The following is a 56,457-nucleotide window of genomic DNA, read 5'->3' as shown; positions in this document are numbered from 1 at the left end:
AAAAATCAGGCGAATGAACCTGTGATTGCGATGTATCATGCGCCAACTGACCCGGAGGCATCATGACCCACGCCCTGCGCACCCAAATCGACACCTTCACCTATGCCGACCAATCGGCGCTGCTCGACCAGCTTGTCGCCCAAGCCGCGCTGAGCCCTGAGGATCGCGCCGCGATCAGCGGCGCCGCCGCCGGGCTGGTGCGCGATATTCGCGCCAGCACCGCGCCGGGCATGATGGAGGTGTTCCTGGCCGAATACGGGCTTTCGACCGACGAGGGCATCGCGCTGATGTGTCTGGCCGAGGCGCTGCTGCGCGTGCCCGATGCCGACACGATCGACGCGCTGATCGAGGACAAGATCGCGCCGTCGGACTGGGGCAAGCATCTGGGGCATTCCTCGTCCTCACTGGTCAATGCCTCGACCTGGGCGCTGATGCTGACCGGCAAGGTGCTGGACGAGCGCAAGGCGAGCCCCGTGGGCGCGCTGCGCGGCGCCATCAAGCGGCTGGGCGAGCCGGTGATCCGCACCGCCGTCTCCCGCGCGATGAAGGAGATGGGCCGCCAGTTCGTGCTGGGCGAGAACATCCAGGCGGCGATGAAACGGGCGCAGGGGATGGAGGCCAAGGGCTATACCTATTCCTATGACATGCTGGGCGAGGCCGCCCGCACCGAGGCGGATGCCGCGCGTTATCACCTGAGCTATTCGCGCGCCATCGCGGCCATTGCCGAGGCCTGCACCCATGGCGACATCCGCGCCAACCCCGGCATCTCGGTCAAGTTGTCCGCACTGCATCCGCGTTACGAGCTGGCGCAGGAGGCCCGCGTGATGGACGAGCTGGTGCCGCGCCTGCGGGCGCTGGCGCTCTTGGCCAAGGCTGCTGGCATGGGGCTGAACGTGGACGCCGAAGAGGCCAACCGGCTGGCGCTCTCCTTGCAGGTGATCGAGGCGGTGATGGCGGAACCGGCGCTGAAAGGCTGGGACGGGTTCGGCATCGTGGTACAGGCCTATGGGCCACGCGCCGGGCTGGTAATCGACACGCTCTACGAGATGGCGGAACGCCATGACCGCAAGCTGATGGTGCGGCTGGTCAAGGGCGCCTATTGGGATACCGAGGTGAAGCGCGCCCAAGTCGCGGGGGTCGACGGCTTCCCTGTCTTTACGCAAAAGGCGGTGACCGATGTCTCTTACATCGCCAATGCGCGCAAGCTATTGGGCATGACCGACCGGATCTATCCGCAATTCGCCACCCATAACGCCCATACCGTGGCCGCGATCCTGCATATGGCACGGGACGGCCAGCCCTTTGAGTTCCAGCGCCTGCACGGCATGGGCGAGACGCTGCATAACCTTGTGCTGACCGCCAACAAGACCCGCTGCCGCATCTATGCGCCGGTGGGGGCGCATCGCGATCTGTTGGCCTATCTGGTGCGGCGCCTGCTGGAGAACGGCGCCAACAGCTCTTTCGTCAACCAGATCGTGGACGAGAACGTGCCGCCCGAAGTGGTGGCGGCCGACCCGTTCGAGACCGCGCAAAAACCGGCCAAGCCGCTGAAGCGCGGGCCTGAGTTGTTCGCGCCCGAACGCCCCAACTCGAAAGGCTTTGATCTGGGGCACCAGCCGACGCTGGATGCGATCGACGCCGCGCGCGCGCCGTTCCGCGGACATCGCTGGCAGGCCGGGCCGCTGTTGTCCGACGCGGCCGCGCCCGAGGCGGAAGAGCCCGTGGTCAACCCCGCCGATCCACATGACATTCCGGGCAGCGTGGCGCCAGCAAGTGCCGCCGATACCGAACTGGCGCTGGCCAGCGCCCAGCCCTGGCAGGCCCGGGCCGTCGAGCGCGCCGCCGTGCTAAACCGCGCCGCCGATCTGTACGAGGCGCATTACGGCGAGCTGTTTGCGCTCCTGCATCGCGAGGCGGGCAAGACCCTGATGGACGCGGTCGCCGAGCTGCGCGAGGCGGTTGATTTCCTGCGCTATTACGCCGCCAATATCCCCGATGCGGCGCCTGCGGGCATCTTTACCTGTATCAGCCCGTGGAACTTCCCTCTGGCCATCTTCTCGGGCCAGATCGCGGCGGCGCTGGCCACCGGCAACGCCGTGCTGGCGAAACCCGCGCCGCAGACCCCGTTGATCGCCCATCGCGCGGTAGAGTTGCTGCACGAGGCCGGGGTGCCGCGCGACGCGCTGCAACTCCTGCCGGGTGGCCCGGCGGTGGGTGCGGCTCTGACCTCGGACGCGCGCGTCTCGGGCGTGGCCTTCACCGGCTCGACCGCAACAGCGCAGAAGATCCGTGCCGCCATGGCCGCAAACATGCGCCCGGGTACGCCGCTGATCGCAGAGACCGGCGGGCTGAACGCAATGATCGTCGATTCCACCGCGCTGCCGGAACAGGCGGTGCAGGCGGTGATCGAAAGCGCGTTCCAGTCGGCGGGCCAGCGCTGTTCGGCGCTGCGCTGCCTCTACCTGCAAGAGGATATCGCCGAGGACGTGCTGACCATGCTCAAGGGCGCGATGGATGCGCTGAGCCTGGGCAACCCCTGGGCGTTGTCCACCGACAGCGGCCCGGTGATCGACGAGGCCGCGCGCCAAACCATCGCGGACCATGTGGCCCGCGCGCGCGCCGAGGGACGGGTGCTGAAGGAACTGGCGCTTCCGCCCGAAGGGACATTCGTGGCCCCCACCCTGATCAAGGTCACGGGAATCGGGGCGCTGGAGCGTGAGATTTTCGGCCCGGTGCTGCATGTGGCCACCTTCCGCTCGGACGAGCTGGATCAGGTGATCGGGGCGATCAACGCCACCGGCTATGGTCTGACCTTTGGCCTGCAAACCCGGATCGACGACCGGGTGCAGCATGTGACCGAGGCGGTGCATGCGGGCAATATCTATGTCAACCGCAACCAGATCGGCGCCATTGTCGGCAGCCAGCCCTTTGGCGGCGAGGGCCTGTCGGGGACCGGACCAAAGGCGGGCGGGCCGAACTATATGGCGCGCTTCTGTGCGCCCGACCGGCAGCAGGCGGCGGCCGACTGGGCCGAGCCGATGGCCACCCTGCCCCGCGCGACCGGCACGCCCGCGCCGGTACGGGTGCAGAGCCTGCCCGGCCCGACCGGCGAATCGAACCGGCTGAGCGAGATGGCGCGCCCGCCGCTCCTCTGCCTTGGCCCGACGGCAGCGGCGGTTGCCGCACAGGCGCAGGCGGTCGAGGCGCTGGGCGGCACCGCCATCCGCGCCACCGGTTCACTGGCGGCAGAGGCACTGGAGATGCTCGAAGGCATCTCGGGTGTGATCTGGTGGGGCGATGAGGAGACAGCGCGCGCCTATGAGCTGGCCCTGTCGCGCCGGTCCGGTCCGATCCTGCCGCTGATCCCCGGCCTGCCCGACCGGGCGCGGGTGCTGGCCGAGCGCCATGTCTGCGTCGACACCACCGCCGCGGGCGGCAATGCCGCGCTGCTGGGTGGCATGGGCTGAGACAGGGGACTGAGACAGGGGACTGAGACAGGGGGCGCGCCCGGCGCCCCTTGACCTCTGCCGCGTTTGACCGCAGCGTCGCGGGATGTTTCCGATCCGCGATCACAACCCCTCGGGCCGAACGCCCTATGTCGTCTACCTGCTGCTGGCGGCCAATATCGCGATCTTTCTGGCCACTCTGGGCATCATGGACGATCCCCGGCTGATCGGCCGCTTTTTCTATGACTATGCGATCATCCCAGCCCGCATCTCGGACGGGGATGGATGGCTGACGCTGGTGACCTCGACTTTTCTGCATGGCGGCTGGATGCATCTGGGCGGCAATATGCTGTTCCTGTGGATCTTCGGCGACAATCTGGAAGACGAGATGGGACATCTGGGCTTTGCGCTTTTCTACCTTGCCGCAGGGATTGGCGCCGGGCTGATCCATGTGCTAAGCGGGCCGGGGTCGATGGTGCCGACCATCGGCGCCTCGGGCGCGATTGCCGGGGTGATGGGGGGCTATCTGCTGCTGTTTCCGCGGGCGCGGGTCGATATCCTCCTGATTCTGATCGTCTATTTCCGCATCTTCACGATCCCGGCCTTTGTGATGCTGGGGGCCTGGCTGGGGTTCCAGTTCCTGGGCGGGTTCAGTTCCGATCCCGATACCGGCGGCGTCGCCTATTGGGCGCATACGGGTGGGTTCGCGGTGGGGCTGGTGCTGACGCTGCCGCTGTGGCTGAGGCGCGGCGGGCGCGGGTTCTGGCAGCGCACCGAAGGGCACCCGCCGCATCCCGAGCAGAAATACCGCCTGTCGCCCAGCCGGATCCCGAAGATCCCGCGCAAGTGAGGGCCGCAAACGCAAAACCCGGCCCAGGGGCCGGGTTCAGAATGTCTTGCCGATACCGCTTGGGCGTGGCTTAGCCGCGGATCGCCTTGGCAAAGGTGTCGAAGATATTGCCGTTGGCACAGATCACCTCGCCACTGTCGAGGATCGAGGCTTCGGGATCGAGCGGTTCGACCAGCCCGCCCGCTTCCTTGACGATGATGATGCCCGCGGCCATGTCCCAGGCATTGAGGCGCCGTTCCCAGAAGCCTTCGTAGCGGCCCGCCGCCACATAGGCCATGTCGAGCGCCGCCGAGCCCCAGCGCCGCACACCGGAGCAGACCGGCATCAGCCGTGCCAGATCCTGAAGCGTCAACGGCAGATCGGCACGCCCGCCAAAGGGCAGACCGGTGGCAAAGATCGCCTCGATCATCCGGTGGCGGCCCGAGACGCGGATGCGCTGATCGTTCATCCAGGCGCCTTCGCCCTTTTCGGCAAAGAACATCTCGTCCTTGGCTGCGTCATAGATAACGCCCGCGACGATCTTGCCCTTGTGCTCGAGCGCGATGGAAATCGCCCAATGCGGCAGACCGTGCAGAAAGTTGGTGGTGCCGTCCAGCGGATCGACGATCCAGCGGCGGGTGGGATCCTCGCCCTCTTCCGAGCCGCCCTCTTCGGCCACCCAGCCATAGGTCGGGCGGGCATTGCGCAGCTCTTCCTTGAGGATCGCCTCGGCGGCGATATCGGCCTTGGACACAAAATCGCCCGCGCCCTTCATCGACACTTGCAGGTTCTCGACCTCGCGGAAATCCTTCACCAGCGACCGGCCTGCCTTGCGGGCGGCCTTGATCATGATGTTGAGGTTCGCACTACCAATCATCGGGGAGCTCCTGCTTCGGTCAAGCCGCGCGTATACTCGCGCGGGCCCGGCTTGCCAAGGGGCTCTCTGTGCAAGGCGGCTGCCGTACCGGCGCATGGCGCCGCGTCACTGGGGCGGCATGGTTTGCAGCGGTGCCGCAAGCGACTAGATTTGCGGGGAGCAAAGGAGTTTCCCCATGACCGATCGCATGTACCGCATCGCCCTGGCCAGCCGCCCGACCGGCGCGCCCGAGGCCGCGAATTTCTCGTATGAAGAGGCGCCCGTCCCCGCCCCCGGCCCCAGCGAGGTGCTGGTGCGGGTCCATTACATGTCGCTGGACCCCTATATGCGGGGCCGCATGGACGATGCGAAATCCTATGCCGCGCCGGTGCCGATCGGCGGCACGATGGAGGCCGGTGGCGTGGGCGAGGTGATCGCCTCGAACGATCCGGGGTTTGCGCCGGGCGATTTCGCCTTTGGCATGTTCGGCTGGGCCACCCACGGCGTGCAGCCTGCCAAGATGCTGCGCAAGATCGACCCCAATGTGATGCCGATCACCACCGCGCTGGGCGTGCTGGGCATGCCGGGGTTCACCGGCTGGTTCGGGCTGATGGAGCATGGCCGGCCCAAGGCGGGCGAGACGCTGGTGGTGGCTGCGGCCACCGGGCCGGTGGGCTCGATGGTGGGTCAGGTCGCTCGCCTGGCCGGGCTGCGCACGGTGGGTATCGCGGGTGGCGCCGACAAATGCCGGATCGCAACCGAGACATTCGGCTTTGACGCCTGTCTGGATCACCGCGCCCATGACAGCGCCGCCGATCTGCGACGGGCGCTGGCCGCAGAATGCCCGGACGGGGTCGACATCTATTTCGAGAATGTCGGCGGCAAGGTGCTGGAAGCGGTGCTGCCGCTGATGAACAATTTCGGCCGCATCCCGATCTGCGGCATGATCAGCTGGTACAATGCCGGTGGGCTGGGCGCGGGCGCGTCAGACCCCGGACTGACCGGCCCGGCGATCTGGCGCTCGATCCTGGTCAAGTTCCTGTCGGTCAACGGCTTCATCATCTCGAACCATTTCGACCGTTACCCGGCCTTCCTGGCCGAGGTGGCGCCGAAACTGGCCAGCGGCGAGATCCGTTACCTGGAAGACGTGGCCGAAGGGCTGGAAAACGCGCCCGCCGCCTTCATGTCCATGCTCAGGGGCGGCAATACCGGCAAGCAGATCGTCAAGCTGATCTGACCGCTTCTACATTGGGCGGGGACGCGGGAAGCGACGCTTCCCGCGTCCCCGCGTTCCTCAATAGGGGAGCGGGTGTGCCTTGTGGGCGGCTGCGATCTCGCTCAGGATCTCCTCGGAGAGCGTCACCTCGGCGGCACCCAGCGCATGATCGAGCTGTGCCAGTGTGGTTGCGCCAAAGATCGCCGACATCATGAAGGGGCGTGTCAGCGCCCAGGCCAGCGCCATATGCACCGGGTCGATCCCGTGGCGGCGGGCGATGTCGAGATAGGCCTCGACGGCGCCAAAGACCCGTGCCGATTTGCGCCCGCCCAGTTCCGGCACCAGCGACATGCGCGAGCCCTGGGGCACCTGCCCGCCCTGGTACTTGCCGGTCAGCAATCCCGCCGCCAGCGGCGAAAACGCCATCAGCCCCACCTCCTCGTTCACGCTCAGCTCTGCCATGTCGGTGTCGAAGAGACGGCAGAGCAGCGAGTATTCGTTCTGGATCGAGGCCACGCGCGGCCCATGCCCGGCCTCGGCCAGATGCAGCCATTGCGCGGTGCCCCAGGCGCTTTCGTTCGACAGGCCAAAGGCGCGGATGGTGCCGCGGTCGACCTCGCGTTGCAACGCCTCGAGACAGTCGATCATGTTTTCGCGTATCGCCGCCGGATCCTGCCCCGAGGGGTCATAACTCCAGTTCTGGCGAAACATGTAGCTGCCGCGATTGGGCCAGTGGAACTGGTAGAGGTCGACATAATCGGTGCGAAGCCGCTTGAGCGAGGACTCGAGCGTGGCGCGGATGGTCGCGCCCGAGATCGGCGCGCCGTCGCGTACATGCGCCATGCCGCTGCCGGAATGTTTGGTGGCCAGGATGAACTCTCCCCGCCGCGCGGAATTGGCTGCGTTCCAGGCGCCGATGATCTCCTCGGTCCGGCCGATCGTGTCTTTGCTGACCGGGTTCACAGGATACATCTCGGCGGTGTCGATGAAGTTGATCCCCGCCGCCAGCGCATGGTCGATCTGGGCATGCGCCTGATCCTGCGCGGTCTGGGTGCCGAAAGTCATCGTGCCCAGGCACAGTTCGCTTACAGTCATGCCGGTCCGGCCCAGCGGTCTTGGTTTCATCGCGCGTCCCTCGTTTTCAAGCTTCCGGGAACCCTAGCGGGATGAGGATCGGCGGCAACCCCTCTTGAGCTGGGTCCGGGTTTCGGTCAGCCTGTCGCGGAGTCACGGGAGGACAGGCATGGCACAGACCATTACCAAGGGAATCAAGGCACTGCTGAAAGAGGCGGGCGCGGTGGTCGACACGCTGTCGGTCGAAGAGGCCAAGGGGCTATTCGACAATCCCGGCTATGTCTTTGTCGATCTGCGCGACATTCGGGAGTTGCAGCGTTCCGGCATGATACCGGGGGCATTTTCCTGCCCGCGCGGTATGCTGGAGTTCTGGATCGACCCGGAAAGCCCTTATCACAAGGCGGTGTTCAATCAGGACAAGACCTATGTCTTTTATTGCGCAAGCGCCTGGCGGTCGGCCCTGTCGGCGAAAGTAGCGCAGGAAATGGGACTGAAACCGGTGATGCATCTGGAAGGCGGCTTTACCGAATGGGTGAAACAGGACGGCCCTGTGACCGAGAAGACCTGAGCGGGCCGCAGGGGCACAATGTGTCTCCGGACACTTTGCCCCAAGCGCCTGTTCCAGGCGCTTGCACAGGATACCAAAAATCCTTGACCATACGCCCGCCGCAGGCGAGCGCTTGTTGTCTGGCGCGCACGTATCGCTTACAGATTTGGGCAAGGCATTTCCAAAGGGAGACCCCACCCATGTCCGATACCCCCAATTATGGCTTCGACACGTTACAGATCCATGCCGGCGCCCGGCCCGATCCGGCCACCGGCGCGCGACAGACGCCGATCTATCAGACCACGGCCTATGTGTTCCGCGACGCCGATCACGCCGCCGCCCTCTTCAACCTGCAAGAGGTGGGCTATATCTATTCCCGCCTGACCAACCCCACCGTGGCCGTGTTGCAGGAGCGTATCGCCACGCTCGAAGGCGGTGTCGGCGCGGTTTGCTGTTCGTCGGGTCACGCGGCGCAGATCATGGCACTCTTTCCGCTGATGGGACCGGGCCGCAACGTGGTTGCCTCGACCCGGCTTTATGGTGGTACGGTCACCCAGTTCAGCCAGACCATCAAGCGGTTCGGCTGGTCGGCCAAGTTTGTCGATACCGACGATCTGGAGGCGGTGAAGGCCGCCATCGACGAGAACACGAGGGCAGTGTTCTGCGAGTCCATCGCCAATCCCGGCGGTTACGTCACCGATATCCGCGCTCTGGCCGACCTGGCCGATGCCGCGGGCATCCCGCTGATCGTCGACAACACCAGCGCCACGCCGTATCTGTGCCGCCCCATCGAACAAGGCGCGACACTGGTGGTGCATTCGACCACCAAGTACCTGACTGGCAATGGCACGGTCACCGGCGGCTGTATCGTGGATTCGGGTCGCTTCGACTGGTCGGCCAACGATAAGTTCCCCTCGCTCAGCGCGCCGGAACCGGCCTATCACGGGCTCAAGTTCCACGAGACCTTTGGCTCGCTCGCCTATACGTTCCACGGCATCGCCATCGGGCTGCGGGACCTGGGCATGACGATGAACCCGCAGGCCGCGCATTACACGCTGATGGGGATCGAGACGTTGAGCCTGCGGATGCAGCGCCATGTGGAGAATGCGCAGAAGGTGGCGGCCTGGCTCGAGGCCGATCCGCGGGTGGATTACGTGACCTATGCCGGTCTGCCCTCCTCGCCCTATTACGACCGGGTGCAGAAATGCTATCCCAAGGGCGCGGGCGCGCTGTTCACCTTTGCCGTCAAGGGCGGCTACGAGGCCTGCGTCAAGCTGGTCAACGCGCTGGAAATCTTCAGCCATGTGGCCAACCTGGGCGATGCGCGCTCGCTGATCATCCATTCGGCCTCGACCACGCACCGGCAGCTGTCGCCGGAACAGCAGGAGGCCGCAGGCGCCGGCCCCAATGTGGTGCGGGTGTCGATCGGCATCGAAGATGCCGCCGACATCATCGCGGACCTCGACCAGGCCCTGGCCAAGGCCACCGCCTGATCACAACGGGGGGGCGGCCCTGCGGGCCGCTCCCCTCAGTCCAGCCGCAGCCGCGCAAGGGCGTAGAGCAGCAGCGCAAGGCAGCAGAGACCGGCCAGAAGGAAGGGCGCACGCAGTGCCAGTTCGCGGCTCATCTGCTGTTCGGCCAGCGCCACCGCTGCACCCCCCGCAAGCGCACCGAGTGGCATCGAGCCCCAGCCGAAGAAGCGATAGATGCTGTTCACGCGGCCCAGCATGGCAGGCGGGATGCGCCGCTGTCGCCAGGATACGGTGATCACGTTCCACAGCATCGCAGCCGCCATGATCGCGGTCAGCGCCAGCCCCATGATCCAGCCGCTGTTCGACACGCCGATGATGGCATAGCCCGCGCCCCAGACCGCTATCGACAGGAACAGGCAGGTCTGGGTGCCGATCAGCCGCATGGCGCGCGGCGCCAGAAGGCTGCCGCCGATCGCCCCCACCGCCCCCGCCGACAACACCAGCCCGTAGTGCGAGGCACCAAGTCCCAGTACCTCTTGCGCGAACAGGACCTGCACCGTGATCGTGGCCATGGCGATGAAATTGGCCAGCCCGAGCACCACTGCCAGCCGCAACAGCAGCGCGTCGCCGCGCATGAAGGCGATGCCCTCGGCCAGCGCCTGGGCGAACTGCGCCCGGCTGGGCACCTGCGGCGGCAGCGAGATCAGCCAGACCAGACCGGCGGCCAGCACCAGAACCGCCACGTCGAGGCCAAAGGGCACCGCGATACCGGCCGAGATCAGCACGCCGGCCAGCGGCGGGCCGATGAAATGGCCGGTCAGTTGCTCGGTGCTCCAGAGCTGGCCATTTGCTGCCTCCAGATCCTGAGGGTCGACCAGCGCGGGCAGGATGGTCTGGGCGGCATTGTCGCGCAGCACCTCGGCCGACCCCAGGAGAAAGGCCAGCCCCGCAAGCGCCCAGATCTCGCCCGGCGCGGGATCGCCCAGCGCCAAGAGCAGGATGGCCAGCACGATCCCCGCCCGCATCAGATCGGCCCGCCCGATCAGCTTGCGCCGGTCGCTTCGGTCGATGATCACGCCCGCAGGCAGGGCAAAGAGCAGCCAGGGCAAGCGCGCCGCCGCGGCCACGCCGGCAATCGCCACCGCGTCGCGCGTCATCAGCGCCGCCAGCCAGGGCAGCGCCAGCACCAGCACCCCGTCGCCCAGATTGGTAAGGGCGCCTGCGGTGAAGAGCAGGCGGAAGTTGCGATTTCGGATTATCAGCGCTGCGGCCATGTCTGTCTCCGGGTCATGTTCGGGTCAGAGTGGCGCGGCCGCGCGCCATGGTCAATGCGAGGGTCAATGCGGGCGGCAGGCCGCCCGCATCGCGGATTACTGACGGATTTCGTAGACCATGGTGACGGTGCCGCTCAGCCCGATCTCACCACCGGCGACGGGCACATCCATGGATTCGGCTATCGCCGCCATGCGCATCATCGGGCGCGGCTGCGGGTCGGAGTAGAGTTCCGAGATCGACACGATCCGGCCCAGCGACACACCGGCCGCCTCGGCCAGTTGCTGTGCCTTGTCGCGGGCATCCGCCACCGCCTTGGCACGCGCCTGATCGCGCAGCGGCTTGGGCTCCTTAACCGAAAATTCCAGCCCGTTGAACGTATTGGCCCCGTCGGACACGACCGTATCCAGAATCTCGCCCAGCCGCGCCAGGTCGCGGACCCGCACGGTCACCCGGTTCGACGCCTGAAAGCCGGTGATCGCAGGTGGCTCGGTGCTGGACCCACGGTTGGACCAGACCGGGGACAGAGACAGGTCCGAGGTCTGCATGTCACGCGCCTCGATCCCCAGTTCGGTCAGGCGATCAAGAGCCCGACCGACCGCCTCGGAGGTGGCCGAGAGCGCGGCGCGCGCCTCCTTGGCCTCTTGCGTCACGCCAAGGGTGATAACGGCCATGTCGGGAACGGTTTCGACCACCCCCGTGCCCGTCACCGTGATCTGTCCGGGCTGTTCGTCGGCGCGGGCCAGGCCAACTGCGGCCAATAGCAACGCCACCACCAGAAAAACCAATGTCCTCAACTTTGCTCTCCTGTTATTCTGTGTCCTCAAAGATGGGGCGGCGGCATGTCGCGCGACAAGGGGAAGTTACGCGTTTTTCTTTCCCTCGGCGGTTCTCTGCTCTAATGTCGCGCCGGGATGTGCCGCGGCGCGTGCTACGGCCTTGATTGGATTGGTTAACTGGTCAGATGAAACCCGCGTTTGCGTTATCCTTGTCGTTTGAGGGGATCTCCCTTCTTCACCGCGCCGCCGGTGGCTGGCGACAGGTGGGCGCGGTGATGCTTGACGATCCCGATCTGGCCCGGTCCCTGGGCCGTTTGCGCGACCTCGCCTTGCGCCTGGATCCCGACCTGCGGTGCAAGCTGATCCTGCCCAACGACCAGATCCGGTATCTGACCGTCGACACCGGCCCGTTCCGGGGCGAGACGCGGTTGAACGTGATCGAGGACGCGGTCGCAACCGCGACCCCCTATGCGCTGGATGAGCTGGTTTGGGACACCTCGCCCGATGGCAGCGTGACCCATGTAGCGGCGGTGGCGCGGGAAACCCTGGCCGAGGCCGAAGCCTTTGCCGAAGAGTACGGCTTTCATCCAGTCAGCTTTGTCGCGGTACCCGAAGACAATGCCTTTCTCGGCGAACCGTTCTTTGGCCCGGCCTCGCGGGCGCAGGACCTGACCGGAGCCGAAGCAGTGGAGCCCGATGGGATCGCCGTCGTCGTGATCGGCCCGGCGGTGATCCCCGACAGCGCGCTCTTGGCACCCGTGGCCGAGGCACCCCAGACAGAGAAGGCGCAGCCGCTCAAGGCGGAGGCCGCACCGCCGATTGTCGGGTTTTCGTCGCGCCGGGGCAAGCCTGACGGTATTGCCGCCCCTGGGCAATCGGACTCCGTCGAAGAGCGAGCGGTGCCCGAAGTGCTCCCAGTAAACCGCGTACAAGAGCCCCACGCCACCCCACCACATGACGACGCGGGTGTCAGTTTCCAATCTATTCGCAGCAGTGAGCCGGTGACGCCGCCACCGGTCAAACCAAAGAGGGGTAATGCTCCGGCAGCGGCAAAGCCGGTAGCTCGGCCCGCCGCGCCCGTCGCCACGGCGCACCCGATCACCGAAGAGGTGCCGCCCCCAGGTTTCACCCCGGCTGTCCGCCCCAGCCAGGTGCCGCGCGACGAAGCCGACCGGCTGACCATCTTTGGCGCTCGCAAGGGTGGCGGAATCGGCGGCAAGCCGCGCTTTCTGGGCCTTTCGCTGACTGTCGGTCTGCTCTTGTTCCTCGCCGCAATTGCCGTTTTTGCTGCTGTGGTGGGCACCGCCGTATTCTGGGACGGATCCGAGCGCCACGATGAACCGGCCCCGGCCTCGATCAGCCCCCCAGCCGACCCGGCGACAGCCGCAAGTCCGGAAGCACCCACCCCGCTGCCGCTGCCGGAAAGCTCGGACAACACCCCGGTTCCCGCCCCGGAGCCTGCCTCGATCGACGAGGACCCGGTACAGCTCTCCGCGCTGCAAGACCCCGCAGACCGCCCCACGCTGAGCGGCACGGACGATGCGGTGCTCCAGGCGCTTCAGGTGGATCCGCAGCAGGTAGAGGAGATGGAGTTCGAACCCGAGCCCGATACGGGTGCGGGACAGACCGAAGCCGGAATTCTGGTCACCGCCCCAGACGCGCCCGAGGTGCCAGGTCTGATCGGTCTGGGCGATCTTTTCGTGGCCTCCATCGACCGCACCGATATCTTCCAGGACGCGGTGGCCCTACCCGACAGAACCCGGTTCGACACCGACGCCCTGCCCGAGGGCAGCAATGCCGCCGCCTCCGTCGGACAGGCCTTTGCCCTCAATGACAAGGGGCTGGTAGAACCCAGCGCCGAAGGCACGGTCAACCCCGATGGCATCCTGATCTTTGCCGGGCGTCCCGCCCGGGTGCCGCCCACCCCGCCGGTCCGGTTCGAGGCCGCGCCGGAAAACGACGCAGCACAGGAACGGCTGGCCTCGAAACGGCCCAAGGTGCGCCCCGACGATCTGGTGGAACAGGCCGAGCGGTCGCAATTCGGTGGCCGGTCACTGACCGAGCTTGCGTCGCTGAGACCCAAAGCACGACCGGCCTCGGTGCAAGAACAGGCCGAGGCGGAGCAGGCCGCATCGCCCGAGGACGAGGCCCAGGCCGTCAGCCCGCTGGCGGTGGCCAGCGCCAAGAAGCCGCGCCTGCGCCCCGAGAGACTGGTTGTGGCTGCGGCGGCGGCAAACACCAATCTAGGGTCTCTGGCCAACCCCAGCCGCGGCGCCGGTTCCAACATTGACGGCGATGGCTTTGTCGCTGCAACGGTCAAGCCCAAGGCGCCCTCGCCCACCTCGGTCGCGCGTCAGGCAACGCTGGACAACGCAATCAACCTGCGCAATCTAAACCTGATCGGGGTCTATGGCACCCCCTCGAACCGCCGCGCGCTGGTCCGGCTGCCTTCGGGCCGTTACAAGAAGGTCAAAGTCGGTGACAGTATCGACGGCGGCCGCATCACCGCCATCGGCGACAGCGAGCTGCGCTATCAGAAGGGCGGCCGCAACCTGACGCTGAAGATCCCCAGCGGCTGACAAAAAAATGGACGGAGCCCGCGCCCCGTCCTTCATTTCGCTCAAAATACTCCGGGGGAGTCGCCGTCAGGCGACGGGGGCAGCGCCCCCTGCCCCGGTTGACTTATTCGGCAGCCTTGATCTCGCCGCTTTCGATCTGCTCGCGCTCGATGCTTTCGAACAGGGCCTTGAAGTTGCCCTCGCCAAACCCGTCATCGCCCTTGCGCTGAATGAACTCGAAGAAGATCGGCCCGATTACGGTTTTCGAGAAGATCTGGAGCAAAATCTTGGTCTCGCCGCCATCCACGACGCCTTCGCCGTCGATCAGGATGCCGTGTTTCATCATCCGGTCCTTGGGCTCGTCATGGCCCGCGACCCGGTCATAGGACATGTCGTAATAGGCCTCGTTCGGGCCGGGCATGAATTTCAGACCCTTGGCCGCGATCGCATCCACCGAGTCGTAGATGTCGTCGGTGCCCACGGCGATATGCTGGATGCCTTCGCCATTGTATTTCTTCAGGTAGCTGACGATCTGGCCGGTTTCACCGCGATCCTCGTTGATCGGGATGCGGATGCGGCCGCAGGGCGAGGTCAGCGCCCGGCTGTAAAGCCCGGTGAACTTGCCCTGGATGTCAAAGAAGCGGATTTCGCGGAAGTTGAACAGGTCGCCATAGAACTTAAACCACTTGTCCATGTTGCCCTTGTAGACATTGTGGGTCAGGTGATCGAGGTAATAGAACCCGTCGCCGCGCGGCTTGGACTGCTTCAGCCACTCGAACTCGGTGTTGTAGGGCGAGGTGTGGTAATACTGGTCAATGAAATAGAGCAGCGAACCGCCGATACCCTTGATCGCGGGCACGTCCATCGTCTTGTCGTCGCCCTCATAGGGTTCGGCGCCCATCTTGACCGCGTGATCGAAGGCGGCCTGGGCATCCACCACGCGCCAGCCCATCGAGGGGGCGCAAGGGCCGTGCAGCTCGATGAATTTTTCGGCAAAGCTGCCCTTTTCGGCGTTCAGGATATAGGTCACATCGCCCTGCTGCCACAGTTCGATACCGGGCTTGTCCTTGTGGCGGGCGACTAGGTCGAAGCCCATGCGCGCGAAGAGGTCGCGCAGCACCTGCGGCTCGGGGTGGGCGAATTCGACAAATTCGAACCCGTCGGTGCCGGCGGGGTTTTCGGGGGTGATTTCGGATTTCGGGGCGTTATGCGGGAAAGGACCCATGGCGCGTCTCCTCGGCTGGCGGAATAATTGCTGAGTCGAGAATACGCGTTCACCCATGCTGGTTCTGCGCATTGTTTTTGGACATTCGGCATTTACGCGCGAGAATTGCGCACTAAATTGAACGAAAATGAGGAAAATGCGCATATGTTGGATTCGATGGATTTGCGCCTGCTGGATGCCCTGCAAAAGGACGCGCATCTGACCGCCCAGCAGCTGGGCGAGATGCTGCATCTGTCCAGCAGCCAGGCGGGCCGTCGGCGGCAGCGGCTGGAGGCCGAAGGCTATATCACCGGCTATGCCGCCAAGCTTGACCCACTGAAGCTGGGGCTGCATGTCCAGGGCTTCATCCAGGTGCATCTGGGCACGCATGGGCCGGAGCAGTCGGCCAAGTTTGCCCGGATGGTGAATTCCCGCCCGGAGATCACAAGCGCATGGACGATGACCGGTGAAGCGGATTATCTGCTGCATGTCTACTGCGCTGATCTGCCCGCGCTGAATCGGTTGCTGCACGAGGTGATCCTGCCGCATCCGGCAGTGGCGCGGGTGCAGAGCCAGATCGTGATGGACCAATTGAAACGAGACGCTCCGCTGCCCACCTGAGCCGGACGAAAGGACACACATGGAAAGCTTTCTCTACCAGGCGACGATCTATCTGGCCGCCGCGGTGATCGCGGTGCCGCTGTCCGCCCGTCTGGGATTGGGGTCGGTTCTGGGCTATCTGGCGGCGGGGCTGATCATCGGGCCGATACTGGGACTTGTCGGCGACGAAACCGCGCATCTGCAACATGTGGCCGAATTTGGCGTGGTGATGATGCTGTTTCTGATCGGGCTGGAGCTGGAGCCGCGCGCGCTTTGGGACATGCGCGACAAGCTGCTGGGACTGGGCGGGTTGCAGGTAGGGGTCTCGACACTCGCGATCATGGTGGTCGCCATGGTGGCTGGCCACCCCTGGAGCGTGGCGCTGGCGGTGGGCCTGACCCTGTCGCTGAGTTCGACCGCGATCGTGTTGCAGACCCTGTCGGAAAAGGGGTTGATGCAGACCAATGGCGGGCGGGCCACCTTCTCGGTGCTGTTGACTCAGGATATCGCGGTGATTCCAATTCTGGCCTTTCTGCCGCTCCTGGCCAGCGCGCCGGGGCTGACCGAACTTACGCCCGATGGTTCGATCAACCTGTTGCATGACGACGAGAAGGGCGCGCACGACCTGTCCCTTGTCGAGGGGTTGCCGGGTTGGGCGGTCACGCTGGTCACCATCGGCGCAGTCGGCTTTGTGGTGCTGGCGGGCATCTATCTGACCCGGCCCCTGTTCCGTTTCATTCACGCCAGCCGCCTGCGCGAGATGTACACCGCGCTGGCGTTGGTGATCGTGGTAGGGATCTCGTTTCTGATGACCCTGGTAGGCCTGTCGCCGGCGTTGGGCGCCTTTCTGGCGGGCGTGGTTCTGGCCAACTCGGAGTTCCGGCACGAACTTGAAAGCGATCTGGAGCCGTTCAAGGGCCTGCTTCTGGGCCTCTTCTTCATCACCGTGGGCGCGGGCATCGACGTGGGATTCTTCCTGGCCGATCCGATGGACCTGATCGGGCTGGCGCTGTTGGTGATCCTGTTCAAGGGCGTGATCCTCTACATCGTCGGGCGCGCGTTCAGGCTCAAGGGTCGTGACCGCTGGCTGTTCACCCTTGGGCTGGCCCAGGCCGGCGAATTCGGTTTTGTCCTGCTGGCGTTTTCGACCCAGCAGAACGTGATCCCCGGGGACCTGTCGCAGAAACTGTTGATGATCATCGCGCTGACCATGATGATCACGCCGCTCTTGTTCATTCTCTACGAGCTGCTGTCGCGCCGGATGCGCGACCATGCGGCGGAGATGGTACCGGACAAGATCGACGAACAGGGGCCGGTGATCATCGCAGGCATCGGCCGGTTCGGCCAGATCGTCAACCGGCTGGTCACCGCCAGCGGGTTCAAGACCATCGTGCTGGACCATGACATGGAGACGATCCAGTTGATGCGGCGCTTTGGCGTCAAGGGGTTCCTGGGCGATCCGACCCGGCCTGAACTGCTCAAGGCGGCGGGGCTGGCCAAGGCGCAGGTGCTGGTGGCCGCGCTCGACGATGACGCACAGGTGACGAAACTGGTGGCCTATGCCCGGCGCCAGCGGCCCGATCTGCATATCATCGCCCGCGCCCGCGACCGCAACCATGTCTATGAGCTGTACCGCGCGGGGGCCGATGACATCGTGCGCGAGATGTTCGACAGTTCGGTCCGCGCCGGGCGTTATGTGCTGGAGAATGTGGGGCTAAGCGAATACGAGGCGGCGCAGGCGGCGCAGACCTTTTATCACCATGACCGCAAGGCGGTGCGTGATCTGGCCGAGGTCTGGGATCCCAATATCCCGACGGCAGAGAATACGGCCTATGTAGAGCGGTCGCAGGCCCTGCAAAAGGATCTGGAAACCGCGCTTATGGAGTTGAACGAGGAACTGGCGTCGCGGCGCTCGGCCTGAGCGCCGCCTGGTTGAACGGACGGCGGTCAGCCGTCCGAAACGCCCGCCTCGGCAAAGGTGGCCATGCCGGAGTGGCAGGCCACTGCGCTTTTGACGATATTGATCGCCAGTGCCGCACCCGAGCCTTCGCCCAGCCGCAGGCCAAGCGACAGCAGCGCCTGTTTGCCGAGCTTTTCCAGCAGCGTTCCATGGGCGCCCTCGGCGCTTTGGTGGCCCGCCACGGCGTGATCGAGCGCATCGGCTGACACCGCGACCAGCGTTGCCGCCGCCGCTGTGCAGATGAACCCGTCCAGGATCACCGGAATACGCAGCTGCCGCGCGGCGGCGATGGCACCGGCCATGGCGGCAAGCTCTCGCCCGCCGAGGCAGCGCAGCACCTCCAGCCCGTCGCGGCTGGTATGCAGGGCAACACCCTCGGCAACCACCCGGGTCTTGTTGGCGAGCCCTGCGTCGTCGACGCCGGTGCCGCGCCCGGTCCAGTCACCCGCCGCACCGCCATAAAGCGCATGCGCGATGGCCGCCGCAGGGGTGGTGTTGCCAATGCCCATCTCGCCCACCACCAGCAGATCGGCGGCCGGATCAACCGCCGCCCAGCCGGTTTGCAGCGCGGTCAGCAGCTCGGCCTCGGTCATCGCAGGGGCCTGGGTGAAATCCTGCGTCGGGCGGTCCAGCTCCAGCGCGTGCACATCCATGCGCGCCCCGGCGGCGCGGGCCAGCTGGTTGATGGCCGCACCGCCATGTTCGAAATTCATTACCATCTGCACCGTCACCTCGGCCGGAAAGGCCGAGACGCCTTGTGCCGTCACCCCGTGGTTACCGGCAAAGACGATGACCTGTGGTGCCTCGATCCGGGGCCGGGCATCGCCGCGCCAGCCGGCATACCAGATCGCCAGATCCTCGAGCCGCCCCAGCGCGCCGGGCGGTTTGGTCAGCTGGCCGTTGCGGGCCTCGGCCCCGGCGCGGGCGGCGCTGTCAGGCCCCGGCGCGTTCACCAGCAGGTCACGGAACTGGTCGAGATCGGTAAGGGTCGGCAGCATGGAAAGCCTCTTTGCAACTGGGGTCCGCCCGTGTTTAACCGTTGCATCCGGTGCGACAAGACCTTGAAAGGCGGACAGGTGCGCAAAAACGACATCACGGGCATTTCCCCATGGGATCCGGTGCTGGCGCTGGTGCTGTTGACGCGGCTGCCGCTGCCCCGGCTGCCCGAAACCCTGTTTGCGCGACAGGCCGCGGCCGTGTGGGCGTTTCCGCTGGCAGGCCTGGCCGTGGGCGCGTTGGCCTGTGCCGCCGGGTGGCTGGCGCAGGCGGCCGGTCTGTCCGCCTGGATCGTGGCCGGGCTGATGCTGGTGGTCTCCGTCATGGTCACGGGCGCAATGCACGAGGACGGGCTGGCCGATACCGCCGACGGTCTCTGGGGCGGGTTCACCGCCGAGCGGCGACTTGAGATCATGAAGGACAGCCATATCGGCACCTATGGCGTGCTGGCGCTGATCCTGTCGCAATTGCTGCGGTTGGCCGCCCTTGCGGCGCTGGTGGCCAGTGGCGCGCTCTGGTCGCTGCTGGCCGCCGCCATCTGGTCGCGGGCGCTGATGCCGGTCGTGATGACCGCCCTGCCCAATGCGCGCGGCGCGGGGCTGAGCCAGTCGGTCGGGCGGCCCGGGCTGTGGGCGGTGCTGCTGGGTCTTGCGCTGGCGGGAACGCTGGTCTTTCTGGTTGCAGGAACCGCCGGGCTGGGCCCGGCGTTCCTGGCGGTTGTCCCGGTTCTGGGGCTTGGGGGACTGGCAAAAGCCAAGATCGGGGGGCAGACCGGCGATATTCTGGGCGCCAGTCAGCAAGTGGCCGAGATCATGTTCCTGCTGGCGCTGTCGGCGCAGATCAGTTGACGCCGCCGGTTTCGATGGTGATCAGCCTGCCGCAATGCTTGCAATGCACCGCATCGGGATCGTGCCGGTAAAGCCCGCAGCCGGGGCATTTGTAACGCACCTTTTGCGGTGAGAAGATCGCGGTGGCCAGCCGGACGAACAGCGCCACGCCCACCACCATGACAAACACCGAAAACAGCTTGCCCGCGGGCGTCGACAGGGTGATATCGCCGAACCCGGTGGTGGTCAGCGTCGCCATGGTGAAATAGAGCGCGTCGATATAGGGGGTCTCGCTGCTGCCCGGCGGAATGAAGAACACAAGCACCGCCGTGGTGGTCAGGAAGATGAAGACCAGCAGGTTCACGGCGGCGATGATGGCATCCTCGCGGGTGCGAAAGAACTGGCTGTCGCGGCGCAGGTCGTGCAGCAGGTGATAGGAGTGGATCAGGCGCATCCCCCGCAGGATGCGCAGGAAGGCCAGGCTTTGCGTCAGGAACGGATCTAGCAGCAACGACAGGATGACCACGATATCGGCCAGCGTGTAGATCCGGGTCAGAAACTCGCGCCTGCTGCGTGCGATCCAGAGCCGGGCCAGGAAATCCGCCAGGATCACCAGGCCCACAAGCACGCTGATCACAGTCAGCACCGGCCCGTGCACCATATAGGCCGTGGCGACAAAGAACAGGATCGTGACCAGATCGAACAGGATCAGCGCATAGCGAAATCGCACCGACGCGCGATCGCGCCCGACATAGAGCTTTCGAACCCACAGCTTTAATGCGCGCATGTCGCCTTTACCCTGCACTTGGCAGCCCATGAAAGACCAATGAAGGCGTTTTGTGCAAGGGGGGTCGGTTGCCACAGAGGGCCGCCCCGAGAGGCAGCCCTGAATTCTGGAATTTATGCGGATCAGGCCGCGCGCGAGGTCAGGACGTCGTCCACCTGCTTGGCGGCGGCGATCTCGTCGGCGCCGGACACGGCGGCCACTTCGCGGGTGAGACGCTCAAGTGCGGCCTCGTAGAGCTGACGCTCGGAATAGCTCTGCTCGCGCTGATCGTCGGTGCGGTGCAGGTCGCGGACCACCTCGGCGATCGAGATCAGATCACCCGAGTTGATCTTTTGCTCGTATTCCTGGGCGCGGCGCGACCACATGGCGCGCTTGACCTTGGCTTTGCCCTTGAGCGTTTTCATGGCCTGGCTGATCACATCCGGCGAGCTGAGCGAGCGCAGGCCGGATTCGGTGATCCGGTTGGTCGGAACCCGCAGGGTCATCTTGTCCTTTTCAAAGGAGATCACAAACAGCTCGAGCTTGAACCCGGCAACTTCCTGCTCCTCGATCGAGATGATCTGGCCGACGCCATGCGCCGGGTAGACCACATAATCATTAGGGCGAAACTCGAGCTTCTTCGACTTGGTCATTCAGATCTTTCCTAGGTTGCGAACCGGGTTTGCGGCGACAAAAAACCGCGCGCGGGGCAACTGCGTCCCCGATAGCGGGCTGATACTGTCGCAATCGTATTCACCAAAAGCACCCTGGCTTTTGGGTCCCATCCCAGTTCTTTAGGTTACTTCGGCAGGAAGCGTACCACAAAAATGGGCATCCTGAAAGATGCACCCTAAAGAGAGCTATGTTTGCTGTGCATTTTCAGCATGTTGTCAGTGCATACCCGCGCGCGGGGCGGCGCGGCACTGCGAATCACCTGAAGGTCAGCCGCCCTGTCCGGGCGCCTCGGAGAAGTACTTCTCCATCTTGCCCTCTTCGCCGTCCCGCGACTCTGCATCGGGCAGCGGGTCTTTCTTGGTCACGATCACCGGCCATTGCTCGGCATATTTGCGGTTGAACTCCACCCAAGGCTCCATCCCCGGCTCGGTATCGGGTCTGATCGCGTCGGCGGGGCATTCCGGCTCGCAGACGCCGCAGTCGATACATTCGTCGGGGTGGATGACCAGCGTGTTCTCGCCCTCGTAGAAACAGTCGACCGGGCAGACCTCGACGCAGTCGGTGTATTTGCAGGCGATGCAGTTTTCGGTGACGACGTAGGTCATGGGCAGAAATCCACTTCTCGTTTGCCGGACTAGCTAAATCACAGCGGACCATTCTTCAAGTCAGGATCGCCCCTGCTCTGCCACGGAAAGACCGGAAGTGCGCGGCTTTACCACGGAGGGGCAACGCGGTTTCGTTCTTTTGTCCGTCGCAGGGGTGGTGTCCCGGTTTTCGTCCAGATCCAGGTACAATGTCCGTGCCTCGCTGGCCGGGCCGCGCCGGACGCCCAGCGCTTCGACCCGGATCACCCGGACGTTGCCCGCCTGCACAAAGGTCAGCACATCGCCCGGCGCCACCGCATGGGCGGGTTTCGAGATCCGGTTGCCGTTGACGCGCGTGCGGCCGTTTCCGGCCGCCTCGGCCGCCAGCCCGCGCGTCTTGAAGAAACGCGCGTGCCAGAGCCATTTGTCGATCCGCATCTTGGACGGCTGGTCGACCATCCGTGGTCAGTTGCCCTCTTTGAGCGCCAGCAGCGCAGCAAAGGGGTTGTCGGGGTCGATGGCCTTTTCCTTTTTCGGCGGGCGCGAGGAATAGGTCTTGGCCCCCTGCTGGGCCGGTTTGCCGCCCTTGCCGCCATGCGGCTTGCCATCGCGGCGGCGTTCGCCGTCCTTGGGCTTGCCCCGGGATTTGTCATTGGGCTTGTCGCGGCGGCCCTGGCGGGCCTCGCCCTGCGGTCTGGGCTGGCCTTCGCCGCGCGGCTCGCGGCGCGGGCCACGGCCCTGCGGGCGCGTGCGGGCCCAGGTGAAGGTATAGAAGACCTCGACCTCGGGCTCTTCGGCAGCCGCCGCATCGGCGGGTGCGGCTTCGGCCTCTGCGGCGACGGGTTCGACCGGCTCGGCCTCGACCGGCTCCGCTGCCGGTTCGGCGGCGCTTTCGTCCGGGGTGTCAACGGCGGCTTCGGCCGTGGCTTCGCGCGCGGTTTCGGGCGCGGTTTCGGCAGTTGTTTCGGGTGCGGTTTCGGGCGTGCCCGGTTTGACCTTGGCCCGTTCGCCGCGCTCGGCGTTATAGCCCAGCCCCTGCATCAGGTCGGCGAACTGTTCCAGCGTCATGCCGGTGATCGAAAGCATGTCTGCCGTCGCCTCGAACCCGGCGCGGCTGTCCTTGGCGCGCAGCATGTCGGCCAGACGTTCCAGCATGTCGATGCGCACGGCCCGTTCGCCCGCCATGCGGTAGCCGCACATCGTGTCGACGCCCGGTTCGGCATCCTTGACCGAGGGCACCGTCACCAGACCCGGCGGCGGTGCCTCGGGGAATTCCTGAAGCCCCTTGGCCAGCGACCAGAGCACCAGGCGCAGACGGGTCGGCGCCGGTTTCAGCAGAAGCGGCATGAAAATGGTGAACTGGCCAAAGCGGATGCCGTGCTTGCGCAGGGCGCCCCGGGCCTCCTGGTCCAGGTCCTTGACTTCTTGCGCCACTTCGGCGCGCGGCAGGATGCCGAAATTCTCGACCATGCGGAAGGCAAAGCCACGCGCCAGCCCGGACAGCGCTTCGTCCCGCGAGAGCGCCAGCAGCGGTTCGAACAGCGCGGCCACCTTGCGGTCGATGAAATGTTGCAGGCGACGGCGGACCTTCTGTTCGACATCCGGTCCGGCGACCTCGTCGACAAAGACCTCGACCTGAGGTTTCAGCGGATCTGCCCCGGCCACCAGTTTGCCGACGGCGTTCTCGCCCCACATCAGCCCGCCCTGTTCGGTAAAGTCGATCTCGGTATCGGGCGCGTTATAGAAGCGGTCCGCGCGCAGATGGAACTGCGGCGCCAGCGCCTGCATCGACGCAGCTTTCAGCGCCTTGGCTTCGGTGCCCTGTGCGCTTTTGTCCGGGCTGAACCGGAACCCTTCCAGACGTCCGACGAATTCGCCTTCGACGGTCACTTCACCCTTGTCGTTCACTTCGGCCAAAAGGGCCTCCTTCTGCTTGAGCCGGCGCAGCAGCACGCTGGTGCGCCGGTCCACAAATCTCTGTGTCAGACGTTCATGGAGGGCGTCCGACACCCTGTCTTCTACAGCGCGGGTTTCCCCGCGCCAATGGGTTTCGTCACGAACCCAGCCGTTCCGCTGCGCGACATATGTCCACGTGCGGATATATGCCAGTCGTTTCGACAAAGCGTCGATATCGCCGTGGGTCCGGTCGATTCGCCGGATCTGGCGCGCGATGAAGTCGTCGGGGATATGGCCGCGTTCATGCAGATGCTCGTAAATCACCTGCAAAAGCCCGGCATGTTCGGCGTGAGAGATGCCGCGGAAATCCGGAATCCGGCACACGTCCCACAAGAGCCGCACCGCCTGGCCCGAGCTTGCGCGGGCCATCACCTCGGGCATCTGGGCCAGAGATTTCAGCGCCATCAGGTCGTCGGCCTCGCGCGCCTTGAGCAGATCCTCGCCGACGGGGGGCTTTTCGAGTGAGCGGATCAGCGCCTCGACCGTGCCGAAACTCAGGTCGCTGTTGCGCCAGTTGAGTTTCTTGAGCGGGGTGAATCGATGCTCCATGATCGCCTGCGCCATGCCGTCGTCCAGCGGCCGCGCCTCGCCGGTAACGCCAAAGGTACCGTCGGACATGCCGCGCCCGGCCCGGCCCGCGATCTGCGCCAGTTCATTAGGCGCAAGCTGCCGCATCCGGCGGCCATCGAATTTGGACAGGCTGGAAAAGGCAACATGGTCGATATCGAGGTTCAGCCCCATGCCGATGGCGTCGGTGGCGACCAGATAGTCGACCTCGCCGTTCTGGTAGAGCGCGACCTGCGCGTTGCGGGTGCGCGGGCTGAGCGCCCCCATAACCACCGCCGCACCGCCCTTTTGCCGACGGATCAGCTCGGCTATGGCATAGACGTTTTCGACCGAGAAACCGACGATGGCGCTGCGTGGCGGCATCCGGGTGATCTTTTTCGAGCCGGTATAGACCAGCTGGCTCATCCGCTCGCGACGCATGAACTGCGCCTGCGGCACCAGCGCGGCAATCGCCCCGCGCATGGTGTCCGAGCCCAGAAACAGGGTTTCATGCAGACCCCGCGCACGCAGCAGCCGGTCGGTGAACACATGGCCGCGTTCGGGGTCGGCGCAGAGCTGGATTTCGTCGATGGCGACAAAATCGGCGCCCATGCCCTCGGGCATCGCCTCGACGGTGCAGACCCAGTATTGCGTGCGCGGCGGCACGATGCGCTCTTCGCCGGTGACCAGCGCCACCACCGACGGCCCGCGCAAACTCACGATGCGGTCATAGACCTCGCGCGCAAGCAGCCGCAGCGGCAGGCCGATGACCCCGGTGCGATGCCCCAGCATCCGTTCGATCGCGTAATGCGTCTTGCCTGTGTTGGTCGGGCCAAGAACGGCCACGATCCGCGAGGATCCGTTCACCTGTCTGCCCCCTGCCCCTTGCCTGGCGTCGTCAGAGCGCCTGGCCCTCGATCCGGGGCTTCAGCCGATTCACGGCACTGGTTACTTCCTCGTGATGGGGATGTATAGCCAGCGCGCGGGAATAGGCGGCAAAGGCCGCCTCGGGCCGGTCCAGCGCCTCGAGCATCAGGCCCAGACCGTAGATCGCGTTATAGTGGTTCGGGCTCAGGGCCAGTACATGTTCGAGATCGGCGATGGCGGGTCCGAAGAGGTTGACCGCGAAATAGGCCGAGGCGCGGGCATGCCAACCCTCGGCAAAATCCGGCGCATGATCGGTCAGCGCCGTGAGATGTTCGATTGCGGCCGGGTAATCCTGCATCTCGAGCGCGTCGCGCCCGCGTTTGAGCAGGAAATCGGCCGAGGGCGAACCGGATTTCGCCCAGAGCGCCTGCAATTGCCGGTCAAGCTGGCGCGCGCGTGTGGTATCTGCCTGCGCCAGTTCCGCCAACAGCGCCGTTTCGTCGCTGGAATCGGCCTGTTGCGCGGCGACGTCGCCGGAAATCGCCACTAGCAGCCCGATTGCCGCGACGATACCTTTGAGATTGAATGGCGCAGTTGTCATAACAAATCTCACATTAGCGCGGTATGCGCCGTTGTCCACTCACGGACATCGTCACGAAACGAGGAAGAAGATGAGCGATATTCTTGACCAGGCCGTGGCCGAGTTGAACGAAAAGATGAGCGGCGCGGGGTTTGCCTCTTCGGCCAAGTTCGCGATCGCCGATGTGGGCGCGATTGTGCTGGATGCCAGCGGCGCCCGGATCAGCGACGAGGATACGGATGTGACCCTGTCGGCCGATGCGGATACGTTCCAGCAGATCATCAGCGGCGAGATGAACCCGACCGGCGCGTTCATGTCGGGCAAGCTGACCATCGACGGCGACATGGGTGTCGCCATGCAGCTGGCCTCGGCGCTGGCCTGATGGACCTGTCGCCGGCCCCGCTGTTCGAGGATGTGGCCGGCGGACCGCCCGGCGGGGCGGCGCATTGGCTGCGCACCGGCGATGGGATTCGCATCCGGGTCGGCCACTGGCGGCCCGAGGGGACGGCGCAGGGCACCGTGTTCCTGTTTCCCGGACGCACGGAATATGTCGAGAAATACGGCGATGCCGCCCGCGAGTTTACCCGGCGCGGCCTGGCCATGCTGGCGGTGGACTGGCGCGGCCAGGGGCTGGCCGACCGGTTGCTGGATGACCGGCGTCTGGGACATGTCGTGTCTTTTCCGGACTATCAGCGCGATGTCGCGGCGGTGGTCGACCTGGCCGCGGCGCAGAATCTGCCGCGCCCGTGGTATGTCATCGGGCACTCGATGGGCGGCGCCATCGGCCTGCGCGCGGTGATGGAGGGGCTGCCGGTCGCGGCCTGCGCCTTTACCGGGCCGATGTGGGGCATCTTCTTTACCCCGGTGATGAAACCCCTGAGCTGGGTCACCTCGAACCTGGCGCCGGTGCTGGGGATGGGGCACAAGAACCCGGCCACCACCTCGCCCGAGCCCTATGTGTTCGTGCAGGAGTTCGAGGGCAACAGCCTGACTCGCGACCCGGCCATGTACCGGATGATGCAGGACCAATTGGCCGCCTATCCCGAACTGTCGCTGGGGGCGCCCACCAATATCTGGCTGCGCGAGGCCCTGAATGAATGCCGCCTGCTGGCAGCGCGCGCCGCGCCTGCCCTGCCCTGTCTGACCTATCTGGGCAGCCATGAACAGATCGTCGACCGCAAGGCGATCCGCAGGCGCATGGCCGACTGGCCGGGCGGTGAGCTGATTGAGATCCCCGGTGGCGAACACGAGGTTCTGATGGAGGCGCCTGCAGTGCGGGGGCCGGTCTATGACCGGCTGGCGGCGCATTTCCGGGCTGCGGGCTGACACGTTTCCCGGCTGGCGCTCCAAGAGAATTCGTTCAGCTTTCTTTGCACTGTCCTGTGGTCCGCTCTGGCATCCGCCCGGCACCGGGCTAAACTTGCCGCATGGCGCGTGATCCGGTTCTGGAGTTTACCGAAAGGGGCATTTATTGCCCGGCGGGCGGTTTCTATGTCGACCCCTGGCACCCGGTGGACCGGGCGCTGATTACTCATGGCCATGCCGATCATGCCCGCCCGGGCCATTCGCGCTATCTTTCCACCACCGGCGCGGCGCCCATTCTGCGCCAGCGTCTGGGCGATATCACGCTGGAGACCGTCTCTTATGGCGCGCTCCTGCGCATCGGCGATGCGTTGGTTTCCTTTCATCCTGCCGGACATGTGCCGGGGTCGGCGCAGATCCGGATCGAGGTGGCCGGAGAGGTCTGGGTGGTTTCAGGCGATTACAAGACCGTGGCCGACGGGCTGAGTGAACCGTTCGAACCGGTGCGCTGTCACACCTTCATCACCGAAAGCACCTTTGGCCTGCCGGTGTTTCGCTGGCCCGATCCGGCGGAGGTGGCGCGGGACCTGAACGACTGGTGGCGAGGCAGTGTCGCGGCAGGCCGGACGCCGGTGCTGGGCGCCTATGCGCTGGGAAAGGCGCAGCGGCTGCTGTCCATGCTGGATCCAGACATTGGCCCGATCCTGACCCATGGCGCGATTGAAACGACCACATCGGTTCTGCGTGCGCAGGGGTTTGACCTTCCACCGACGGTGGCGGTGACGCCCGAGACCGACCCGCGCGCGCATGGTGGCGCGCTGGTTCTGGCGCCGCCCTCGGCGCTGGGCAGCGCCTGGATGCGGCGGTTCGGCCCGGTCTCGACCGGGTTTGCCAGCGGCTGGATGATGCTGCGCGGCGTGCGGCGACGGCGGGCGATGGACCGGGGTTTTGTCCTGTCGGATCATGCCGATTGGCCCGGATTGAACACGGCGATAACAGAGAGTGGTGCGGAAAAGATATTTGTAACACATGGTTACACCGAGATCTTTACGCAATGGCTGAGGTCGAGAAGGCTGGATGCCGATATCGTGCCGACCCGGTTCACCGGCGACGAGGCGCAGGCTGAATGATCCGGTTTGCCCGCCTCTTCGAAGCGCTTGATCAGAGCACACGCACGACTGACAAGGTCAACGCGCTGGCAGCCTATTTTGCCGAGGCAGAGCCGCTGGACCGGCTATGGACCGTAGCATTGTTTTCGGGTCGCAGACCGCGCCGCGCCGTCACCACGACCGAGTTGCGCAGTTGGGCCGCCGAGGCGGCAGGGCTGCCGCTGTGGCTGGTCGACGAGAGCTATCCGGTGGTGGGCGATCTGGCCGAGACCATCGCGCTGATCCTGCCGCCGCCAGATCACCTGTCCCGGCGCCCCCTGTCCGGTTGGATGGCGCTGCTGCGCGACCTGGCCGGGCAGCCGGAAGCGGCCCGCCGAGCCGCGATCCTCGACGCCTGGGCCGAGCTCGATACCGCGCAGCGTTTCCTGTTCAACAAGCTGGTGACCGGCGGGTTCCGCGTGGGTGTCAGCCAGAAGCTGATGACCCGCGCCCTGGCGCAGGCAACCGGCCGCGACGAGGCCGAATTGGCGCATCGCCTGATGGGGTCGTGGTCACCCGAGACGACAAGCTGGGAAACCCTGATCCAGGCGGAGGACGCAGGCGCCGATGCCTCGCGCCCCTATCCGTTCTGCCTGGCGCATCCGCTGGAGGGTGAGCCGGCCAATCTGGGCTCGCCGCAGGACTGGTGCGCCGAATGGAAGTGGGACGGCATTCGCGGCCAGCTGATCCTGCGCGAGGGGCGGCATTTCGTCTGGTCGCGTGGCGAAGAGCTGATGACCGACCGGTTTCCCGAACTTGCGCGGGCGCTGGATTTTCTGCCGCCGGGCACGGTGCTGGATGGCGAGATTCTGGCCTGGGACGGCACCGCGCCGCTGCCCTTTGCGGCGCTGCAACGCCGGATCGGCCGCAAGAGCGTGCCGAAGAAACTGTTGGCAGAGGCGCCGGTGATCCTGCTGGCCTATGACCTGCTGGAATGGCAGGGCCGTGACCTGCGGGCGGCGCCGTTCGCGGAACGGCGCGCGCTGCTCGACCGTGCTCTGGGCGACTTGCCCCCGGACGCGCCGGTGCGCCCTTCACCGCTGGTGGCCTTTGACGACTGGCAGATACTGGCAAACATCCGAACCGAAGCCCGCGACCAGCAGGCCGAGGGGTTGATGCTGAAACGGGCCGCCAGCCCCTATCATGCAGGGCGCAAGAAGGGCGACTGGTGGAAATGGAAACTCGACCCCCACACGGTGGACGCGGTGATGATCTATGCCCAGGCGGGCCACGGTCGGCGCGCCACGCTTTACACCGATTTCACCTTTGCGGTCTGGGATGGCGATGCGCTGGTTCCCTTTGCCAAGGCCTATTCCGGCCTGACCGATGCCGAGTTTCGCGAGATCACCGCCTGGGTGCGCAGCAATACGCTGCAACGGTTCGGTCCGGTGCGGCAGGTGAAGCCAGAGCTGGTGTTCGAGATCGCATTCGAGGGTATCCAGCAAAGCCCGCGCCACAAGTCCGGCATCGCCCTGCGCTTTCCTCGCATGCTGCGTTGGCGCCGCGACAAGCCCGCGGCCGAGGCCAACCGGCTGGAGGATTTGAAACAGTTGCTCGCCCTGCCCGGCACCTGAGCCGGGTTGCCGGTTGCGGCGGGCGGCAACGCTCCTTAAGTGTGGGGCAACCAGAAATGACGAGGCCCACATGTTCCATCTGCCCTTTCCCGTTCGCGACGCCAATGCCGGTTCCGGTTCCAAGGATCTTGGCAACCTGCCCGAATGGGACTTGAGCGACCTTTATTCCGGCGAGGATGCGCCGGAACTGAAGCGCGACCTCGACTGGCTGGAAGCGGAATGTGCCGCATTCGCCGCCGATTACGAGGGCAAGCTGGCCGATCTGGATGCGGACGCCCTGCTGACCTGTGTGCAGCGCAACGAGAAGATCAGCGCCATCGCCGGGCGCATCATGTCCTTTGCGGGCCTGCGCTATTACCAGCTGACCATCGACGGGGGTCGGGCCAAGTTCATGTCCGACTGCCAGGAAAAAATCACCAATTTCACCACGCCGCTGGTGTTCTTCACGCTGGAGCTGAACCGGATCGAGGATGAGGCGCTGGCCGCGCGCTTTGCGGAAAACGCAGAATTGGCCCGCTATGCGCCCGTGTTCCGCCGCATCCGTGCAATGAAACCCTATCAGCTGAGCGACGAGCTGGAACGCTTCCTGCACGATCTGGGCGTGGTCGGCGACGCCTGGGAACGGCTTTTCGACGAGACCATCGCCGGGCTGACCTTTGACATCGACGGCGAAGAGCTGAACATCGAGGGCACGCTGAACCTGCTGACCGAGCAGGACCGCAGCAAGCGCGAGGCTGCCGCCCACGAGCTGGCGCGCGTCTTTGGCGAGAACATCAAGACCTTCGCCCGCGTCCACAACACCGCCGCCAAGGAAAAGGAAGTGATCGACCGCTGGCGCAAGATGCCCAGCGCCCAGACCGGTCGTCACCTCAGCAACGACGTGGAACCCGAGGTGGTCGAGGCCCTGCGCGAAGCGGTTGTCGCCGCCTATCCCAAGCTGAGCCACCGCTATTACGAACTCAAACGCAAATGGCTGGGGCTGGATCGGATGCAGGTCTGGGACCGCAACGCGCCGCTGCCGATGGAAGACACCCGCACCATCCCCTGGGCGCAGGCCGAGCGCATGGTGATGGAGGCTTATGACGCCTTTGACCCGCGCATGGGCGAGATCGCGGCGCCCTTCTTCTCCAAGGGCTGGATCGACGCGGCCGTGAAGCCCGGCAAGGCCCCCGGCGCCTTTGCCCATCCCACGGTGACCGAGGTGCATCCCTATGTGATGCTCAACTATCTGGGCAAACCGCGCGATGTGATGACGCTGGCCCATGAGCTGGGCCATGGCGTGCATCAGGTGCTGGCCGCCGGTCAGGGCGAAATGCTCTCCTCGACCCCGCTGACGCTGGCCGAGACCGCAAGCGTGTTCGGCGAGATGCTGACCTTCCGCAAGATGCTGGAAAAGGCCGAAACCCAGGAACAGCGCAAGGTGCTGCTGGCGGGCAAAGTCGAGGACATGATCAACACGGTGGTGCGCCAGATCGCGTTCTATGACTTTGAATGCAAGCTGCACGCCGCCCGCCGCCAGGGGGAACTCACGCCCGAGGATATCGGTGCGCTGTGGATGAGCGTGCAGGGCGAAAGCCTGGGGCCTGCGTTTGATTTCATGGAAGGCTATGAAAGCTTCTGGGCCTATATCCCGCATTTCGTGCACTCGCCCTTCTATGTCTATGCTTATGCGTTCGGCGACGGGCTGGTGAACGCGCTCTACTCGGTCTATGCCGAGGGCGCCGAAGGGTTTGAGGAGAAGTATTTCGACATGCTGAAGGCGGGCGGCTCGAAACACCACAAGGAGCTTCTGGCGCCCTTTGGCCTGGATGCCAGCGATCCCAAATTCTGGGACAAGGGCCTGAGCATGATCTCCGACATGATCGACGAGCTGGAGGCGATGGAGGATTGAGCGACTGGCACCAGCGGCGCGTCGCCCTGCGCATGCGCCTGCGCCCGGTGCTGCAACGTGCCGCGCGGGCTGCGCATCGTGGTGGGTGCGCTGCTGATTGTCGGTGGCGTGTTCGGCTTTCTGCCTGTGCTCGGCTTCTGGATGATCCCTTTGGGATTTATGGTGGCGGCGATGGATGTAGACCTCTATCGCCGCTGGAAACGTCGCAGACGGCGATAGTCAGACCGATACCGCCGCCAGCAAGTCGTCCCGCGCGACCTCGCCCGCCCGACCCCGCAGGCAAACCTGCCCGCGCTTGAGCGCCACGAAACTGTCCCCCAGCCCATAGGCAAAGTCGAAGAACTGTTCGACCAGCACGATGGCCATGCCACCTTGGGCGCGCAGATGTGAAATGACCTCGCCTATCTGCTGGATGATGTTGGGTTGGATCCCCTCGGTCGGCTCGTCGAGCAGCAGGAGCTTTGGCCGCGTGATCAGGGCCCGCGCGATGGCCAGTTGCTGCTGCTGCCCGCCCGACAGGTCGCCGCCGCGCCGGTTCTGCATCTGTTTGAGGACCGGGAAAAGCTGGAACATCTCCTCGGGCACCTGCCAATCGGATCGCGGCAGGCAGCCGAACCCGGTTTCTAGGTTCTCGCGCACAGTGAGCAACGGAAAAATCTCGCGCCCCTGCGGTACCAGTGCAACGCCCTTGCGCGCCATCGCATGGGCAGGCAGCACGCCCAGCGCCTCGCCATCCAGCGTCACCTGCCCGCCCGAGCGCGGATGGGTACCTGCAATCGCCTTGATCAGGCTGGTTTTGCCTACCCCGTTCGATCCCATCAGGCAGGTCACCTCGCCCGCGCGGGCCTCCATCGAGATGCCGTCGAGGATCCGCGAATGGCCGTAATGCAGGGTAATATCGTCAAGTTTCAGCATCTGTCAGCGTCCCAGGTAAACGTCGATGACCCGCTTGTCGGCGGTCACGTGATCAAGGCTGCCCTCGGCCAGGACCGCGCCTTCGTGCAGCACGGTCACCTTGCAGTTCAGCCGCCGCACGAATTCCATGTCATGCTCCACCACCACGACGGCACGGGTCTTTGCCGCCTCGACCAGAATGGCGGTGGTGTGTTCACGTTCCTCGGGGGTCATGCCGGCGGCGGGTTCGTCGACCAGCAGCAGGCGAGGATCCTGCGCCAGCAGCATGCCGATCTCCAGCCATTGTTTCTGCCCGTGCGACAGCTCGCCCGCCTTGCGCGGCAAATGGTCGGCAAGACCGATTTCGGCGGCCAGTTCCCCAACCCGCGCAAGATCGGCAGCGTTGGGGCGATAGAACAGGACAGACCAGGGGCCGCGCGGACCTTGCAGGGCCATCAGCAGGTTTTCGTGCACGCTCTGATCCTCGAAAACGGTGGGTTTCTGGAACTTGCGCCCGATACCCGCCCGGGCGATCTGCGCCTCGGACAGACCCAAGAGCGACAAGCTGCGCTCGCCCCACAGCACCCGGCCCTCGTCGGGCCGGGTCTTGCCGGTGACGATGTCCATGAAGGTGGTTTTGCCCGCCCCGTTCGGCCCGATCACCGCCCGCATTTCGGCCTGGCCGATACGGAAGGACAGGTTGTTGATCGCCTTGAACCCGTCGAAACTGACCGAGACGCCGGAAACTTCGAGAAGTGTGCTCATTCCGTGGCCTCCCGTTCGCGCAGAGCGCCCGCATCGGGACCCAGATCGGCGCCATGCCGGTCGGGAGGATGCCTGCCCTGCCAAAGGTCGAACAGCCCGCCGATGCCCGAGGGCGCAAAGAGTGTTACCAGCACGAAGGAAAGGCCCAGAACGATGGTCCACCAGTCCACCCATTTGATGACCAGCGGGCCCAGCGCCAGATCAGGGATCTGTCCACCGGTGAACCACGAGGAGACGAGGCTGACAAAGGCGGCCCCGATCACCGCCCCGTAAAGCCGCCCGCGCCCGCCGATGGCGACCCAGACGGCGAGGTAGATGGAGGCGATGGGCGCGATCTCGGCCGGGTTCACGATACCCGCCTGCGGGTAATAGAGCGCGCCTGCGATCCCGGCGATACAGGCGGTCAGGGTAAAGACGGCCAGCTTGTAGATCTCGACCGAGTAGCCGAGAAACCGCACCCGCGCCTCGTTGTCGCGAATGCCGCGGATGACCGAGCCGAACTTGCCCGAAACGATCCACGCGGCCAGCAGGTAACCTAGGCCCAGCGCCAGCGCCGAGGCCCAGAAGAACCACAGGCTGACCACCGATTGCGGCGCCTCGACCCCAGGCAGGTTCTGCAATCCGGACAGGCCGTTGTTGCCGCGCAACCCGCTGTCGTTCTGGAACAGGTACAGCGCCAGCGCCAGTGTCATCGCCTGGGTCAGGATCGAGAGATAGACGCCGGTCACCCGGCTTCGGAACGCGAGCCAGCCAAAGACCAGCGCCAGCAGCCCCGGCACCAGCACCACCATGGCCAGTTGCAGGACCAGACTGTCGGCAAAGGCCCAGACCAGCGGGAAGTCAGAGGAGCCCACCACGCCGAAGATCTGGGTGCCGATGGCATCCACGATCTCCTGCTCGGTCGGCGGCAGCGCGCCCTGGGCTAGCGAGCCTTCGACGATGAGCCGGGTGCGCTCATACATCAGCCACATGCCGATCATGTAGCCGCCCAGTCCGAAAAAGGCGAAATGACCAAGGCTGAGAATGCCGCAATAGCCCCAGATCAGGTCCATCGCGACCGCAATCAGGCACAGGCACAGCGTCTTGCCCAGCGTCTTGACGAAGCTGGTCGAGATCAGGCCAATGCCGAAGCCTTCGGACAAGACGCTGACGCCCAGGGTGAACAGGGCAAGAAGCGCAAGAAAGGCCAGCACCGACGGGTGACGCGCGACAAAGCTGTTTCTCATGGCGTCAATCCCCCGCCGCGCGGCCCTTGAGGGCGATGATCCCCCGCGGCCGGAACTGAATGAAGATGATGATGAAAATGATCATGTAGGTCTGCGCCGCGAGAGTGTTCGAAGGATTCAGCCATTCGATCCCCTTTTGCAGCGTGCCAATCATCGCGGCCCCGGCCAGCGTGCCCCAGATATTGCCGACACCGCCCACCACCACGGTCATGAAGCTTTGCACGATGTAATCGCTTCCCAGTTCCGATGTGACCTTGGCAAAGAGGCCGATGGCGACGCCCGCGATACCGGCGATGCCCGAGCCAAGGCCAAAGGTCAGCATGTTGATGCGGTCCGGATTGATGCCCATTGACGCCGCCATGCGCGGGTTCTGCGTCACGGCTCGGGTTTCCAGACCCAGCCTGGTGCGCCGCATGATGAACAGAAAGAGACTCAGAAAGATGAGCGCGAGGACAAAGATGGCGACGCGGATATAGCTGATCGACACCACGTCGTTCAGCACCCAGGCGCCGTCCAGCCAGCCCGGCGCAGTCAGCGGGCGCGCTTGCGTGCCAAAGATGTTCTTGGCCAGTTGCTGCAAGGCGATCGAGATGCCGAAGGTGGCCAGCAGCGTTTCCAGCGGCCGGTTGTAGAGATGCCGGATCACCAGCCGCTCCATCGCGACGCCTGCGGCAAAGGTGACGGCAAAGGCCAGCGGGATCGCCACAAGGATCGACAGGGTATGATCGGCAATCACCTGCTGCACCATGTAGCCGGTATAGGCCCCCATCATGATGAACTCGCCATGGGCCATGTTGATCACCCCCATCACGCCAAAGGTGATCGCCAGCCCGATGGCGGCGAGGAAATAGATCGAGGCCAGCGACAGCGCGTCCAGCCCAAGGTCAAGCGCCTGGTTCAGCCCGACGCGCATCTCGATGGCGGCCAGCGCCTCTTCGGCGGCTTCGGTAACGGCGGCGGAGGGTTCGGAATAGACCTCGACGAACCGGTGCCGGGTCACCACCACCTCGGGCGCCTCGGCACTGGACCAGCGCGGCACCAGCCCCGCCTGCGCCAGTTGCACATAGACCGCGTCACGGGCCTCCTGGGTATCGAGGCGGTGGACTGGAACGCCGGCGACCTGACCATCGACCATGTTCGCGATCAACAGCGCCTTGCGGACCTCTGCATCCGGGATCGGCTGCGCCAGCCCAGCGGCGATCAGCATGTCATAGGCGGTCGCTACACTGAGCAAGGGATCGCCCGGCTGGACCTCGCGACGAATATTGACAGTCGCGGGCAAGCCTTCGGCCAGCGCAATGCGGGTGACCAGCAGCGGATTGAGAGTCGCGCGCATGTCGACGCCAAGATCGCCCGACATTTCTTCTATCGCGGCGATCCGGATCGGCTCGTCGGGATCGAAGGCGATGGTCAACAGGCGTTCCACCCGCATCTTGCGGGCTTTCAGCGTCGGTTCGGTCTCGGCCGGGATCGACGCGCGCAACGGCGCCAGCAAATCGGCACCGGGGCTGCGCTGGATCGCATCCAGCGCTTCGGCGCGGCGGTTGGGATCGGGGTCTGACAATTGAAACTGCACCAGCGCGGTGCCGATCATCGCCCGCACGCCACTGTTCGGCTTGATCTGCTCCAGCCCGTCACGGCTCGCTGTCCCACGGCTCTGGCCGGTATCGAAATCGAAAAGCTCGACTTGGCGGGAGGGTTTCTCGACCCCGCGAAAGAACAGACCGTCATCGCTGCGCTGCCACATCTCCTTGGCGGCCCAGACCTGAAGCACCTCCTGCGCCTGCGGTAATCCGCTGGCAGCGATTGCGTCGATGGCCGAACCGATCGATGTGCGCGAACCCTTCTCGATGGTTGCGCGATGCGCCTGGAGCACGCTTTGTACCGTGGTGTCTTGCGCCATGGCCTGCGCGCAGAACAGCAGCAGCGCCGCCAGCGCGATTATCAGTCTTGTCATGTCATGATTTCCGCCTGTGGATCGGAAGGGGCGAAACGCCCCTTCCCCGCTGTCTGGTCAGTAGTTGGACAGCGTCTGGACGCAGGTCTTGGTCTGGGTGTTGTACATGCCACAGCCCAGATCCTTCCAATCCGACATCAGAACGGCGGATTCCGGCAGGAAGTCGGTCCAGGCGTCGCCCGGCACTTCGGAGGTCTGGCTGATGATGTCGAACTGGCCATCGGCCTGGATCTCGCCGATCAGCACCGGCTTGGCCAGATGGTGGTTCGGCAGCATGACGGCGGTGCCGCCGGTCAGGTTCGGAAACTCCTGCCCGTACATTGCCGCGCGCACGGCGTCCACCTCGGTGGAACCTGCGGCGGTGGCCGCGTTCACCCACATGTTGAAGCCGATGTAATGCGCCTCCATCGGGTCGTTGGTCACCCGGTCCTCGCCCATCCTGGCCTTCCAGGCCTTGACGAATTCGGCATTGATCTCGGTATCGGCCGACTGGAAATAGTTCCAGGCTGCGAGATGCCCGACGAGGTTGGTGGTGTCGAGGCCCGAGAGCTCCTCTTCGCCCACCGAGAAGGCCACCACCGGGATGTCATCCGCCGAAACGCCGACCGCCGCCAGTTCCTTGTAAAACCCGATATTGGCGTCGCCGTTGATGGTCGAGATCACGCCCACCTTCTTGCCGTCCGCGCCAAGGGCGACCACATCGGCCACGATCTTGGACCAGTCGGAATGGCCAAACGGCGTGTAGTTCACAAAGATATCCGAATCTGCGATCCCCTTCTGCTTGAGATAGGATTCGAGGATGTTGTTGGTGGTGCGGGGATAGACATAGTCGGTGCCCAGCAGCGCGAATTTCTCGACCCCCAGTTCCTCAAGGAAGTAATCGGTCGCCGGGATCGCCTGTTGGTTCGGTGCTGCCCCGGTATAGAACACGTTTTTCGAGCTTTCCTCGCCCTCGTACTGGACCGGGTAGAACAGCAGGCCGTTCAATTCCTCGATCACCGGCAGAACGGACTTGCGGCTGACGCTGGTCCAGTTGCCGAAAATCACATCCACATCGTGCACGGTCAGCAACTCGCGCGCCTTTTCGGCAAAGAGCGGCCAGTCCGAGGCCGGGTCGACCACCACCGCTTCAAGCTCGCAGCCCAGCAATCCGCCCTTGGCGTTCTGCTGCTCGATCAGCATCAGCATGGTGTCCTTCAGCGTCGTTTCCGAAATCGCCATGGTCCCGGACAGCGAATGCAGGACGCCGACCTTGATCGGGCAGTCGGCCGCCAGAGCCGGGGCGCCAAATGCCGCGAGCAGTGCGGCAGTTGCGAGAGTGGATTTCAGGTGAGTCATGTGTGTCTCCTCGCAGGGGCGCGCATCCGGGCCTTGCCGAAAAGGGCAAATCGACCTAGGTGACCCCTGCAACAAATTGTTGCACCCGTGTGGCGGCCGGTCAGAGCTCCAATTCGTCTGGTCGCCACACACCCGTTTACGGCGCGGCCTTTTGCGCCTTGGGTGGCTCATCGATTCTGCATCGCAGCATGAATCGCAACATTGGGATGTAGCTTTCCCCCCACCCCAAAGCCGGATGCCGGATTTTTAGGCCAACACCACGCAATTCGCTCAATTTCCGTGCAAAACCAGCGGTTGGCCAATGCAAAACAGCCTGCATCCCTGACACGTGGCCGACACTGTGCTGTCTCTTTGAGCAAAGGACGCCGCAGACGGAGGCCAAGATTACCGCAGCGCAGCACATACATCCCGACCGCTCCGACGATGCGCAGCCCCGTGCGATCGGGCAGGCCTTTCTGTCGGTGCGGACACGCACGGGGCGCAGCGAGCTGGAGGGCCTACGCCAGTCCGGCTCGCTCAAGCTGCTGTTCCCGCGGCGCGACAACAGCGCCTTGCAGGCGGTTCTGGTCAATACGGCGGGGGGCGTCACCGGCGGCGACCGGTGTTCCCTGCGCGCCGAGATCAGAAAGGGCGCCGCCGCGACCCTGACGACCCAGGCGGCCGAACGGGCCTACCGCGCCCGGGGTACTGCGCCGGGCCGGATCGACACGCGCCTGACCCTGGCCGAACGCGCGCATCTGAACTGGCTGCCGCAAGAGACCATCCTGTTCGACGGCTGCGCGATCCGGCGGAACCTGCGGATCGACATGGCCGGGGATGCCCGCCTGCTGATGGTGGAATCGCTGGTTTTCGGTCGTGCGGCAATGGGCGAGACCCTGACCGACGCGCAGTTCAGCGACCGGATCGAGATCCGGCGCGCTGGCAGGATCGCGCATCTTGATGTGCTCCACTTTGGCGGAAATGTCGCCGATCATCTGGCCCGGCCGCACGTGGCCGCAGGTGCCGGGGCGATGGCCAGCCTCGTGCTGATCGGGCCCAATGCCGCCGCGCATCTGGCGCCGGTGCTGGCCGCGCTGCCCGCCACGGGCGGTGCCAGCCTTGTTGGTGAAGACATGCTTCTGATGCGCCTGCTGGCACCGGACGGCTTCCTGCTACGCCGCACGCTGGTTCCGATCCTCAACCGCCTGACCCACAACGCACTGCCAAGACCCTGGATGATCTGACATGCAACTGACCCCGCGCGAAAAAGACAAACTGCTGATCGCCATGGCGGCAGAGGTGGCGCGCCGCCGCCTCGCGCGCGGCGTCAAGCTCAACTATCCCGAAGCCATCGCCTTGATCACCGATGCGGTGGTCGAAGGCGCCCGCGACGGGCGCTCGGTCGCCGACATGATGGAGGCGGGCGCACAAGTGGTACGCCGCGCCCAATGCATGGAGGGCGTGCCCGAAATGATCCCCGAGGTGCAGGTCGAGGCCACGTTTCCCGATGGCACCAAGCTTGTCACCGTTCACGAACCCATCCGCTGAGGAGACCCCAGATGAAGACCATGCTTTTCCTGCCGCTGACCCTGATCGCCGCCCCTGCCTTCGCGCATGATGGCTTCCACCTGCATCCGCACGGCTCCGGTGATTGGCTCGCCGTGTCGCTGGGCCTGATCGCATGTGGCCTGGCCCTTCTGGTCTGGCTGAAAGCCAACAGATGATCCCGGGCGAGGTTATCCCGGCTCCCGGCGACATCGAACTGAACACCGACAGGACCGCGACCATCCTGATGGTCGCCAACACCGGCGACCGCCCGGTTCAGGTCGGGTCGCACTATCACTTCGCCGAAACCAACCCGGCGCTGGATTTCGATCGCGTGGCGGCGCGGGGCATGCGACTGGATATCGCTGCGGGCACTGCCGTCCGGTTCGAACCGGGTCAACGCCGCGAGGTGCAGCTGATCCCCGTGTCCGGGAACCGCCGCATCTTCGGCTTCAACGGTCAGTTCATGGGAGATCTCTGATGCCCGCCCGGATCAAACGCACGGATTACGCCGCCATGTACGGCCCCACCACCGGCGACCGGGTGCGGCTGGCCGATACCGACCTGATCATCGAGGTTGAACGCGACCTGACCACCTATGGCGAGGAGGTCAAGTTTGGCGGCGGCAAGGTGATCCGGGACGGCATGGGTCAAAGCCAGGAGACGCGGGCCGCGGGCGCCGTCGATACCGTGATCACAAACGCGCTGATCGTCGACTGGACCGGCATCTACAAGGCGGATGTGGGCCTCAAGGACGGGCGCATCCACAAGATCGGCAAGGCCGGAAACCCGGATACCCAACCCTGCGTCGACATCATCGTCGGCCCCGGCACCGAGGTGATCGCGGGCGAAGGGCGGATCCTGACGGCCGGCGGGTTCGACAGCCATATCCATTTCATCTGCCCGCAACAGATCGAGGACGCGCTGCATTCCGGCCTGACCACCATGTTGGGCGGCGGCACCGGCCCCGCGCATGGCACGCTGGCCACCACCTGCACCCCCGGCCCCTGGCATATCGGGCGGATGATGCAGGCAGCCGATGCCTTTCCGATGAACCTTGCCTTTGCGGGCAAGGGCAATGCCGCGCTGCCCGCCGCGCTTGCGGAGCAGGTGCGGGCCGGGGCGTGTGCGCTGAAACTGCACGAGGACTGGGGCACCACCCCGGCAGCGATAGATTGCTGCCTGAATGTGGCGGACGCGATGGATATCCAGGTGATGATCCACACCGACACGCTCAACGAGAGCGGGTTCGTGGAGCATACGGTCAAGGCCATGAAGGGCCGGACGATCCATGCCTTTCACACCGAAGGCGCGGGCGGCGGCCATGCCCCCGACATCATCAGGATCTGCGGCGAGGATCATGTTCTGCCCTCCTCGACCAACCCGACCCGCCCCTTTACCGTGAACACGGTCGAGGAACATCTCGACATGCTGATGGTCTGCCACCACCTCGACAAGTCGATCCCCGAGGACGTGGCCTTCGCCGAAAGCCGCATCCGGCGCGAGACCATCGCCGCCGAGGACATCCTGCATGACATGGGCGCCTTCAGCATCATCGCCTCCGACAGCCAGGCCATGGGGCGCGTGGGCGAGGTGCTGATCCGCACCTGGCAAACTGCCGACAAGATGAAGAAACAGCGCGGCAGGCTGGCCGAGGAAAGCGGTGACAACGACAATTTCCGCGTCCGGCGCTACATCGCGAAATACACCATCAATCCGGCCATCGCGCATGGTATCGCGCATGAGATCGGCAGCATCGAGGAGGGCAAGCGCGCCGATCTGGTGCTGTGGAACCCGGCCTTCTTCGGGGTCAAACCGGAAATGGTGCTGTTGGGCGGCACCATCGTCTGCGCCCAGATGGGTGACCCCAACGCCTCGATCCCGACGCCGCAGCCGGTCTATTCCCGGCCGATGTGGGGCGCTTATGGCCGCTCGGTCGAGCACTCGGCCGTGCTCTTCGTCTCCGAGACGGCGCAGGCCGATGGCGTGCGCGCAAGACTGGGGTTGGCCAAACAGACGTTGGCCGTCCACAACACCCGCAATATCGGCAAGCGGGATCTGAGGCTGAACGACGCCCTGCCCCATGTGGAGGTCCATCCCGAAACCTACGAGGTGCGCGCGGATGGCGAACTGCTCACCTGCCAGCCCGCCGAAGTCTTGCCGATGGCGCAACGCTATTTCTTGTTTTGAAGGGAGCTGAGATGCAAGTCGTCACCAGCCAGAGTATTCGCCGTCGTGGCGAGTGGAGCGAGCCAGACGGATCCGTCCTGCTCACTTACGAAGAGCGGTTCCTGCGCCGCAAGATGCTGACCACCCTGCATTGCGAGGACTTTCTTGTCGATCTGGCACAGACCACATCGCTGGACGGCGGCGACGCCTTTGAGCTTGGCGACGGGCGCCTGATCGAGGTGGTCGCCGCAAACGAACCCCTGCTGGCCATCACGGGCGACAACCTGACCCGGCTGGCTTGGCACATCGGCAACCGGCACACGCCTTGCCAGGTCGAAGCGGACCGGTTGCTGATCAGGCAGGATCACGTGATCCGCGACATGCTTGAAAGGCTTGGCGCAAGTGTGAGCGAGGTCAACGCGCCCTTTGCCCCCGAAGGCGGAGCGTATGGGCACGGGCGCACCCATGGGCACAGTCACGGGCACGATCGCGGGCACGCGCATGCACATGGCCACTGATCTCGATCTGCTGACGCTCATGCAATGGGTGTCGCCCGCCTATCCGGTGGGATCGTTTGCCTATTCGCATGGGTTGGAGCGGCTGGTCCAGACTGGCACCGTGGCCAGCGCCGACGATCTGCAAGACTGGCTGTGCGACGTGCTCGACTTCGGTTCGGGCTGGTCCGATACCCTGTTTCTTGTCGCGGCCTGGCGTGCGGGCACCGGCGACGAGGTGCTGGATATCGACGCGAGGGCGCGCGCCTTTGCCGGACCCGCCGAACGCCGGATGGAAACCGGTCAGCAAGGCGCGGCCTTTGTCCGGGTCACGTCACAGGTCTGGGGAGGCGACGAGGCCGACATGGCCTATCCGGTTGCAGTCGGCCGCGCCGCGCGCGCCGCGGGCCTGCCGGTAGACCTGACCGCCAAGATGTATCTGCACGCCTTTGTCTCGAATCTTGTGTCGGCGGCACAGCGGCTGATGCCGCTGGGCCAGACGGCAGCGCAGGCGCTGGTCCATCGCATGGCGCCGCTCTGCGCCGCGCGGGCCGAGGCGGCCCTTGCCGCCGATCTGTCAGCCTTGTCCGGCACCGCCTTTCTGGCCGAGATCGCGGCCATGCAACACGAAACCCAGGAACCGAGGATATTCCGCACATGACCCAGATGAATGGTCCCCTGCGCGTCGGCATCGGCGGCCCGGTGGGCGCGGGCAAGACCAGCCTGACCGCCGCGCTGGCCCGTGCGCTGCGTGACACCCACTCCATCGGTGTAATCACCAACGACATCTACACGCAGGAGGACGCCGAGGCGCTGATGCGCATGCAGATCCTGCCACAGGACCGGGTGATCGGCGTCGAGACCGGTGGCTGCCCGCATACCGCGATCCGCGAGGATGCCTCGATCAACCTGGCTGCCGTCGCCGAGATGGAGCGGCGTCATCCAGATATCGAGATCGTGCTGATCGAATCCGGTGGCGACAACCTGTCTGCGACCTTCAGCCCGGAACTGGCCGATGTGACCCTCTATGTGATCGACGTGGCCGCTGGCGAGGAAATCCCGCGCAAGGGCGGGCCCGCGATCACCAGGTCCGATATTCTGGTGATCAACAAGACCGATCTTGCACCTTACGTCGGGGCCGACCTGAAGGTGATGGAGCGGGACGCCGCCCGGATGCGCGGCGAACGGCCCTTCGTTTTTGCCTCGGTCCGGCATGGAGAGGGCGTCGATCAGGTCCTGGCCCTGCTGGACCGTATCGGCGGTATCGGGCCGGGCCGGAAAAACGCGGCCTGATCCGGGGTCATTTCAGCTGGCTGTCCTTGGAGCCGCGCCGGTTGATGCCGCCGCGCGCCTTGTAGGTGCCGTCGCGTTCCTGCTGACAGTCGAGGCACAGTTTCACCCCCGGGATCGCCTGCCTGCGCGGCTCGGGGATCTCCTCCTCGCATTCGGCGCAATGGGTCAGGCTCTCGCCCACCGGCGCGCGGCGCGCCTGCATGCGCGCCAGCTCGTCGGTTATCGACGCCTCGATCTGTTCGCTTACCGCGCCGTCGCGGGCCCAACCTCCGGCCATGTTTCACCTCCGCTCTGCGGTCGAGATTACCGCCCGCGCCACGCTTTGAAAAGCTTTGCCGGTTCGGCCTCACTTAGACGGCTGGTCTTGCCCCGCAAGCGGCTGGCTGGACCCGTAGAGCCCGGGCACCAGTGCCTCGGCGCTGGCTTTCAGGCTTTCGGGTCGCGTACCCGGCGGGTGTGGCGCGCCGTAGAATACGTCGTAGGAGCCGCCCAGTTTTTCCATCAGTTCAGCGGCATATCGCAACGAGCCGACCATGGCACCGAAGTTTTCGTCGTCGCCGCTGACAAACTGGGCCAGTCTGCGCAGACCGTAATAGTAGCGCGTGTTTCGCGCGTCGAGCGCAGCGGGAACAACTTGCGTTTGGCAATGGAGCGACATGCGGGTTGTCCCGCTGCGCCACTCTGGTTCGACGAGTCGGCCGTTCAGCAGGCTCGGCACCCGGCCCGATCCGAAAACCAGCAACGCGCCCTCGCCCATCAGATGGGCCTCCATTGCGGCCAAAGTGGCATTGGTGGAAACAGCGCGGTTGCGTTTGTCGATATCGACCGGGACGATGCTGTCCTCGCCCAGAAACCGCTCGGTTTCCCGGTTGGCAACCACCTTGAGATCCGGGCGCCGGTCCAGCAACGCACCGGCATGGGCAACGAAATCGAACATACCGGTCGGATGCGTGGACGCGATGATGACCCGACCGGCCGCCGGGACGTTTTCCAGCCCATGGGCCACAACCGTCGTGCCTCCATTACGGCCCAGAATGTGATCGACCAGCGCCTTGCCATTCAGTTCGGCAATCTCGTCCAGCAGATCCTCGGTTTCGCGCAAGGCTACAAACGGCTGGCGAAAGAACAGACGACTGATGGCATCCGTTACGTTCAGGCACGAGCGCACCAGACCCAAACCAAACCTGTTTTCTTCCGAGAGATGCAGACGGTCCCGCAAGACCGCATCCAGCGGGTTATCAGGGCGATCGGTAGTATGCGATCGTTGCGCGTTTTGCATTTGGCCCCACTGTGCCGAGTTTATTCAGCTTCGTGCAATCCGTGGTCAAGTGCAATAATGGTACCGGACCTTGGTGTCCCGTTCCGGCCCAATGCAAACCAAAACCGGTTGCTCCTGGACCCCACACATAAGACATGCCCTTCATGGCCAATCGGGAGTCCGAGGCGACGGAGCCATCATGCGCCCTTTCATTGCCTTGTCCGAACGTCACCATGCCACCGCATTAATCCGCCCGACCCGACGCAGGGTCAGTCTTTGTCCTGACATGTTCGCCGCTTAGGCTGGCGCCAAATCGCATCATGGAGTGGGTCATGCGGAAGTTTTTGAAATGGGTGGCCCGGCTCTTGGCGCTGGCGGTGGTGATCGGAGCCGTGGGGTTCTTCGGTTTTCTGCCCGCCTATGTCGAGGACACATCGAACAACGTGATCGAACACGCGCCCTATCCGGTCAGCGACCGCGCCGCCGCCCTGCACAAGACGCTGGTCGTGGGCGACTGGCATGCCGATCCGCTGCTCTGGAGCCGCGACCTGAGCCAGCGCGGCACCCGGGGCCAGGTCGATGTGCCCCGCCTGATCGAGGGCAACGTGGCCTTGCAAGTCTTTACCGCCGTTACCAAATCGCCCGCCGGGCAGAACTATGACAGCAACTCGGCCGAGGCGTTTGACAATATCACCCTGCTGGCGGTCGGCCAGCTCTGGCCGCTGCGCACCTGGACCAGCCTGCGCGAGCGGGCGATCTGGCAGGCCGAAAAGCTGCACAAGGTCGAGGCCGCATCTGATGGGCGCCTCAAGATCATCAAGACCGCCGCCGATCTGGAAGCAGTGCTCGCCGCCAAGGCGGGTGGCGAGGCGGTGGTGGGCGGCATCCTGGGTATTGAGGGGGCGCATCCACTCGAGGGCGATCTGGCCAATCTCGACCCGATCTTTGACGCAGGCCACCGGGTCTATGGGCTGCAACATTTCTTCGACAACGAGCTGGGCGGCTCGCTGCATGGCGAAGCCGATACCGGCCTGACCGAGTTCGGCCGCGCGGTGGTGACGGAACTGGCCCGCCGTCCGGTGGTGATCGACCTGGCCCATTCCAGCCAGCAGGTGGCGCGCGACGTGCTGGCGATGACCGACATGCCGCTGGTGGTCAGCCATGGCGGGCTGCACGGCCACTGCCCGGTAAAACGCAACTATCCCGACGAGCTGATGCGCGAGATCGCCGCCACCGGCGGGGTAATCGGCATGGGCTACTGGGCCGAGGTCGCCTGTGACGACATCACCCCCACCGGTATCGCCAGGATGATCGTCAAGGCGATCGAGACGGTGGGCGCCGATCACGTCTCGCTGGGCTCCGATTATGACGGGTCGGTGGAAACCGCCTTTGACACTTCGGAACTGGCCGCGCTTACTTCCGCCCTTCTGGATGCGGGCGTGAGCGAGGATCAGATCCGCAAGGTGATGGGCGACAACATGGTCCGCGTCCTGCGCGCCCGGCTGCGCTAGGGCCGGGCCTGGCCCCACTCAGCGAATCCTTGGGAGAAGACCGTGGAGATTGTCCTCGAATTCATTGTCACCCTGTTGGCTGCTAGGATCTACGGCACCGAAGAGCGGCCCAGATCGCCGATCTGGCGCAACACTGTGCGCGTCATCGCCTTTGGTGGTGCCGCTCCTATCCGGTCTTGGCCTTCTGGGGCTCATGCCTGTCATCGACTATCCAATTGCCGCCATGGTGCTTTGGATAGTTTGCGGTCTGATCGTCCTATTTGGGGAATATGAGGCCGGCTCCAAATGGGTAGCTAGCGCCGCAATTGTCGCCGTCGTCATCCTGATCCTGTTGGCATTGATCACTTGGCTTGCCGAGTAGCCGCGTCACCATCTCCGGACCGCAAGAAACAAGAAGGGCCCCGCCGGGCCCCTCTCTTCATTCCGCCATAAATACTCACCTGCGGGCCGGTCAGGCCGGGATCAGCATACCCTTTTCGCGAGCCAGCTCGCGCATGCGCTTTTGCAGCTTTTCAAAGGCGCGCACCTCGATCTGGCGGATGCGTTCGCGGCTGACATTGTATTGCGCGCTCAGATCTTCCAGCGTCACCGGCTGGTCCATCAGGCGGCGCTGGGTCAGCACATCCTTTTCCCGGTCATTGAGCACGTCAAGCGCCGCAACCAGCAACTCGCGCCGTGCCTCCAGCTCATCCCGCTCTTCGTAATCGGTGGCCTGATCAGCGTCTTCGTCCTCAAGCCAGTCCTGCCATTGCATTGACCCTTCGCCCTCGGCGCCCACGGTCGCGTTCAGCGACGCGTCACCGCCCGACATACGCCGATTCATACTGATCACGTCGTCCTCGCTCACACCCAGATCCTTGGCGATGCGGGCGACGTTTTCGGGGTGCAGATCGCCCTCTTCGAGGGCGCCGATCTTGGCCTTGGCCTTGCGCAGATTGAAGAACAGCTTCTTCTGCGCGCTTGTGGTGCCCAGCTTTACCAGCGACCACGAGCGCAGGATATATTCCTGGATCGCGGCGCGGATCCACCACATGGCATAGGTCGCCAGACGGAACCCTTTTTCCGGGTCAAACCGCTTGACCGCCTGCATCAGGCCCACATTCGCCTCGGAAATCACCTCGGCCTGCGGCAGGCCATAGCCGCGATAGCCCATTGCGATCTTAGCCGCCAGGCGCAGGTGGCTGGTGACCATCTTGTGGGCCGCCGCGCTGTCCTGCTCCTCAACCCATCGCTTTGCCAGCATGTATTCCTCTTCCGGCTCTAGCAGCGGGAACTTGCGGATTTCCTGCATGTAGCGGTTCAATCCACCTTCAGGCGTGGGCGCCGGGAGATTTGCATAATTTGCCATTATTCGTGTCCCTCCCAAATGTTTAAGGACTTAACATAGGATATGGGTCACCTATCCTGCCCATTCAAGTACCAATCAGTACAGTTCCAAAATTAAGCTTCGATTAAGAAAATGTGAGACCTTGGTTATCACCTTGCCGTGCGGATTGTTTCACCGCCTCCGCAGGATGTCGAGTAAATCGCTGAAATCCTGCGGCAGCGGCGAAGAGAACTGCATGGCCGCGCCGGTCACCGGATGTTCAAAGCCCAGGACAGCGGCATGCAGCGCCTGGCGCGGAAACCCTGCCACCGCCTCGACCGCCTCGGGCGACAGCGCCTTTGGCGACAGTTTGCGCCGCCCGCCATAGACCGGGTCCCCCAACAGCCCATGGCCGGCATGGGCCATGTGCACACGGATCTGATGGGTGCGGCCGGTTTCCAGCCAGCAGTCGATCAGCGAGACCGCCGCCGGGATGCCAAAGCTTTCGATCACCCGCGCTCGTGTCACCGCATGCCGGCCACCGTGGAAGATCACCGCCTGTTTCTGCCGGTCATGCGGGTGCCGGGCCAGCTGCGTGGTCAGGCGCAGCACATTTCCCGGCTCGAAACTGGCCCCTTTGACCCCGCGCAGGCGCGGATCGCTGCCATCGGGCACACCATAGCAAAGCGCCGCATAGTGGCGATCGACGCTATGTGCCTCGAATTGGGCCGCAAGGCCGTGATGTGAGGCGTCGCTCTTGGCCACAACCAAGAGGCCGCTGGTGTCCTTGTCTATCCGATGTACGATACCGGGCCGTTTCACACCGCCCACTCCCGACAGATTGTCGCCGCAATGGGCCAGCAGCGCGTTGACCAGCGTGCCCGAGGGTGTGCCGGGCGCCGGATGCACCACCAACCCCGCAGGCTTGTCGATCACGATCAGATCATCGTCCTCGTAGACCACGTCGAGCGAGATGGGTTCGGGCGCGATATGGCTTTCATCGGCTTCCTCAATCGCGATCCGCACCCTTGTGCCTTCTTCGATACGCGCCTTGGGATCGGTGATCACCTGCCCACCGACCGAAACCGCACCCTCGGCGATCAGCCGGGCAAGCCGGGTGCGCGACAGGGCGGCTGCGTCTGGCACATCGCGCGAAAGCGCCTTATCAAGGCGGGGCGGCGGTGCGGCCGCGATGTCGAATTCCACGATGCGGGTGCCCATGAACGTCCCTTCCGAGTCAGAGATACCGCAGGAAACCCCACAGCTAAAACTGCTGCGGCGCATGGTCATGGCTTTGACCGCGGTGATGATTGGCGGGGTTCTAGTGACTTTCGCGTTGATTGTCATCCGCCTGAGCGACAGAACCCCGACACTGCCGGAGCAGGTGGAATTGCCGGATGGGGCCGGGGCGCTTGCTGTGACCATCGGTTCCAACTGGTACGCGGTTGTCACGGATGACAACCGCATCCTGATCTTTGACAAGACCACGGGGAAACTGCGGCAGTCGGTGGCCCTGTCAACTGACTGATCGAATTGAACGCTATCCTTTGGTATAGCCCCCTATCCACTTGAGCTTTGGTGCCCATCTCTACCGTTTGCTAGGTGTATACGAGCGAAACATCGCCACTCACCAGGTGTCAGGCCCGCATTAGGGGACTTTGCGGGCCTGACCGGTTCCCTGGAAATCCCTCAGCTTTAGGCTTTGTTCTGACCGGCTTGATCGGAGTTTGGCATGGCTTGAAGGCATGTCTGGACATTCTGTCTGGCGCACGCATAGGAATAACCCAATTGAGAACATAAAGTGAACACATTATGTTCTCAACATGCCGACTCAACTCCTGTCCTCCCGATCCTCCGCGCGTGAACCGGTTCTTGCCCTGCATCCCGAAGCCCAGTTATCTTTGGCCCGCGCGCACGAGGCCTGCGGCCCGGCACGGCGCACATTTGCCTTGTGGCTAGCGGAGCGGATGCAGGGGCCGATACTCTGGCTCTCGCCGCCCTGGGAATCCGGTCGCCCCAATCCCGACGGGATGGCGGCCTTCGCCGATCCAGGGCGATTTCTTTTTGTGCATCCGAACCGGAATGATGATCTGTTGTGGTGCATGGAGGAGGCCTTGCGCAGCGGTGCGGTGCCGCTGGTGGTGGCCGACCTGCCCGGCCCGCCCGGGCTGACGCCGGTACGCCGGTTGCATCTGGCCGCCGAACAGGGGGCGATGCGGGGAACGCCGGCGCTGGGTCTGCTGCTGTGCCCGGGCGAAGGCGGCGCGCCGGGGATCGAAACCCGCTGGCACATGGCGACCGCCCATCTTGCGAAGACGCAACGCTGGACCCTGACCCGCAGTCGCGCCCGGACGCTGCCGCCAAAGACCTGGCTGGCCACTCGGAAAAGATCCGGGGGCGGGCTGGATCTGCAAACCCCGGCCACGGCTGACAGGGTCGGCCCCGATGCCGAAAAAGTCACTGGTCAATTCTCCTGACCAGCCCTAGCGTGCCGGCATGACTCATCCGGTTCATGACAGCGCCTATTCCTGGTTCCGACTGGCCATCACCCTGGCCATTGCGGCGGTGTCCTCTGCCGGAATGTGGGCGGTGATCGTGGTGATGCCCGCGATCGAGGCGCAATTCGGCACCGGTCGGGCCGCCTCGTCGATGCCCTATACGCTGACGATGATCGGCTTTGCCTTTGGCAACATGTGGCTGGGCCGCCTGGTCGACCGGATGGGTGTGACCCGCGCACTGATCGGGGCCGCGCTGCTGTCGGCGCTGAGTTACCTGCTGGCGACGCTGGCACCGACCATCCAGTTGCTCTCTCTGGCGCATCTGCTGATGGGGTTGGGCACCGCGATCGGATTTGGGCCGCTGATGGCGGATATCTCGCACTGGTTCATGCGCCGGCGCGGTATTGCCGTGGCGGTGGTGGCCAGCGGCAACTACCTGGCCGGCGCCATCTGGCCCGCCCTGATGGCCGATGTGCTGGCCGGGCGCGGCTGGCAGGCGGTGTATCTGTCGCTGGCGGTGCTGACACTGGCGGTGGTGATCCCACTCTCGCTGGTGCTGCGCCGCAGGCTGCCGGACGAGGCGCATCTGGCCGCCGCCGCCACCGCTCAGGTCAACGCGCGCAGCGTCGGGCTCGGCCCCCGGCCGCTGCAATACCTGCTGGGCATCGCCGGGATCGGCTGTTGCGTGGCCATGTCGATGCCTCAGGTCCATATCGTGTCCTATTGCGTCGGGCTGGGCTATGGCCCGGCGGTGGGGGCCGAGATGCTGTCGCTAATGCTCTTGGGCGGCGTGGTCAGCCGGATCGTGTCCGGCCTTGTCGCCGACCGCCTAGGCGGGCTCAGGACCCTGCTTATCGGCTCGGTGCTACAATGCGCGGCGCTGTTCCTGTTCCTGCCCTATGACGGGATGGTTCCGCTTTATGTGATCAGCACACTCTTTGGGCTGAGCCAGGGAGGCATCGTACCCAGCTATGCCCTCGTGGTACGGGAATACATGCCCCCGCGCGAGGCCGGTGCCCGCGTCGGCTTCGTGCTGATGATGACCATCCTGGGCATGGCGCTTGGCGGCTGGATGTCGGGCTGGATCTATGATCTGACCTCCAGCTATCAGCTCGCCTTCATCAACGGTATCGCCTGGAACGCGCTCAATATTGCCATCGCGCTCTGGCTGCTGTCGCGGTCCCGGCCGCGGGCACATGCGGTTCCCGTCTGACAGTTCGCCGGACACCGGCCCAAAGGAGGTCGTCCATGCCCCTTCTCACCCGCCGCGCCCTGCTTGCCGCCATCCTGATGTTGCCCGCGCTGGGGCCCGCGGCCGCCGCTCCGACGCGCTATGTTCTGGATCGTGACCGGTCCGAGGTGGGTTTCAGTTTCGATCTTGCCGGGACACGGCTGCGCGGCACCATGCCGGTGGCCCGCGCCGAGGTGCTGGTCGACCTCTCGGACCTGAGCCGCAGCAGCGTCGAGGTCACGCTTGATGTCGCCAGGGCACGGGTCGCGCTGCCACTGGCGCGGCAGGCGATGCTGGGGCCAGACATCCTGTGGGCCGAACGCTATCCCGAGATCTGCTTTGTTTCGGCCCGCGTCCGGTTGGGCCCCCAGGGCCGGATCTCCGAAGGCGCCAAGATCGTCGGCCACCAGACCATCCGCGACGTCACCCGGCCCGTCACCCTGCGGGCCGCGCTCTACCGCCAGCCCGGAAGCGCGCCCGAGGATCTGGACTTCCTTGAAATCCGGCTGACCGGAAGCGTCAGCCGCCGTGCCTATGGCGCATCGGGCCGCGCCGATATCGTGCGGGACCGGGTCGATCTAGACATATCCGCCACGATCCGGCGCGCGGAATGACAAAAGGGTCGAAATCGACCTCAAAACGTCGATAAATCAGAGGACACCTCTGCCCCACCCCATTACCAGCCAAAGTCATGCGCACAATCATTTCCTTTGCCGCCCTGTTCCTGTCCGTCATCCTGCTGCAACTGTCGACCGGCGGTGTCGGGCCGTTGGATGCGATTTCCGGCATAACGCTGGGTTTCTCCAAAGGAGAGATCGGCATGTTGGGTTCGGCGCATTTCTTCGGCTTCTTCATCGGCTGCTGGTGGGCACCGCGCCTGATGGGGTCGGTCGGCCATTCCCGGGCCTTTGCCGCCTGCACTGCCCTGGGCGCCATGGGGCTGATCGGCCATACCCTGACCGAAGATCCCTATGCCTGGGCGGTGATGCGGGTGGCGTCGGGCATCTGTGTGGCTGGCTGCTACACCGTGATCGAGGCCTGGCTGAACGCCAAGCTGACCAACGAGATCCGGGGCCGCGCCATGGGCACCTACCGGATCGCCGATTCCGGCGCTTCGCTCTGTGCGCAGCTGATCATCGCAGTGCTGCCGCCCGCCTCCTACGTGTCCTATAACCTGCTGGCGATCCTGTGCTGTGCGGCGCTGCTGCCGCTGACGCTGAGCAAGGCGTCCCAGCCCGAAACCCCTGAAGCTCCGCGTCTTCGGCCCAGGTTGGCCTGGGCCTGTTCGCCGCTGGCTGTTGCCGGGGTCATCGTGGCCGCGGTCAGTTCCGCCTCGTTCCGGATGGTCGGACCGGTCTATGGTCAGGAGGTCGGGCTGGCGGTGAACCAGATCGCCTTCTTCCTCGCCGCTTTTGTGCTGGGCGGGGTCGCGGCGCAATACCCGGTCGGGTGGCTGGCCGACAAATACGACCGCCGGTGGGTACTGATCTGGGTCTCGGTCGCGGCGATGGGCGCCTGCGGCGTGATCGCGGCGGCCGGTGGGACCGGCACATTGGGCGTGATGCTGGCGGCGGGGCTGTTCGGCTTTACCTCCTTCCCGATCTTCTCGATCTCGGCGGCCCATGCCAACGACTTCGCCACCTCGGAACAACGGGTCGAGCTGTCAGCGGCGCTGATGTTCTGGTATGCGCTCGGCGCCATCGCCGCCCCCTATATCGCCTCGACCCTGATCGAAGGGTTCGGGCCGCCCGCGCTCTTTGGCCTGATCGCCACCGCGCATCTGTTCCTGATCGGCTTTGGCCTGACCCGGATGCGTGCCCGGCCCACGCCCGAAGAGCGCACCAGCTATGTGTTCTCACCCCGGACCTCGTTCACCATCGGGCGCCTTCTGAAACGCTCGCGCGAAGAGAATTAAGGGCTTGCCCCGAAAAGGGGATTTCTCCCCTTGTCTGCCTGCGCTAAAGGAAGCCCACACGATTTTCGCGGAAGTGGGACTATGGCACGTATTCTGATCACCTCGGCGATCCCTTACATCAACGGGATCAAGCACCTCGGCAATCTGGTGGGCTCGCAACTGCCCGCCGATCTCTATGCGCGCTATCAGCGCGGCCGGGGTAACGAGGTGATGTTCCTCTGCGCCACCGACGAGCACGGCACCCCCGCCGAACTGGCCGCCGCCAAGGCGGGCAAACCGGTTGCGGAATATTGCGCCGAGATGCACGAGGTGCAGGCCGATATCGCCAGCCGCTTTGGCCTGAGCTTCGACCATTTCGGTCGCTCATCCAGCGCGCAGAACCACAAGCTGACCCAGCATTTCGCTGGCAAGCTGGCCGAGAACGACCTGATCCGCGAAGTGAGCGAGCGGCAGGTCTATTCCAATGCCGATGGCCGGTTCCTGCCCGACCGCTATATCGAGGGCACCTGCCCCAATTGCGGTTACGACAAGGCGCGTGGCGACCAGTGCGAGAACTGCACCAAGCAGCTGGACCCGACCGACCTGATCGAGCCGCGCTCGGCCATTTCCGGATCGACGGATCTCGAGGTACGCGAGACCAAGCACCTTTACCTGCGCCAGTCGGCGCTCAAGGATCAGCTCGACGCCTGGATCGACTCGAAATCCGACTGGCCGGTGCTGACCACTTCGATCGCCAAGAAATGGCTGCATGACGGCGACGGCTTGCAGGATCGCGGCATCACCCGCGATCTGGACTGGGGTATTCCGGTGAAGAAGGGCGCGCAGGACTGGCCGGGTATGGAGGGCAAGGTCTTCTACGTCTGGTTCGATGCGCCGATCGAATATATCGCTTGTGCGGGCGAATGGGCCGAGGCGCATGGCAAGAGCGACGCCGAATGGGAACGCTGGTGGCGCACCGACAAGGGCGCGGATGACGTTCGCTATGTGCAGTTCATGGGCAAGGACAACGTGCCGTTCCACACGCTTAGCTTTCCGGCCACGCTGATCGGTTCCGGCGAGCCGTGGAAGATGGTCGACCACCTGAAATCCTTCAACTACCTGAACTACGATGGCGGCCAGTTCTCGACCTCGCAGGGCCGCGGCGTCTTCATGGATCAGGCGCTGGAGATCCTGCCTGCGGACTATTGGCGTTGGTGGCTCTTGTCCCATGCGCCGGAAAACAGCGACAGCGAGTTCACCTGGGAGAATTTCCAGGCCAGCGTGAACAAGGACCTGGCGGATGTGCTGGGCAATTTCGTCAGCCGCATCACCAAGTTCTGCCGCTCGAAATTCGGCGAGACCGTGCCGGAGGGCGGCGCATACGGCCCGCAGGAAGAGGCACTTATCGCGGAACTGACGACGCGGGTTCGCGCCTATGAGGCCCATATGGAGGCGATGGAGGTCCGCAAATCGGCGCAGGAGCTGCGCGCGATCTGGGCCGCCGGCAACGAGTACCTGCAAAGCGCCGCCCCCTGGACCCTGTTCAAGACCGACCCGGTGCAGGCGGCGGCTCAGGTGCGGCTGGGGCTGAACCTGATCCGGCTCTACGCGGTGCTCTCGGCCCCGTTCATCCCTGCCTCCTCGGCGCGGATGCTGGAGGCGATGCAGACAACAGACGACAGCTGGCCCGAGGATGCGGCCGGCGCGCTGAGCGTTCTGGCCCCGGGTCACGCTTTCACGGTGCCCGAAGTTCTGTTTGCCAAGATCTCGGACGAGGATCGCGAAGGCTGGCAGCAGCGGTTTTCCGGCGTGCGGTCCTGACCGCACGACAAGGTTTCATCGAAACCTTGTAAACACGATTTGATTCAAATCGTGTTCCAGCGCCTTTCCAAGGCGCTGGAGACAGGAATTTCCAAAAATTCCTGCCCCCGTTCAGCCGCTGTGCTTGTCAACGCAACACGTCCTCAAGTGCGGCCGCGAGTCTTTGCGCAATCAGCCCGGCGTCCTCCTCGGCCATGACAAACGGCGGTGCCAACAGAACGTGGTCTCCATTGCGCCCGTCGCGTGTCCCAGGCATCGGGTAACAGATCAGCCCCTGCGCCATGGCGGCCTTCTTGAGCTTGCCCGCCACCCCTTTCGCCGGATCGTACGGTTCCTTGCCATCGCGATCGGCGACCAGCTCCACGCCCCAGAACAACCCCCGGCCCCGGATGTCACCCACGTTGGGATGTTGGCCAAACGCCTTGCGCAACTCCCGTTCCATGACCGGTTCCAGCGCCCGAACCCGCGCGGGCAGGTCGCGCTCCAACATCTCTCGCACCACCGCCAGCCCGGCGGCGGTGGCGACCGGGTGGCCGATATAGGTATGCCCATGCTGGAAAAAGCCCGAGCCACTGGCGATGGCGTCATAGATCGCCCCCGAGCACAGCATCGCGCCCACCGGCTGATAACCCGCGCCCAGCCCCTTGGCGATGGTGACGATGTCGGGCCGCACCCCTTCGCCCGTGCAGGCAAAGAGATGACCGGTGCGCCCCATGCCACACATCACCTCGTCGAGGATCAAGAGTACGCCGTACTTGTCGCAAATCTCGCGGATGCGGGCGAAATACCCTTCGACCGCCGGCACCGCGCCCAAAGTGGCCCCCACCACCGGCTCGGCGATAAATGCCATCACCGTTTCCGGGCCAAGGCGCAGGATCTCGGCCTCCAGTTCATCCGCCGCGCGGCGGCCATAGCCGGCCAGGCTCTCGCCCTCGGCCCGTTCGGCATATTCATAGCAGGGCGCGATATGGCTGACGCCGATCAACAGCGGATCGAACTGCGCCCGCCGCCAGGCATTGCCGCCCGCCGCCAGCGCCCCCAGGGTGTTGCCGTGATAGCTCTGCCGCCGGGCGATCAGGTGGCGCCGTTCGGGCTGGCCCACTTCCAGATAATACTGCCGCGCCAGCTTGATCGCGGCCTCGACTGCCTCGGATCCGCCCGAAACAAAATAGACACGTTCGATCCCCTCGGGCGCGTTGGCGATCAAGAGATCGGCCAGTTCCTCGGCCGGGTCCGAGGTGAAGAACCCGGTATGGGCAAAGGCCAGCCGGTCCACCTGATCCTTGATCGCCTGCCGCACCCGTTCGTTGGAATGGCCCAGGCAGGACACGGCCGCCCCGCCCGAGGCGTCGAAATAGCGCTTGCCGGTGCTGTCGATCAGGTAGCAGCCATCGCCGCCCACGGCAGTGGGCAATTGCGCGTGGCAGTGACGGGGGAAGACATGGCTCATGCCGCTTTCCTTTCCAGGTGATGCCGGAGCGAGGCCACCGCAGCGGCATTGTCGGGCCAGGGGCTGCCATCGGGGGACAGCAGGTTGTTCTCGAATCCGACGCGCAGAATCTCGGCGCCCACACCGGCACCGGCAAGCAGACAGGCCTGTTCCTGCGCGCCAAAGGCGCAGAGGCCCAGCCGCAAACCATCCAGCGCCGGGGCAAGCGCGGCCAGTTCCTCGGGTCGGCCTGCACGCGGCGGTGCATAGGCGCCCAGCACGCAGATCACCTCGTCCTGTTCAGGACGGATGATCCCCGCCGCC

General features: G+C 64.9%; 54 protein-coding genes (1 of these 54 running past the window's edge). 31 read left to right on the top strand and 23 right to left on the bottom strand.

Features of this window, described 5'->3' with window-relative positions; translation table 11 throughout:
- Window positions 1-62: 62 nt before the first annotated feature.
- Entirely contained in the window at window positions 63-3,467 is a 3,405-nt protein-coding gene (gene putA, locus OEZ49_RS15700) for a bifunctional proline dehydrogenase/L-glutamate gamma-semialdehyde dehydrogenase PutA (RefSeq protein ID WP_263389203.1), read from the top strand.
- Window positions 3,468-3,552: 85 nt separating this feature from the next.
- Entirely contained in the window at window positions 3,553-4,296 is a 744-nt protein-coding gene (locus OEZ49_RS15695; RefSeq protein WP_263389202.1) for a rhomboid family intramembrane serine protease, read from the top strand.
- A 70-nt stretch (window positions 4,297-4,366) separates the two neighbouring features.
- On the opposite strand, the gene OEZ49_RS15690 is transcribed toward OEZ49_RS15695, so the two are convergent.
- Window positions 4,367-5,152 (bottom strand): inositol monophosphatase family protein, encoded by a 786-nt coding sequence (locus OEZ49_RS15690; protein ID WP_263389201.1) that lies wholly within the window; start codon window positions 5,150-5,152, stop codon window positions 4,367-4,369.
- 175 nt (window positions 5,153-5,327) lie between these two features.
- Here OEZ49_RS15690 and OEZ49_RS15685 point away from each other — a divergent pair, with 175 nt between their 5' ends.
- Entirely contained in the window at window positions 5,328-6,368 is a 1,041-nt protein-coding gene (locus OEZ49_RS15685) for an NADP-dependent oxidoreductase (protein ID WP_263389200.1), read from the top strand.
- A 57-nt stretch (window positions 6,369-6,425) separates the two neighbouring features.
- Here OEZ49_RS15685 and OEZ49_RS15680 read toward each other — a convergent pair whose 3' ends face one another.
- Window positions 6,426-7,472 (bottom strand): aldo/keto reductase, encoded by a 1,047-nt coding sequence (locus OEZ49_RS15680; RefSeq protein ID WP_263389199.1) that lies wholly within the window; start codon window positions 7,470-7,472, stop codon window positions 6,426-6,428.
- A 118-nt stretch (window positions 7,473-7,590) separates the two neighbouring features.
- Here OEZ49_RS15680 and OEZ49_RS15675 point away from each other — a divergent pair, with 118 nt between their 5' ends.
- Complete coding sequence (locus tag OEZ49_RS15675) at window positions 7,591-7,989, top strand: rhodanese-like domain-containing protein (RefSeq protein WP_263389198.1); 399 nt, start codon at window positions 7,591-7,593, stop codon at window positions 7,987-7,989.
- A 179-nt stretch (window positions 7,990-8,168) separates the two neighbouring features.
- Complete coding sequence (locus tag OEZ49_RS15670) at window positions 8,169-9,461, top strand: O-acetylhomoserine aminocarboxypropyltransferase/cysteine synthase family protein (protein WP_263389197.1); 1,293 nt, start codon at window positions 8,169-8,171, stop codon at window positions 9,459-9,461.
- 35 nt (window positions 9,462-9,496) lie between these two features.
- Here OEZ49_RS15670 and OEZ49_RS15665 read toward each other — a convergent pair whose 3' ends face one another.
- Together OEZ49_RS15665 and OEZ49_RS15660 are read right to left on the bottom strand one after the other, a co-directional pair.
- Entirely contained in the window at window positions 9,497-10,714 is a 1,218-nt protein-coding gene (locus OEZ49_RS15665) for an MFS transporter (protein WP_263389196.1), read from the bottom strand.
- Window positions 10,715-10,810: 96 nt separating this feature from the next.
- Window positions 10,811-11,509: an SIMPL domain-containing protein gene (locus OEZ49_RS15660; protein WP_263389195.1), complete on the bottom strand. Its 699-nt coding sequence runs from the start codon at window positions 11,507-11,509 to the stop codon at window positions 10,811-10,813.
- Window positions 11,510-11,766: 257 nt separating this feature from the next.
- Here OEZ49_RS15660 and OEZ49_RS15655 point away from each other — a divergent pair, with 257 nt between their 5' ends.
- Complete coding sequence (locus OEZ49_RS15655; protein WP_263389194.1) at window positions 11,767-14,070, top strand: prolipoprotein diacylglyceryl transferase; 2,304 nt, start codon at window positions 11,767-11,769, stop codon at window positions 14,068-14,070.
- 103 nt (window positions 14,071-14,173) lie between these two features.
- On the opposite strand, the gene hppD is transcribed toward OEZ49_RS15655, so the two are convergent.
- Window positions 14,174-15,274, bottom strand: a complete 1,101-nt coding sequence (gene hppD / locus OEZ49_RS15650; protein WP_263389193.1) for a 4-hydroxyphenylpyruvate dioxygenase — start codon at window positions 15,272-15,274, stop codon at window positions 14,174-14,176.
- Between the two features lie 144 nt (window positions 15,275-15,418).
- Between hppD and OEZ49_RS15645 the strand changes: the two genes are divergently transcribed.
- A complete protein-coding gene (locus OEZ49_RS15645) occupies window positions 15,419-15,874 on the top strand; it encodes an Lrp/AsnC family transcriptional regulator (protein WP_164129369.1) in 456 nt (151 codons plus the stop codon).
- A 19-nt stretch (window positions 15,875-15,893) separates the two neighbouring features.
- On the top strand, window positions 15,894-17,774 hold the full coding sequence (locus OEZ49_RS15640) for a monovalent cation:proton antiporter-2 (CPA2) family protein (RefSeq protein WP_263389192.1): 1,881 nt from the start codon (window positions 15,894-15,896) through the stop codon (window positions 17,772-17,774).
- 26 nt (window positions 17,775-17,800) lie between these two features.
- On the opposite strand, the gene cobT is transcribed toward OEZ49_RS15640, so the two are convergent.
- A complete protein-coding gene (gene cobT / locus OEZ49_RS15635; protein WP_263389191.1) occupies window positions 17,801-18,811 on the bottom strand; it encodes a nicotinate-nucleotide--dimethylbenzimidazole phosphoribosyltransferase in 1,011 nt (336 codons plus the stop codon).
- A gap of 78 nt (window positions 18,812-18,889) precedes the next feature.
- On the opposite strand from cobT, the gene cobS reads away from it, so the two are divergent.
- Window positions 18,890-19,657 carry an adenosylcobinamide-GDP ribazoletransferase gene (cobS, locus tag OEZ49_RS15630; RefSeq protein WP_263389190.1) on the top strand — a complete coding sequence of 256 codons (768 nt, stop codon included), beginning with the start codon at window positions 18,890-18,892 and terminating at the stop codon, window positions 19,655-19,657.
- Here the strand turns inward: cobS and OEZ49_RS15625 are convergent.
- From OEZ49_RS15625 to OEZ49_RS15600, 6 genes are all read right to left on the bottom strand, one after another.
- Window positions 19,650-20,423 (bottom strand): potassium channel family protein, encoded by a 774-nt coding sequence (locus OEZ49_RS15625; protein WP_164129378.1) that lies wholly within the window; start codon window positions 20,421-20,423, stop codon window positions 19,650-19,652. The genes cobS and OEZ49_RS15625 overlap by 8 nt on opposite strands.
- 122 nt (window positions 20,424-20,545) lie before the next feature.
- Complete coding sequence (locus OEZ49_RS15620) at window positions 20,546-21,055, bottom strand: CarD family transcriptional regulator (protein ID WP_164129380.1); 510 nt, start codon at window positions 21,053-21,055, stop codon at window positions 20,546-20,548.
- A 288-nt stretch (window positions 21,056-21,343) separates the two neighbouring features.
- Complete coding sequence (gene fdxA, locus OEZ49_RS15615) at window positions 21,344-21,682, bottom strand: ferredoxin FdxA (RefSeq protein WP_164129382.1); 339 nt, start codon at window positions 21,680-21,682, stop codon at window positions 21,344-21,346.
- A gap of 60 nt (window positions 21,683-21,742) precedes the next feature.
- Complete coding sequence (locus OEZ49_RS15610) at window positions 21,743-22,120, bottom strand: RNA-binding S4 domain-containing protein (RefSeq protein ID WP_263389189.1); 378 nt, start codon at window positions 22,118-22,120, stop codon at window positions 21,743-21,745.
- A 6-nt stretch (window positions 22,121-22,126) separates the two neighbouring features.
- Window positions 22,127-25,030, bottom strand: a complete 2,904-nt coding sequence (locus OEZ49_RS15605; RefSeq protein WP_263389188.1) for a helicase-related protein — start codon at window positions 25,028-25,030, stop codon at window positions 22,127-22,129.
- 31 nt (window positions 25,031-25,061) lie between these two features.
- The gene (locus OEZ49_RS15600) at window positions 25,062-25,631 is read right to left on the bottom strand and encodes a tetratricopeptide repeat protein (protein ID WP_263389187.1); all 570 of its coding nucleotides are present in this window, start codon (window positions 25,629-25,631) and stop codon (window positions 25,062-25,064) included.
- Window positions 25,632-25,701: 70 nt separating this feature from the next.
- Between OEZ49_RS15600 and OEZ49_RS15595 the strand changes: the two genes are divergently transcribed.
- The 6 genes from OEZ49_RS15595 (at window position 25,702) to OEZ49_RS15570 (ending at window position 31,744) form a co-directional block, all read left to right on the top strand.
- A complete protein-coding gene (locus OEZ49_RS15595; protein WP_164129390.1) occupies window positions 25,702-25,992 on the top strand; it encodes an SCP2 sterol-binding domain-containing protein in 291 nt (96 codons plus the stop codon).
- Window positions 25,992-26,936, top strand: a complete 945-nt coding sequence (locus OEZ49_RS15590; protein ID WP_263389186.1) for an alpha/beta hydrolase — start codon at window positions 25,992-25,994, stop codon at window positions 26,934-26,936. Before OEZ49_RS15595 ends, OEZ49_RS15590 begins: the two co-directional genes overlap by 1 nt.
- A gap of 101 nt (window positions 26,937-27,037) precedes the next feature.
- Window positions 27,038-28,042 carry a ligase-associated DNA damage response exonuclease gene (locus OEZ49_RS15585; protein WP_263389185.1) on the top strand — a complete coding sequence of 335 codons (1,005 nt, stop codon included), beginning with the start codon at window positions 27,038-27,040 and terminating at the stop codon, window positions 28,040-28,042.
- A complete protein-coding gene (locus tag OEZ49_RS15580) occupies window positions 28,039-29,634 on the top strand; it encodes an ATP-dependent DNA ligase (RefSeq protein ID WP_263389184.1) in 1,596 nt (531 codons plus the stop codon). Before OEZ49_RS15585 ends, OEZ49_RS15580 begins: the two co-directional genes overlap by 4 nt.
- Window positions 29,635-29,704: 70 nt before the next feature.
- Window positions 29,705-31,525, top strand: a complete 1,821-nt coding sequence (locus OEZ49_RS15575) for a M3 family oligoendopeptidase (protein ID WP_263389183.1) — start codon at window positions 29,705-29,707, stop codon at window positions 31,523-31,525.
- 57 nt (window positions 31,526-31,582) lie between these two features.
- Window positions 31,583-31,744 (top strand): hypothetical protein, encoded by a 162-nt coding sequence (locus OEZ49_RS15570; protein ID WP_263389182.1) that lies wholly within the window; start codon window positions 31,583-31,585, stop codon window positions 31,742-31,744.
- On the opposite strand, the gene urtE is transcribed toward OEZ49_RS15570, so the two are convergent.
- The 5 genes from urtE to urtA are packed head-to-tail and all read right to left on the bottom strand — an operon-like array spanning window position 31,745 to window position 37,705.
- Complete coding sequence (urtE, locus tag OEZ49_RS15565) at window positions 31,745-32,440, bottom strand: urea ABC transporter ATP-binding subunit UrtE (RefSeq protein WP_263389181.1); 696 nt, start codon at window positions 32,438-32,440, stop codon at window positions 31,745-31,747.
- Between the two features lie 3 nt (window positions 32,441-32,443).
- Entirely contained in the window at window positions 32,444-33,184 is a 741-nt protein-coding gene (urtD, locus tag OEZ49_RS15560; RefSeq protein ID WP_263389180.1) for an urea ABC transporter ATP-binding protein UrtD, read from the bottom strand.
- On the bottom strand, window positions 33,181-34,410 hold the full coding sequence (gene urtC / locus OEZ49_RS15555; RefSeq protein WP_263389179.1) for an urea ABC transporter permease subunit UrtC: 1,230 nt from the start codon (window positions 34,408-34,410) through the stop codon (window positions 33,181-33,183). Before urtC ends, urtD begins: the two co-directional genes overlap by 4 nt.
- 4 nt (window positions 34,411-34,414) lie before the next feature.
- Window positions 34,415-36,367, bottom strand: coding sequence for an urea ABC transporter permease subunit UrtB (urtB, locus tag OEZ49_RS15550; protein ID WP_263389178.1), 1,953 nt, complete (start codon window positions 36,365-36,367; stop codon window positions 34,415-34,417).
- 57 nt (window positions 36,368-36,424) lie between these two features.
- Window positions 36,425-37,705 carry an urea ABC transporter substrate-binding protein gene (gene urtA, locus OEZ49_RS15545; protein WP_263389177.1) on the bottom strand — a complete coding sequence of 427 codons (1,281 nt, stop codon included), beginning with the start codon at window positions 37,703-37,705 and terminating at the stop codon, window positions 36,425-36,427.
- Window positions 37,706-38,166: 461 nt separating this feature from the next.
- Between urtA and OEZ49_RS15540 the strand changes: the two genes are divergently transcribed.
- Genes OEZ49_RS15540 through ureG form a run of 8 tightly spaced genes read left to right on the top strand, consistent with a single transcriptional unit; the run spans window position 38,167 to window position 43,185 of the window.
- A complete protein-coding gene (locus tag OEZ49_RS15540) occupies window positions 38,167-38,928 on the top strand; it encodes an urease accessory protein UreD (protein WP_263389176.1) in 762 nt (253 codons plus the stop codon).
- 1 nt (window position 38,929) lies between these two features.
- Window positions 38,930-39,232: an urease subunit gamma gene (locus OEZ49_RS15535; RefSeq protein ID WP_164129411.1), complete on the top strand. Its 303-nt coding sequence runs from the start codon at window positions 38,930-38,932 to the stop codon at window positions 39,230-39,232.
- 11 nt (window positions 39,233-39,243) lie between these two features.
- Window positions 39,244-39,408 (top strand): hypothetical protein, encoded by a 165-nt coding sequence (locus tag OEZ49_RS15530; protein ID WP_263389175.1) that lies wholly within the window; start codon window positions 39,244-39,246, stop codon window positions 39,406-39,408.
- Window positions 39,405-39,710 (top strand): urease subunit beta, encoded by a 306-nt coding sequence (locus OEZ49_RS15525; protein WP_263389174.1) that lies wholly within the window; start codon window positions 39,405-39,407, stop codon window positions 39,708-39,710. Before OEZ49_RS15530 ends, OEZ49_RS15525 begins: the two co-directional genes overlap by 4 nt.
- The gene (gene ureC, locus OEZ49_RS15520) at window positions 39,710-41,419 is read left to right on the top strand and encodes an urease subunit alpha (RefSeq protein ID WP_263389173.1); all 1,710 of its coding nucleotides are present in this window, start codon (window positions 39,710-39,712) and stop codon (window positions 41,417-41,419) included. The genes OEZ49_RS15525 and ureC overlap by 1 nt, the downstream gene beginning before the upstream one ends.
- Window positions 41,420-41,430: 11 nt before the next feature.
- The gene (ureE, locus tag OEZ49_RS15515) at window positions 41,431-41,916 is read left to right on the top strand and encodes an urease accessory protein UreE (protein ID WP_263389172.1); all 486 of its coding nucleotides are present in this window, start codon (window positions 41,431-41,433) and stop codon (window positions 41,914-41,916) included.
- On the top strand, window positions 41,864-42,553 hold the full coding sequence (locus OEZ49_RS15510; RefSeq protein ID WP_263389171.1) for an urease accessory protein UreF: 690 nt from the start codon (window positions 41,864-41,866) through the stop codon (window positions 42,551-42,553). Before ureE ends, OEZ49_RS15510 begins: the two co-directional genes overlap by 53 nt.
- Complete coding sequence (ureG, locus tag OEZ49_RS15505) at window positions 42,550-43,185, top strand: urease accessory protein UreG (RefSeq protein ID WP_263389170.1); 636 nt, start codon at window positions 42,550-42,552, stop codon at window positions 43,183-43,185. Before OEZ49_RS15510 ends, ureG begins: the two co-directional genes overlap by 4 nt.
- A 7-nt stretch (window positions 43,186-43,192) precedes the next feature.
- Here ureG and OEZ49_RS15500 read toward each other — a convergent pair whose 3' ends face one another.
- Together OEZ49_RS15500 and OEZ49_RS15495 are read right to left on the bottom strand one after the other, a co-directional pair.
- Window positions 43,193-43,462 carry a DksA/TraR family C4-type zinc finger protein gene (locus tag OEZ49_RS15500; RefSeq protein WP_263389169.1) on the bottom strand — a complete coding sequence of 90 codons (270 nt, stop codon included), beginning with the start codon at window positions 43,460-43,462 and terminating at the stop codon, window positions 43,193-43,195.
- 69 nt (window positions 43,463-43,531) lie between these two features.
- Window positions 43,532-44,404: a lysophospholipid acyltransferase family protein gene (locus OEZ49_RS15495; protein WP_263389168.1), complete on the bottom strand. Its 873-nt coding sequence runs from the start codon at window positions 44,402-44,404 to the stop codon at window positions 43,532-43,534.
- A gap of 371 nt (window positions 44,405-44,775) precedes the next feature.
- Between OEZ49_RS15495 and OEZ49_RS15490 the strand changes: the two genes are divergently transcribed.
- Window positions 44,776-45,954: a dipeptidase gene (locus OEZ49_RS15490; RefSeq protein ID WP_263389167.1), complete on the top strand. Its 1,179-nt coding sequence runs from the start codon at window positions 44,776-44,778 to the stop codon at window positions 45,952-45,954.
- Window positions 45,955-46,147: 193 nt separating this feature from the next.
- Complete coding sequence (locus OEZ49_RS15485) at window positions 46,148-46,315, top strand: hypothetical protein (protein WP_263389166.1); 168 nt, start codon at window positions 46,148-46,150, stop codon at window positions 46,313-46,315.
- A gap of 90 nt (window positions 46,316-46,405) precedes the next feature.
- Here the strand turns inward: OEZ49_RS15485 and rpoH are convergent, their stop codons facing one another.
- Together rpoH and OEZ49_RS15475 are read right to left on the bottom strand one after the other, a co-directional pair.
- Entirely contained in the window at window positions 46,406-47,302 is an 897-nt protein-coding gene (gene rpoH, locus OEZ49_RS15480) for an RNA polymerase sigma factor RpoH (RefSeq protein ID WP_263389165.1), read from the bottom strand.
- 150 nt (window positions 47,303-47,452) lie between these two features.
- A complete protein-coding gene (locus OEZ49_RS15475) occupies window positions 47,453-48,481 on the bottom strand; it encodes an RluA family pseudouridine synthase (RefSeq protein WP_263389164.1) in 1,029 nt (342 codons plus the stop codon).
- Here OEZ49_RS15475 and OEZ49_RS15470 point away from each other — a divergent pair.
- The 6 genes from OEZ49_RS15470 (at window position 48,468) to metG (ending at window position 54,704) form a co-directional block, all read left to right on the top strand.
- The gene (locus OEZ49_RS15470) at window positions 48,468-48,788 is read left to right on the top strand and encodes a DUF6476 family protein (protein WP_397545676.1); all 321 of its coding nucleotides are present in this window, start codon (window positions 48,468-48,470) and stop codon (window positions 48,786-48,788) included. The genes OEZ49_RS15475 and OEZ49_RS15470 overlap by 14 nt on opposite strands.
- Before the next feature lie 295 nt (window positions 48,789-49,083).
- Window positions 49,084-49,737 carry an ImuA family protein gene (locus tag OEZ49_RS15465; RefSeq protein ID WP_263389163.1) on the top strand — a complete coding sequence of 218 codons (654 nt, stop codon included), beginning with the start codon at window positions 49,084-49,086 and terminating at the stop codon, window positions 49,735-49,737.
- Between the two features lie 19 nt (window positions 49,738-49,756).
- Entirely contained in the window at window positions 49,757-50,971 is a 1,215-nt protein-coding gene (locus OEZ49_RS15460; RefSeq protein WP_263389162.1) for an MFS transporter, read from the top strand.
- A 35-nt stretch (window positions 50,972-51,006) separates the two neighbouring features.
- Window positions 51,007-51,603, top strand: coding sequence for a YceI family protein (locus OEZ49_RS15455; protein WP_263389161.1), 597 nt, complete (start codon window positions 51,007-51,009; stop codon window positions 51,601-51,603).
- Between the two features lie 77 nt (window positions 51,604-51,680).
- The gene (locus tag OEZ49_RS15450; RefSeq protein WP_263389160.1) at window positions 51,681-52,904 is read left to right on the top strand and encodes an MFS transporter; all 1,224 of its coding nucleotides are present in this window, start codon (window positions 51,681-51,683) and stop codon (window positions 52,902-52,904) included.
- Window positions 52,905-52,985: 81 nt separating this feature from the next.
- Entirely contained in the window at window positions 52,986-54,704 is a 1,719-nt protein-coding gene (gene metG, locus OEZ49_RS15445) for a methionine--tRNA ligase (protein WP_263389159.1), read from the top strand.
- Window positions 54,705-54,831: 127 nt separating this feature from the next.
- Here the strand turns inward: metG and OEZ49_RS15440 are convergent, their stop codons facing one another.
- Window positions 54,832-56,154: an aspartate aminotransferase family protein gene (locus OEZ49_RS15440; protein WP_263389158.1), complete on the bottom strand. Its 1,323-nt coding sequence runs from the start codon at window positions 56,152-56,154 to the stop codon at window positions 54,832-54,834.
- On the bottom strand, window positions 56,151-56,457 hold the end of the coding sequence (locus tag OEZ49_RS15435; protein ID WP_263389157.1) for a 3-keto-5-aminohexanoate cleavage protein. It continues 452 nt past the right edge of the window; the window shows 307 of its 759 coding nt (coding positions 453-759); the start codon falls outside the window, past its right edge; the stop codon is at window positions 56,151-56,153. The genes OEZ49_RS15440 and OEZ49_RS15435 overlap by 4 nt, the downstream gene beginning before the upstream one ends.

The sequence above is a fragment of the Ruegeria marisflavi genome (assembly GCF_025673445.1).
In the GTDB taxonomy this organism is placed as follows: Bacteria; Pseudomonadota; Alphaproteobacteria; order Rhodobacterales; family Rhodobacteraceae; genus Ruegeria_B; species Ruegeria_B marisflavi.
This window is presented reverse-complemented; position numbering and strand designations above follow the sequence as displayed.

Coding starts and splice junctions, on each gene's coding strand:
- putA (WP_263389203.1), top strand. CDS start 63: ATGACCCACGCCCTGCGCACCCAAATCGACACCTTCACCTATGCCGAC.
- OEZ49_RS15695 (WP_263389202.1), top strand. CDS start 3,553: ATGTTTCCGATCCGCGATCACAACCCCTCGGGCCGAACGCCCTATGTC.
- OEZ49_RS15690 (WP_263389201.1), bottom strand. CDS start 5,152: ATGATTGGTAGTGCGAACCTCAACATCATGATCAAGGCCGCCCGCAAG.
- OEZ49_RS15685 (WP_263389200.1), top strand. CDS start 5,328: ATGACCGATCGCATGTACCGCATCGCCCTGGCCAGCCGCCCGACCGGC.
- OEZ49_RS15680 (WP_263389199.1), bottom strand. CDS start 7,472: ATGAAACCAAGACCGCTGGGCCGGACCGGCATGACTGTAAGCGAACTG.
- OEZ49_RS15675 (WP_263389198.1), top strand. CDS start 7,591: ATGGCACAGACCATTACCAAGGGAATCAAGGCACTGCTGAAAGAGGCG.
- OEZ49_RS15670 (WP_263389197.1), top strand. CDS start 8,169: ATGTCCGATACCCCCAATTATGGCTTCGACACGTTACAGATCCATGCC.
- OEZ49_RS15665 (WP_263389196.1), bottom strand. CDS start 10,714: ATGGCCGCAGCGCTGATAATCCGAAATCGCAACTTCCGCCTGCTCTTC.
- OEZ49_RS15655 (WP_263389194.1), top strand. CDS start 11,767: ATGCTTGACGATCCCGATCTGGCCCGGTCCCTGGGCCGTTTGCGCGAC.
- hppD (WP_263389193.1), bottom strand. CDS start 15,274: ATGGGTCCTTTCCCGCATAACGCCCCGAAATCCGAAATCACCCCCGAA.
- OEZ49_RS15645 (WP_164129369.1), top strand. CDS start 15,419: ATGTTGGATTCGATGGATTTGCGCCTGCTGGATGCCCTGCAAAAGGAC.
- OEZ49_RS15640 (WP_263389192.1), top strand. CDS start 15,894: ATGGAAAGCTTTCTCTACCAGGCGACGATCTATCTGGCCGCCGCGGTG.
- cobT (WP_263389191.1), bottom strand. CDS start 18,811: ATGCTGCCGACCCTTACCGATCTCGACCAGTTCCGTGACCTGCTGGTG.
- OEZ49_RS15625 (WP_164129378.1), bottom strand. CDS start 20,423: ATGCGCGCATTAAAGCTGTGGGTTCGAAAGCTCTATGTCGGGCGCGAT.
- OEZ49_RS15620 (WP_164129380.1), bottom strand. CDS start 21,055: ATGACCAAGTCGAAGAAGCTCGAGTTTCGCCCTAATGATTATGTGGTC.
- fdxA (WP_164129382.1), bottom strand. CDS start 21,682: ATGACCTACGTCGTCACCGAAAACTGCATCGCCTGCAAATACACCGAC.
- OEZ49_RS15610 (WP_263389189.1), bottom strand. CDS start 22,120: ATGGTCGACCAGCCGTCCAAGATGCGGATCGACAAATGGCTCTGGCAC.
- OEZ49_RS15600 (WP_263389187.1), bottom strand. CDS start 25,631: ATGACAACTGCGCCATTCAATCTCAAAGGTATCGTCGCGGCAATCGGG.
- OEZ49_RS15595 (WP_164129390.1), top strand. CDS start 25,702: ATGAGCGATATTCTTGACCAGGCCGTGGCCGAGTTGAACGAAAAGATG.
- OEZ49_RS15590 (WP_263389186.1), top strand. CDS start 25,992: ATGGACCTGTCGCCGGCCCCGCTGTTCGAGGATGTGGCCGGCGGACCG.
- OEZ49_RS15585 (WP_263389185.1), top strand. CDS start 27,038: ATGGCGCGTGATCCGGTTCTGGAGTTTACCGAAAGGGGCATTTATTGC.
- OEZ49_RS15580 (WP_263389184.1), top strand. CDS start 28,039: ATGATCCGGTTTGCCCGCCTCTTCGAAGCGCTTGATCAGAGCACACGC.
- OEZ49_RS15575 (WP_263389183.1), top strand. CDS start 29,705: ATGTTCCATCTGCCCTTTCCCGTTCGCGACGCCAATGCCGGTTCCGGT.
- urtE (WP_263389181.1), bottom strand. CDS start 32,440: ATGCTGAAACTTGACGATATTACCCTGCATTACGGCCATTCGCGGATC.
- urtD (WP_263389180.1), bottom strand. CDS start 33,184: ATGAGCACACTTCTCGAAGTTTCCGGCGTCTCGGTCAGTTTCGACGGG.
- urtC (WP_263389179.1), bottom strand. CDS start 34,410: ATGAGAAACAGCTTTGTCGCGCGTCACCCGTCGGTGCTGGCCTTTCTT.
- urtB (WP_263389178.1), bottom strand. CDS start 36,367: ATGACAAGACTGATAATCGCGCTGGCGGCGCTGCTGCTGTTCTGCGCG.
- urtA (WP_263389177.1), bottom strand. CDS start 37,705: ATGACTCACCTGAAATCCACTCTCGCAACTGCCGCACTGCTCGCGGCA.
- OEZ49_RS15535 (WP_164129411.1), top strand. CDS start 38,930: ATGCAACTGACCCCGCGCGAAAAAGACAAACTGCTGATCGCCATGGCG.
- OEZ49_RS15530 (WP_263389175.1), top strand. CDS start 39,244: ATGAAGACCATGCTTTTCCTGCCGCTGACCCTGATCGCCGCCCCTGCC.
- OEZ49_RS15525 (WP_263389174.1), top strand. CDS start 39,405: ATGATCCCGGGCGAGGTTATCCCGGCTCCCGGCGACATCGAACTGAAC.
- ureC (WP_263389173.1), top strand. CDS start 39,710: ATGCCCGCCCGGATCAAACGCACGGATTACGCCGCCATGTACGGCCCC.
- ureE (WP_263389172.1), top strand. CDS start 41,431: ATGCAAGTCGTCACCAGCCAGAGTATTCGCCGTCGTGGCGAGTGGAGC.
- OEZ49_RS15510 (WP_263389171.1), top strand. CDS start 41,864: ATGGGCACAGTCACGGGCACGATCGCGGGCACGCGCATGCACATGGCC.
- ureG (WP_263389170.1), top strand. CDS start 42,550: ATGACCCAGATGAATGGTCCCCTGCGCGTCGGCATCGGCGGCCCGGTG.
- OEZ49_RS15500 (WP_263389169.1), bottom strand. CDS start 43,462: ATGGCCGGAGGTTGGGCCCGCGACGGCGCGGTAAGCGAACAGATCGAG.
- OEZ49_RS15490 (WP_263389167.1), top strand. CDS start 44,776: ATGCGGAAGTTTTTGAAATGGGTGGCCCGGCTCTTGGCGCTGGCGGTG.
- OEZ49_RS15485 (WP_263389166.1), top strand. CDS start 46,148: ATGCCTGTCATCGACTATCCAATTGCCGCCATGGTGCTTTGGATAGTT.
- rpoH (WP_263389165.1), bottom strand. CDS start 47,302: ATGGCAAATTATGCAAATCTCCCGGCGCCCACGCCTGAAGGTGGATTG.
- OEZ49_RS15470 (WP_397545676.1), top strand. CDS start 48,468: ATGCGGGTGCCCATGAACGTCCCTTCCGAGTCAGAGATACCGCAGGAA.
- OEZ49_RS15475 (WP_263389164.1), bottom strand. CDS start 48,481: ATGGGCACCCGCATCGTGGAATTCGACATCGCGGCCGCACCGCCGCCC.
- OEZ49_RS15465 (WP_263389163.1), top strand. CDS start 49,084: ATGCCGACTCAACTCCTGTCCTCCCGATCCTCCGCGCGTGAACCGGTT.
- OEZ49_RS15460 (WP_263389162.1), top strand. CDS start 49,757: ATGACTCATCCGGTTCATGACAGCGCCTATTCCTGGTTCCGACTGGCC.
- OEZ49_RS15455 (WP_263389161.1), top strand. CDS start 51,007: ATGCCCCTTCTCACCCGCCGCGCCCTGCTTGCCGCCATCCTGATGTTG.
- OEZ49_RS15450 (WP_263389160.1), top strand. CDS start 51,681: ATGCGCACAATCATTTCCTTTGCCGCCCTGTTCCTGTCCGTCATCCTG.
- metG (WP_263389159.1), top strand. CDS start 52,986: ATGGCACGTATTCTGATCACCTCGGCGATCCCTTACATCAACGGGATC.
- OEZ49_RS15440 (WP_263389158.1), bottom strand. CDS start 56,154: ATGAGCCATGTCTTCCCCCGTCACTGCCACGCGCAATTGCCCACTGCC.